Annotated in this window: 57 protein-coding genes (2 of these 57 cut by a window edge); 18 read left to right on the top strand and 39 right to left on the bottom strand. The window is 73.7% G+C overall.

Annotated features, from left to right (window positions below):
• A protein-coding gene (locus tag ACFYYW_RS21930) for an HAD family hydrolase (RefSeq protein WP_387651264.1) crosses the window boundary here: on the bottom strand, window positions 1-673 show its 5' portion. It extends 20 nt beyond the left edge of the window; the window shows 673 of its 693 coding nt (coding positions 1-673); the start codon lies at window positions 671-673; its stop codon lies beyond the left edge, outside the window.
• Window positions 674-697: 24 nt separating this feature from the next.
• Here ACFYYW_RS21930 and ACFYYW_RS21925 point away from each other — a divergent pair, with 24 nt between their 5' ends.
• Both ACFYYW_RS21925 and ACFYYW_RS21920 read left to right on the top strand, forming a co-directional pair.
• Window positions 698-1,342 carry an SDR family oxidoreductase gene (locus tag ACFYYW_RS21925; RefSeq protein WP_352329252.1) on the top strand — a complete coding sequence of 215 codons (645 nt, stop codon included), beginning with the start codon at window positions 698-700 and terminating at the stop codon, window positions 1,340-1,342.
• An 81-nt stretch (window positions 1,343-1,423) separates the two neighbouring features.
• Window positions 1,424-3,928 carry an ATP-dependent Clp protease ATP-binding subunit gene (locus ACFYYW_RS21920; RefSeq protein WP_387650909.1) on the top strand — a complete coding sequence of 835 codons (2,505 nt, stop codon included), beginning with the start codon at window positions 1,424-1,426 and terminating at the stop codon, window positions 3,926-3,928.
• A gap of 4 nt (window positions 3,929-3,932) precedes the next feature.
• On the opposite strand, the gene ptsP is transcribed toward ACFYYW_RS21920, so the two are convergent.
• From ptsP to ACFYYW_RS21880, 8 genes are read right to left on the bottom strand one after another with little or no spacing between them, the layout of a single operon-like run.
• Window positions 3,933-5,534 (bottom strand): phosphoenolpyruvate--protein phosphotransferase, encoded by a 1,602-nt coding sequence (gene ptsP / locus ACFYYW_RS21915; protein WP_387650907.1) that lies wholly within the window; start codon window positions 5,532-5,534, stop codon window positions 3,933-3,935.
• Window positions 5,515-5,829, bottom strand: a complete 315-nt coding sequence (locus tag ACFYYW_RS21910; RefSeq protein ID WP_387650906.1) for an HPr family phosphocarrier protein — start codon at window positions 5,827-5,829, stop codon at window positions 5,515-5,517. Before ACFYYW_RS21910 ends, ptsP begins: the two co-directional genes overlap by 20 nt.
• Window positions 5,830-5,841: 12 nt before the next feature.
• Window positions 5,842-6,846, bottom strand: coding sequence for a zinc-dependent dehydrogenase (locus ACFYYW_RS21905; protein WP_387650904.1), 1,005 nt, complete (start codon window positions 6,844-6,846; stop codon window positions 5,842-5,844).
• Complete coding sequence (locus ACFYYW_RS21900; RefSeq protein ID WP_387650902.1) at window positions 6,843-7,268, bottom strand: PTS sugar transporter subunit IIA; 426 nt, start codon at window positions 7,266-7,268, stop codon at window positions 6,843-6,845. Before ACFYYW_RS21900 ends, ACFYYW_RS21905 begins: the two co-directional genes overlap by 4 nt.
• Window positions 7,261-7,569, bottom strand: coding sequence for a PTS lactose transporter subunit IIB (locus ACFYYW_RS21895; RefSeq protein ID WP_358286402.1), 309 nt, complete (start codon window positions 7,567-7,569; stop codon window positions 7,261-7,263). The genes ACFYYW_RS21900 and ACFYYW_RS21895 overlap by 8 nt, the downstream gene beginning before the upstream one ends.
• Before the next feature lie 3 nt (window positions 7,570-7,572).
• A complete protein-coding gene (gene mtlA, locus ACFYYW_RS21890; protein ID WP_387650901.1) occupies window positions 7,573-8,748 on the bottom strand; it encodes a mannitol-specific PTS transporter subunit IIC in 1,176 nt (391 codons plus the stop codon).
• A gap of 32 nt (window positions 8,749-8,780) precedes the next feature.
• On the bottom strand, window positions 8,781-9,764 hold the full coding sequence (gene pfkB, locus ACFYYW_RS21885) for a 1-phosphofructokinase (protein WP_387650899.1): 984 nt from the start codon (window positions 9,762-9,764) through the stop codon (window positions 8,781-8,783).
• Entirely contained in the window at window positions 9,761-10,522 is a 762-nt protein-coding gene (locus ACFYYW_RS21880; RefSeq protein WP_352329377.1) for a DeoR/GlpR family DNA-binding transcription regulator, read from the bottom strand. Before ACFYYW_RS21880 ends, pfkB begins: the two co-directional genes overlap by 4 nt.
• A 108-nt stretch (window positions 10,523-10,630) precedes the next feature.
• Between ACFYYW_RS21880 and ACFYYW_RS21875 the strand changes: the two genes are divergently transcribed.
• Window positions 10,631-11,485 (top strand): hypothetical protein, encoded by an 855-nt coding sequence (locus ACFYYW_RS21875; RefSeq protein WP_387650898.1) that lies wholly within the window; start codon window positions 10,631-10,633, stop codon window positions 11,483-11,485.
• A 15-nt stretch (window positions 11,486-11,500) separates the two neighbouring features.
• Here ACFYYW_RS21875 and ACFYYW_RS21870 read toward each other — a convergent pair whose 3' ends face one another.
• The 5 genes from ACFYYW_RS21870 to def all read right to left on the bottom strand — a co-directional run bounded on the left by ACFYYW_RS21870 (window position 11,501) and on the right by def (window position 15,017).
• A complete protein-coding gene (locus ACFYYW_RS21870; RefSeq protein ID WP_352325226.1) occupies window positions 11,501-11,851 on the bottom strand; it encodes an MmcQ/YjbR family DNA-binding protein in 351 nt (116 codons plus the stop codon).
• 9 nt (window positions 11,852-11,860) lie between these two features.
• Entirely contained in the window at window positions 11,861-12,277 is a 417-nt protein-coding gene (locus tag ACFYYW_RS21865) for a CBS domain-containing protein (protein WP_352325227.1), read from the bottom strand.
• Window positions 12,278-12,408: 131 nt separating this feature from the next.
• Window positions 12,409-13,830: a pyridoxal phosphate-dependent decarboxylase family protein gene (locus tag ACFYYW_RS21860; RefSeq protein ID WP_387650896.1), complete on the bottom strand. Its 1,422-nt coding sequence runs from the start codon at window positions 13,828-13,830 to the stop codon at window positions 12,409-12,411.
• Window positions 13,823-14,443: an XRE family transcriptional regulator gene (locus ACFYYW_RS21855; RefSeq protein WP_352325230.1), complete on the bottom strand. Its 621-nt coding sequence runs from the start codon at window positions 14,441-14,443 to the stop codon at window positions 13,823-13,825. Before ACFYYW_RS21855 ends, ACFYYW_RS21860 begins: the two co-directional genes overlap by 8 nt.
• 7 nt (window positions 14,444-14,450) lie before the next feature.
• Complete coding sequence (gene def, locus ACFYYW_RS21850) at window positions 14,451-15,017, bottom strand: peptide deformylase (protein WP_352325231.1); 567 nt, start codon at window positions 15,015-15,017, stop codon at window positions 14,451-14,453.
• 124 nt (window positions 15,018-15,141) lie between these two features.
• On the opposite strand from def, the gene ACFYYW_RS21845 reads away from it, so the two are divergent.
• Window positions 15,142-15,936, top strand: coding sequence for a class I SAM-dependent methyltransferase (locus ACFYYW_RS21845; RefSeq protein ID WP_387650894.1), 795 nt, complete (start codon window positions 15,142-15,144; stop codon window positions 15,934-15,936).
• A 52-nt stretch (window positions 15,937-15,988) separates the two neighbouring features.
• On the opposite strand, the gene ACFYYW_RS21840 is transcribed toward ACFYYW_RS21845, so the two are convergent.
• Together ACFYYW_RS21840 and ACFYYW_RS21835 are read right to left on the bottom strand one after the other, a co-directional pair.
• A complete protein-coding gene (locus ACFYYW_RS21840) occupies window positions 15,989-16,504 on the bottom strand; it encodes a hypothetical protein (RefSeq protein WP_387650893.1) in 516 nt (171 codons plus the stop codon).
• A 128-nt stretch (window positions 16,505-16,632) separates the two neighbouring features.
• The gene (locus tag ACFYYW_RS21835; RefSeq protein ID WP_387650891.1) at window positions 16,633-17,703 is read right to left on the bottom strand and encodes a hypothetical protein; all 1,071 of its coding nucleotides are present in this window, start codon (window positions 17,701-17,703) and stop codon (window positions 16,633-16,635) included.
• A gap of 241 nt (window positions 17,704-17,944) precedes the next feature.
• Here ACFYYW_RS21835 and ACFYYW_RS21830 point away from each other — a divergent pair, with 241 nt between their 5' ends.
• Window positions 17,945-18,880: a GNAT family N-acetyltransferase gene (locus ACFYYW_RS21830; RefSeq protein ID WP_387650890.1), complete on the top strand. Its 936-nt coding sequence runs from the start codon at window positions 17,945-17,947 to the stop codon at window positions 18,878-18,880.
• A gap of 86 nt (window positions 18,881-18,966) precedes the next feature.
• Here the strand turns inward: ACFYYW_RS21830 and ACFYYW_RS21825 are convergent, their stop codons facing one another.
• Both ACFYYW_RS21825 and ACFYYW_RS21820 read right to left on the bottom strand, forming a co-directional pair.
• The gene (locus ACFYYW_RS21825) at window positions 18,967-19,722 is read right to left on the bottom strand and encodes a DNA polymerase beta superfamily protein (RefSeq protein WP_352325237.1); all 756 of its coding nucleotides are present in this window, start codon (window positions 19,720-19,722) and stop codon (window positions 18,967-18,969) included.
• Window positions 19,719-20,357, bottom strand: a complete 639-nt coding sequence (locus ACFYYW_RS21820; protein WP_352325238.1) for a DNA polymerase beta superfamily protein — start codon at window positions 20,355-20,357, stop codon at window positions 19,719-19,721. The genes ACFYYW_RS21825 and ACFYYW_RS21820 overlap by 4 nt, the downstream gene beginning before the upstream one ends.
• Window positions 20,358-20,414: 57 nt before the next feature.
• Here ACFYYW_RS21820 and ACFYYW_RS21815 point away from each other — a divergent pair, with 57 nt between their 5' ends.
• Together ACFYYW_RS21815 and ACFYYW_RS21810 are read left to right on the top strand one after the other, a co-directional pair.
• On the top strand, window positions 20,415-22,280 hold the full coding sequence (locus tag ACFYYW_RS21815) for a propionyl-CoA synthetase (protein WP_387650888.1): 1,866 nt from the start codon (window positions 20,415-20,417) through the stop codon (window positions 22,278-22,280).
• Window positions 22,281-22,355: 75 nt separating this feature from the next.
• Entirely contained in the window at window positions 22,356-25,181 is a 2,826-nt protein-coding gene (locus ACFYYW_RS21810) for an NACHT domain-containing protein (protein WP_387650887.1), read from the top strand.
• 39 nt (window positions 25,182-25,220) lie between these two features.
• On the opposite strand, the gene ACFYYW_RS21805 is transcribed toward ACFYYW_RS21810, so the two are convergent.
• A complete protein-coding gene (locus ACFYYW_RS21805) occupies window positions 25,221-26,360 on the bottom strand; it encodes a sensor histidine kinase (protein ID WP_387650885.1) in 1,140 nt (379 codons plus the stop codon).
• Complete coding sequence (locus ACFYYW_RS21800; protein WP_352325242.1) at window positions 26,357-27,013, bottom strand: response regulator transcription factor; 657 nt, start codon at window positions 27,011-27,013, stop codon at window positions 26,357-26,359. Before ACFYYW_RS21800 ends, ACFYYW_RS21805 begins: the two co-directional genes overlap by 4 nt.
• A 153-nt stretch (window positions 27,014-27,166) precedes the next feature.
• On the opposite strand from ACFYYW_RS21800, the gene ACFYYW_RS21795 reads away from it, so the two are divergent.
• The 3 genes from ACFYYW_RS21795 to ACFYYW_RS21785 all read left to right on the top strand — a co-directional run bounded on the left by ACFYYW_RS21795 (window position 27,167) and on the right by ACFYYW_RS21785 (window position 30,537).
• Window positions 27,167-28,639: a hypothetical protein gene (locus ACFYYW_RS21795; protein ID WP_387650883.1), complete on the top strand. Its 1,473-nt coding sequence runs from the start codon at window positions 27,167-27,169 to the stop codon at window positions 28,637-28,639.
• Between the two features lie 49 nt (window positions 28,640-28,688).
• Window positions 28,689-29,576 (top strand): hypothetical protein, encoded by an 888-nt coding sequence (locus ACFYYW_RS21790; RefSeq protein WP_387650882.1) that lies wholly within the window; start codon window positions 28,689-28,691, stop codon window positions 29,574-29,576.
• A gap of 61 nt (window positions 29,577-29,637) precedes the next feature.
• On the top strand, window positions 29,638-30,537 hold the full coding sequence (locus ACFYYW_RS21785) for a hypothetical protein (RefSeq protein WP_387650880.1): 900 nt from the start codon (window positions 29,638-29,640) through the stop codon (window positions 30,535-30,537).
• Here the strand turns inward: ACFYYW_RS21785 and ACFYYW_RS21780 are convergent.
• On the bottom strand, window positions 30,507-31,775 hold the full coding sequence (locus ACFYYW_RS21780; protein ID WP_387650878.1) for a glycosyltransferase: 1,269 nt from the start codon (window positions 31,773-31,775) through the stop codon (window positions 30,507-30,509). The genes ACFYYW_RS21785 and ACFYYW_RS21780 overlap by 31 nt on opposite strands.
• A 164-nt stretch (window positions 31,776-31,939) precedes the next feature.
• Between ACFYYW_RS21780 and ACFYYW_RS21775 the strand changes: the two genes are divergently transcribed.
• Window positions 31,940-32,899, top strand: a complete 960-nt coding sequence (locus ACFYYW_RS21775; protein ID WP_352331440.1) for a Ppx/GppA phosphatase family protein — start codon at window positions 31,940-31,942, stop codon at window positions 32,897-32,899.
• Window positions 32,900-32,957: 58 nt separating this feature from the next.
• Window positions 32,958-33,335, top strand: a complete 378-nt coding sequence (locus tag ACFYYW_RS21770) for a hypothetical protein (RefSeq protein ID WP_387650876.1) — start codon at window positions 32,958-32,960, stop codon at window positions 33,333-33,335.
• A gap of 189 nt (window positions 33,336-33,524) precedes the next feature.
• Here ACFYYW_RS21770 and ACFYYW_RS21765 read toward each other — a convergent pair whose 3' ends face one another.
• Window positions 33,525-33,956: an ATP-binding protein gene (locus ACFYYW_RS21765; RefSeq protein ID WP_352330793.1), complete on the bottom strand. Its 432-nt coding sequence runs from the start codon at window positions 33,954-33,956 to the stop codon at window positions 33,525-33,527.
• A gap of 91 nt (window positions 33,957-34,047) precedes the next feature.
• Entirely contained in the window at window positions 34,048-34,596 is a 549-nt protein-coding gene (locus ACFYYW_RS21760; RefSeq protein WP_352330794.1) for a helix-turn-helix domain-containing protein, read from the bottom strand.
• A 100-nt stretch (window positions 34,597-34,696) separates the two neighbouring features.
• On the opposite strand from ACFYYW_RS21760, the gene ACFYYW_RS21755 reads away from it, so the two are divergent.
• A complete protein-coding gene (locus ACFYYW_RS21755) occupies window positions 34,697-36,271 on the top strand; it encodes an MDR family MFS transporter (RefSeq protein WP_387650874.1) in 1,575 nt (524 codons plus the stop codon).
• On the opposite strand, the gene ACFYYW_RS21750 is transcribed toward ACFYYW_RS21755, so the two are convergent.
• On the bottom strand, window positions 36,252-36,572 hold the full coding sequence (locus ACFYYW_RS21750) for an STAS domain-containing protein (protein WP_387650873.1): 321 nt from the start codon (window positions 36,570-36,572) through the stop codon (window positions 36,252-36,254). The two genes, ACFYYW_RS21755 and ACFYYW_RS21750, sit on opposite strands and share 20 nt — an antisense overlap.
• Before the next feature lie 68 nt (window positions 36,573-36,640).
• Here ACFYYW_RS21750 and ACFYYW_RS21745 point away from each other — a divergent pair, with 68 nt between their 5' ends.
• Complete coding sequence (locus tag ACFYYW_RS21745; protein ID WP_387650871.1) at window positions 36,641-37,588, top strand: GNAT family N-acetyltransferase; 948 nt, start codon at window positions 36,641-36,643, stop codon at window positions 37,586-37,588.
• A 23-nt stretch (window positions 37,589-37,611) separates the two neighbouring features.
• Here the strand turns inward: ACFYYW_RS21745 and ACFYYW_RS21740 are convergent, their stop codons facing one another.
• The 5 genes from ACFYYW_RS21740 to ACFYYW_RS21720 are packed head-to-tail and all read right to left on the bottom strand — an operon-like array spanning window position 37,612 to window position 42,938.
• Entirely contained in the window at window positions 37,612-38,895 is a 1,284-nt protein-coding gene (locus tag ACFYYW_RS21740; protein ID WP_352327730.1) for an AAA family ATPase, read from the bottom strand.
• Complete coding sequence (locus ACFYYW_RS21735) at window positions 38,886-40,322, bottom strand: hypothetical protein (RefSeq protein ID WP_387650869.1); 1,437 nt, start codon at window positions 40,320-40,322, stop codon at window positions 38,886-38,888. Before ACFYYW_RS21735 ends, ACFYYW_RS21740 begins: the two co-directional genes overlap by 10 nt.
• Window positions 40,310-41,440 (bottom strand): hypothetical protein, encoded by a 1,131-nt coding sequence (locus ACFYYW_RS21730; RefSeq protein ID WP_352327732.1) that lies wholly within the window; start codon window positions 41,438-41,440, stop codon window positions 40,310-40,312. Before ACFYYW_RS21730 ends, ACFYYW_RS21735 begins: the two co-directional genes overlap by 13 nt.
• Entirely contained in the window at window positions 41,437-42,207 is a 771-nt protein-coding gene (locus tag ACFYYW_RS21725) for a hypothetical protein (RefSeq protein ID WP_387650868.1), read from the bottom strand. The genes ACFYYW_RS21730 and ACFYYW_RS21725 overlap by 4 nt, the downstream gene beginning before the upstream one ends.
• Window positions 42,208-42,257: 50 nt before the next feature.
• Window positions 42,258-42,938 carry a class I SAM-dependent methyltransferase gene (locus ACFYYW_RS21720; protein ID WP_387650866.1) on the bottom strand — a complete coding sequence of 227 codons (681 nt, stop codon included), beginning with the start codon at window positions 42,936-42,938 and terminating at the stop codon, window positions 42,258-42,260.
• Between the two features lie 55 nt (window positions 42,939-42,993).
• Here ACFYYW_RS21720 and ACFYYW_RS21715 point away from each other — a divergent pair, with 55 nt between their 5' ends.
• Both ACFYYW_RS21715 and ACFYYW_RS21710 read left to right on the top strand, forming a co-directional pair.
• A complete protein-coding gene (locus tag ACFYYW_RS21715) occupies window positions 42,994-43,413 on the top strand; it encodes a hypothetical protein (protein ID WP_387650865.1) in 420 nt (139 codons plus the stop codon).
• Window positions 43,410-43,985, top strand: coding sequence for a TetR/AcrR family transcriptional regulator (locus ACFYYW_RS21710; RefSeq protein WP_352327736.1), 576 nt, complete (start codon window positions 43,410-43,412; stop codon window positions 43,983-43,985). The genes ACFYYW_RS21715 and ACFYYW_RS21710 overlap by 4 nt, the downstream gene beginning before the upstream one ends.
• An 89-nt stretch (window positions 43,986-44,074) precedes the next feature.
• On the opposite strand, the gene ACFYYW_RS21705 is transcribed toward ACFYYW_RS21710, so the two are convergent.
• From ACFYYW_RS21705 to ACFYYW_RS21685, 5 genes are all read right to left on the bottom strand, one after another.
• Complete coding sequence (locus ACFYYW_RS21705; protein WP_387650863.1) at window positions 44,075-45,157, bottom strand: phosphotransferase family protein; 1,083 nt, start codon at window positions 45,155-45,157, stop codon at window positions 44,075-44,077.
• The gene (locus tag ACFYYW_RS21700; RefSeq protein ID WP_387650862.1) at window positions 45,154-46,344 is read right to left on the bottom strand and encodes an acyl-CoA dehydrogenase family protein; all 1,191 of its coding nucleotides are present in this window, start codon (window positions 46,342-46,344) and stop codon (window positions 45,154-45,156) included. The genes ACFYYW_RS21705 and ACFYYW_RS21700 overlap by 4 nt, the downstream gene beginning before the upstream one ends.
• 9 nt (window positions 46,345-46,353) lie before the next feature.
• The gene (locus ACFYYW_RS21695) at window positions 46,354-47,145 is read right to left on the bottom strand and encodes a hypothetical protein (protein WP_352327739.1); all 792 of its coding nucleotides are present in this window, start codon (window positions 47,143-47,145) and stop codon (window positions 46,354-46,356) included.
• A gap of 2 nt (window positions 47,146-47,147) precedes the next feature.
• The gene (locus ACFYYW_RS21690) at window positions 47,148-47,987 is read right to left on the bottom strand and encodes a hypothetical protein (RefSeq protein WP_387650860.1); all 840 of its coding nucleotides are present in this window, start codon (window positions 47,985-47,987) and stop codon (window positions 47,148-47,150) included.
• Between the two features lie 167 nt (window positions 47,988-48,154).
• The gene (locus ACFYYW_RS21685) at window positions 48,155-48,340 is read right to left on the bottom strand and encodes a hypothetical protein (RefSeq protein WP_364390428.1); all 186 of its coding nucleotides are present in this window, start codon (window positions 48,338-48,340) and stop codon (window positions 48,155-48,157) included.
• Window positions 48,341-48,683: 343 nt separating this feature from the next.
• Here ACFYYW_RS21685 and ACFYYW_RS21680 point away from each other — a divergent pair, with 343 nt between their 5' ends.
• Window positions 48,684-49,028, top strand: a complete 345-nt coding sequence (locus ACFYYW_RS21680; RefSeq protein ID WP_364420282.1) for a DUF6285 domain-containing protein — start codon at window positions 48,684-48,686, stop codon at window positions 49,026-49,028.
• A 3-nt stretch (window positions 49,029-49,031) separates the two neighbouring features.
• On the opposite strand, the gene mctP is transcribed toward ACFYYW_RS21680, so the two are convergent.
• The 4 genes from mctP to ACFYYW_RS21660 all read right to left on the bottom strand — a co-directional run bounded on the left by mctP (window position 49,032) and on the right by ACFYYW_RS21660 (window position 52,242).
• A complete protein-coding gene (gene mctP, locus ACFYYW_RS21675) occupies window positions 49,032-50,627 on the bottom strand; it encodes a monocarboxylate uptake permease MctP (protein WP_352329977.1) in 1,596 nt (531 codons plus the stop codon).
• Window positions 50,624-50,836, bottom strand: coding sequence for a DUF3311 domain-containing protein (locus ACFYYW_RS21670; RefSeq protein WP_352329975.1), 213 nt, complete (start codon window positions 50,834-50,836; stop codon window positions 50,624-50,626). The genes mctP and ACFYYW_RS21670 overlap by 4 nt, the downstream gene beginning before the upstream one ends.
• A gap of 228 nt (window positions 50,837-51,064) precedes the next feature.
• Entirely contained in the window at window positions 51,065-51,694 is a 630-nt protein-coding gene (locus ACFYYW_RS21665) for a carboxymuconolactone decarboxylase family protein (protein WP_387650858.1), read from the bottom strand.
• Window positions 51,694-52,242 (bottom strand): VOC family protein, encoded by a 549-nt coding sequence (locus ACFYYW_RS21660; protein ID WP_352329972.1) that lies wholly within the window; start codon window positions 52,240-52,242, stop codon window positions 51,694-51,696. The genes ACFYYW_RS21665 and ACFYYW_RS21660 overlap by 1 nt, the downstream gene beginning before the upstream one ends.
• Window positions 52,243-52,320: 78 nt before the next feature.
• Between ACFYYW_RS21660 and ACFYYW_RS21655 the strand changes: the two genes are divergently transcribed.
• Window positions 52,321-53,211 carry an SDR family oxidoreductase gene (locus ACFYYW_RS21655; RefSeq protein WP_387650856.1) on the top strand — a complete coding sequence of 297 codons (891 nt, stop codon included), beginning with the start codon at window positions 52,321-52,323 and terminating at the stop codon, window positions 53,209-53,211.
• A 96-nt stretch (window positions 53,212-53,307) separates the two neighbouring features.
• Here ACFYYW_RS21655 and ACFYYW_RS21650 read toward each other — a convergent pair whose 3' ends face one another.
• Window positions 53,308-54,103: the 3' portion of a helix-turn-helix transcriptional regulator gene (locus ACFYYW_RS21650; RefSeq protein ID WP_387650855.1), read on the bottom strand. Its footprint extends 149 nt past the window's final position; the window shows 796 of its 945 coding nt (coding positions 150-945); the start codon falls outside the window, past its right edge; its stop codon occupies window positions 53,308-53,310.

The raw sequence follows: 54,103 nt of genomic DNA, 5'->3' as shown, positions 1-54,103 counted from the left end.
CGAGCTCGTCCAGCCTGTCGAGCATGTCCGCCGGATCGGCGTACACGCGGAAGGCCCCGGCACGTTCGAGCTCGTCCCTGCCATATCCACCGGACAGCAGCCCGATGCCGAGCGCGCCCGCCCGGCGGGCGGCCAGCAGATCCCAGACGCTGTCGCCCACCACCATCGCATGCAGCGGGTCCACCTGGACGAGCGCCGCACCGGCCAGGAACAGATCCGGGTCCGGCTTGGCCCGCCGCACCTGGTCGCGGGTGACCATCGGGGTGTCCTCCGGCAGGCCGAGCATGCCCAGCGCGAGCCGGGCCGTACGGGAGTAGCCGCTGGTGGCGATGGCCCACGGCACGCCGCGCGCGGTCAGCTCACCGAGCAGCTCGGCCGCCCCCGGCAGCGGCCGGACCGACGCCACCTGCTGCTCGTACGCCTCGGCGTGGGTGACCTGCAACTCGTCGATCTGCTCCTGGGTCAGCTTCAGGCCGGTCTCGCGCAGCAGCGCGCTGACGAACAGGCCGCCGCTCATGCCGATGCGCCGGTGGATGCGCCACACCGACAGGTCGATCCCCATCCCGGACAGCGCCTGCCGCCAGGCGATGACGTGCTGGTAGACGCTGTCGATCAGGGTGCCGTCGAGGTCGAACAGGAACGCGGGCGTGGGGGCCTGCGGGAAGTCGTTCATGACGTCCATGACACCATGGGGGGCATGCGGATCATCATCGCGGGTGGGCACGGCAAGATCGCGCTGCGGCTGGCCGAGCGGCTCAGGTCCGGCGCCGTCGGCCTGGTGCGCAACCCCGCGCACGTGGCCGACGTCGAGGCCACCGGGGCCGCGGCCGTGCTGTGCGACCTGGAGAAGGCCACCGCCGACGAGGTGACGGAGATCCTGCGCGACGCCGACGCGGTGATCTTCGCGGCCGGCGCCGGCCCGGGCAGCGGCGCGGCCCGCAAGGACACCGTCGACCGGGCCGCGTCCGTCCTGATGGCCGACGCCGCCGAGCGGGCGGGGGTGCGGCGGTTCATCCAGATCTCCTCCATGGGCGCGGGCCGCCCGCCCGCGCCGGGCAGTGACGCGGTCTGGGCCGCCTACATCGAGGCCAAGACCGCCGCCGAGGACGACCTGCGCGCCCGCGACGGCCTGGCCTGGACGATCCTGCGCCCCGGCCGCCTGACCGACGAGCCCGGCACGGGCCTGGTCCGGCTGGCCCCGCAGGTGCCGCCCGGCTCGGTGCCGCGTGACGACGTGGCCGCCGTCGTCATGGCGCTGCTGGAGAACCCGGGCACCGCGCATCGCACGCTGGAGCTCGTCTCGGGCGACACCCCCGTCATCGACCTCATAGCCACCGAGTAATGCGTCCCCTTTGCCGATTGCTGGCTATGACTTGCGGCTTCTTCGGCTAGATGTCCCCCTGATGCACTAGGGGGAGATCAAATGTCCGACATGCCGTTCAGGTCGTTCTTCGGGGGAGATCCGTTCAGGGGGTTCGAGGAGCTCACCGGGCGGGTGTTCGGCGGGATGGAAGGCTGGCCGCCGTCCCGTCCCAGCGTGCAGCGGGTCGACGTGGGCAAGCTGCTCAGCGCCTCGGCCAGGGAGGTGCTCAGCCGGGCCCTGGAGGTCGCCGGCCAGCGCGGCGCGCAGGACATGGACGTCCTGGACATCCTCGACGCGCTGACCGAGTCCGACGCCACCCGCCCGCTGATGCAGGCGGCGGGCGTCGACCTCGGCAGGCTGCGCGACCGCATCGACGCCCTGACCGGACCCGGCACCGGAACTGAGCCGCCCACCACGCTCACCCCGGCGGCCAAACGCGCCGTCCTGGACGCCCAGCGCATCTCCCGCGCCCTCCAGTCCTCCTACATCGGCCCCGAGCACCTGCTGCTCGCCGTGGCCGCCAACCCCGACTCCGGCGCCGCCCGCCTGCTCCAGGAGCAGGGCGTCTCGGCCAACGAGCTGCAGCAGGCCATCATGTCCGGCGTGTCCCGCCAGCAGCACGGCGACGGACGGCGGTCCACCGACACGCCCGCGCTCGACGAGTACGGCCGCGACCTGACCGAGGAGGCCAGGCAGGGCAGGATCGACCCGGTCGTCGGCCGCGAGGACGAGATCGAGCAGGCCATCGAGGTGCTCTCGCGGCGCACCAAGAACAACCCGTGCCTGATCGGCGAGCCCGGCGTCGGCAAGACCGCCATCGTCGAGGGCATCGCCCAGCGCATCGTCAACGGCAGCGTGCCCGACACGCTGAAGGACCGCCGCGTCGTCGCGCTCGACCTGACCGGCATGGTCGCCGGGTCGAAGTACCGGGGCGAGTTCGAGGAGCGCATCAAGAAGGTCATCGACGAGGTGCGCGCGCACGCCGACGAGACCATCGTCTTCATCGACGAGGTGCACACCCTGGTCGGCGCCGGCTCGGCCGAGGGCGGCATGGACGCGGCCAACATCCTCAAGCCCGCCCTGGCCCGCGGCGAGCTGCACGTCATCGCCGCCACCACGATCGACGAGTACCGCAAGAACATCGAGAAGGACGCCGCGCTCGAACGCCGCTTCCAGCCGATCCTGGTCAGCGAGCCCACCGTCGAGCAGACGGTCGAGATCCTGGCCGGGCTGCGCGACGCGTACGAGGCCCACCACCAGGTCCGCATCACCGACGAGGCCCTGGACGCCGCCGCCAACCTCTCGGCCCGCTACATCACCGACCGCTTCCTGCCCGACAAGGCCATCGACCTGATGGACCAGTCCGCCGCCCGCGTCCGGCTGCGCTCGCGCACCCCCGGCAGCGACGTCCGCGAGCTGGAGGAACGCCTGGAGTCGCTGCGCCGCGACAAGGACCAGGCGGTCACCTCCGACGACTTCGACCGGGCCAAGGAGCTCACCGTCCAGATCGACAAGCTCCGTCCCGAGCTGGACCGGGCGCGGCAGGGCCACGACACCGTCCCGCAGGTCATGGTGGAGGACATCGCCGAGGTCGTCTCCCGGCGTACCGGCATTCCCGTCACCCAGCTCACCGAGCAGGAGCGCGAACGGCTGATGCGGCTGGAGGAGCACCTGCACGAGCGGGTCATCGGCCAGGACGAGGCGGTCGTCGCCATCGCCGAGGCGGTGCGCAGGGCCAGGGCGGGCCTGTCGGACCCCAACCGGCCCATCGGCAGCTTCCTGTTCCTCGGCCCGACCGGCGTCGGCAAGACCGAGCTGGCCAGGGCGCTGGCCGCCGCGCTGTTCGGCGGCGAGGACCACATGGTGCGCATCGACATGAGCGAGTTCCAGGAGCGGCACACCGTCTCCCGCCTGATCGGCGCGCCCCCCGGGTACGTCGGCTACGAGGAGGCCGGCCAGCTCACCGAGGCCGTCCGCCGCCGCCCGCACGGCGTCGTCCTGCTCGACGAGATCGAGAAGGCCCACCCCGACGTCATGAACATCCTGCTCCAGATGCTCGACGACGGCCGCCTGACCGACGGCCAGGGCCGCACGGTGGACTTCACCAACACCATCGTCATCATGACCAGCAACATCGGCGCCCAGCTCATCCTGGACGCCGAGGGCGACACCCCGCGCCTGCAGGACGAGCTCATGGACCTGCTGCGCCACTCCCTGCGCCCGGAACTGCTCAACCGCATCGACGAGGTGATCGTCTTCAAGCGGCTGGAACGCGAGCAGCTGCGCCAGATCGTGGACCTGCTGCTGGACCGCACCCGGCAGCGGCTGCGCGGCCAGGGCGTCACCCTGGAGGTCAGCGACGAGGCCAAGGACTGGCTGGCCCGGCGCGGCTACCAGCCCGAGTTCGGCGCCCGCCCGCTGCGCCGCACCGTGCAGCGGGAACTGGACAACCGCCTGTCCACGATGCTGCTGACCGGCGAGGTGGCCGAGGGCGGCAAGGTCACCGTGGACGTCGAGGACGACCGGCTCCGGCTCAGGGCCCACAACCCCGAGCCGGTCGGCTGACCGGTCAGCGCCGCGGCAGCCGGGCGCGCTCGCGGCACTCCTCCAGGGTGAGGGCCGCCAGCGCCTCCCGGACGACGGGCACGCACACCGGAGCCATCGACAGGCTGGACACCCCGAGCCCCACCAGCAGCGGCGCGACCGCGGGGTCGCCGGCGGCCTCGCCGCACACCCCGACCGGCTTGCCCGCCCGCAGCCCGGCCTCGGCGCACATGCCGACCAGCCGCAGCAGGGCGGGCTGGGCCGGGTCGAGCAGGTCGGACAGGCCGGGATGCTGCCGGTCGGCGGCGAAGGTGTACTGGGCCAGGTCGTTGGTGCCGACGCTGAGGAAGTCCACCTCGGCCAGCAGCTCGTCGGCCTGGAGTGCGGCGGCGGGCACCTCGACCATCACGCCCGCGCGGGCGAGGCCGCGGGCGCGCACGCGGCGGGCGAAGTCGGCCGCCTCGCGCGCGGTGGTCACCATCGGGGCCATCACCCGCACGTCGGCGCCCGTGGCGCGGGCGGCCTCGGCGATGGCGTCGAGCTGGGCGTCCAGGACGCCGGGCAGCACGCGGTCGACGCGCAGGCCGCGCACGCCCAGCGCCGGGTTGGGCTCGGCCGGCAGGCCGAGGAAGGGCAGCGGCTTGTCGGTGCCGGCGTCGAGCGTGCGCACGGTCACCGGCCCGCCCCCGGCGAACACCTCCGCGTAGGCGGCGACCTGCTCCTCGTGGGAGGGCGGCAGCCTGCGGTCGAGGAACAGGAACTCGGTGCGGAACAGGCCCACGCCCTCCGCGCCCGGCCGCAGGTCCGCGGCCGAGCCGATGTTGTGCAGCAGCCTCACCGGGTGGCCGTCGGCGGTCCTGCCGGGCCCGGCGCCGGCGGCCAGCCGCTCCCGGTCGCGCCGGTCGGACTCCCGTACGCCCTCCGCCTCCGCGCCGGTGAGGCCGACCGTGACCTCGCCGGTGACGCCGTCCACGCCGATCACCGTCCCGTCGGGGACGTCCATGACCCCGGCGCAGGCCACCACGGCGGGCAGGCCGCGGCCGCGGGCCAGGATCGCCGTGTGGCTGGTGGGCCCGCCGCGCTCGGTCACCAGCGCCAGCACCCGCGGGCCCAGGCCGGCGGTGTCGGCGGGCGCCAGGTCCGCGGCCACCAGCACGAACGGATGGCCGGGGTCGGGCACGCCCGGCATGGGCAGGCCCAGGGCGGCGGCCACCGCGCGGGACCTGAGGTCGTCGAGGTCGGCGGCCCGCTCGGCGAGGTAGCCGCCGAGCGCGGCCAGGGCCTCCCGGTGCGCGGAGAAGGCGGCGTCCAGGGCGTGGGGGGCGTCCAGGCCGTCGTCGCGCACGTGCGCCTCGGCCTGCTCGCGCAGCTGCGGGTCGGCGGCCATCATGGCCAGCGCCTCCAGGATCTCGGCCCCTTCGGCGCCGGCGTGGGCGGCGCGGCGTTCCAGGTCGGCGGCGAGGGCGTCGAGGGCCTTCGCGACGGCGGCCGCCTCGGCGCCGGGGTCGGTGACCCGGCGGGGCGCGGGCAGCACGGGCGGCGCCGCCATCCGCACCACGGGCCCGGCGGTGCGGCCCTGGCTGACCCCCACGCCCTTCAACGTCGCCTCAGGCATCGAGCGCCTCACCGGCCGCAGTTTCAGCCGCGCCGGACTCGGGGACGGCGTCGAGGTCGCGGGAGAGCAGGGCGGCCAGCGCGTCGAGCGCCTCCTCGGCCCCCGCGCCCTCGGCCTCCAGCGTCACCACCGTGCCCCGCACCGCGCCCAGCGACAACACCCCCAGCATGCTGCCGGCCGGCACGGATTTCTCGCCCAGCCGCACCCGCACCGGCACCCCGAGCCGGGCCGCCTCCCGCACGAACACCTTCGCCGGACGCGCGTGCAGGCCGCCGGCAGAGGCCACGGCCACCGTTCGACTCGCCATCGCCACCCTCCTTCAGGGTTCTATCGTCACCTTGATCGCCTTGCCCGTGCTGACGAGGTCGATCCCGTCGAGCACCCGGGGCAGCGGCAGCCGGTGGGTGATCAGGTCGGACACCACGACGGCGCCCTCGGCCACCAGGCGCAGGGCCTCGGCGTTGTGCGCGGGGCTGGAGCCGTTCGCGCCCACGATGGTCAGCTCCCGGTAGTGGACCAGGTTGGCGTCGAGGGCGATGACCGGGTCGTCCTTCGGCAGCCCGCCGAAGAAGCTCACGCGGCCCTGCCGGGCGGCCATCCGGACCGCCTGCTCCTGGGCCGCGCCGGAGGCCGCCGCGGTGATCACGACGTCGGCGCCGCGGCCGCCGGTCAGCTTGAGCACCTGCCCGACGGCGTCGGAGTCGATCATCGCGTCCGGACGCACCAGCTCGGCCGCCATGGCCAGCCGGTCGGCGTTGACGTCCACCAGGAAGACCCGGGACGCGCCGCGCGCCCGCGCCAGCCGTACGTGCAGGCAGCCGATCGGGCCCGCGCCCATCACCACGACGTCGTCGCCCGGCCCCACCCCGGCCAGCGACTGGCCGTTGAGCACGCAGGCCAGCGGCTCGGCCACCGACGCCTCGGCGAACCCGACGCCGTCCGGAACGGTGTTGACCCCGTTCACCGCCAGCACCTTGGCCGGGACGACCACGTACTCGGCGAAGCCGCCGTCGTAGTGGTAGCCCATCGACTCCTGGCGCGGGCAGACGGTCAGGCGGCCCCGGCGGCACTCCGGGCACGTCCCGCACGGGATGGCGGCGATCACTTGCACCCGCGCCCCGGTGCCCACGACCTCGCCGGCGATCTCGTGGCCCATCACGCGCGGCGGCCTGATGTGGTGGTGACCGTACCGGAAGATCTTGGCGTCGGTGCCGCAGGTCGAGCAGTTGCGCACCCGGATCTTCAGCTCGCCCGGCCCGGCCTGCGGCTCCGGCGCGTCCTCGATCCTGAGGTCGCCCGGGGCGTGGAACCTGGCTACCTTCACGTCAGCTCCTTCAGCACCTGGCCCGGCTCCGTCGCCTCGCGCAACGTCCTGGCCCGTTCGGGGTCGAGCAGGATCTCGGCCAGCGCCGCCAGCAGCGGCACGTGCCCGTCGCCGGCCGCGGCGATGCCCACGCACAGCGTGACGCGCTCGCCGTCCCAGTCGATCCCGCCGGGGAAGCGCACGACGCAGATCGCGTCGCGCGTGACGTCCCGCTTGGCGGCGGCCGTGCCGTGCGGGACGGCCACCCCCTCGCCGACGTAGGTGGAGATCGTGCGCTCGCGTTCGAGCATCGCCTCGACGTACGGCTCCGCGACCGCCCCCACCTCCACCAGCACCCGCCCGCACCGGCGGACGGCCTCCTCCCGCGAGGCCGCGCTCTCGTGCAGCAGGATCGCCCGCGCGTCGAGCAGGTCCTCACGCATCGACGGCGCCGCCGTTCCTGATGGTGTTCACCAGCGCGGTCACCGCCGGGTCGCCGAGGAAGACCTGGAAGGACACCAGCGCCTTGCCCGGCGCGGCGGCCCTGGCCCTGGCGGCCAGCCCGGAGTGGCACACGACGACGTCGGCGTCGGCGGGGATGGAGTTCACCGGGGTGTGCTCGACGGTGACGCCGCTCTCCTTGAGCTGCTTGCGGAGCTGGGAGGCGAGCATGACGCTGCTGCCCATGCCCGCGTCGCAGGCCACGACGATCTTGTGGATGTCCTTGCTGTCGATGCCGGCCACGGCTCACGCCTCCTTGCTGAGGGGTTCGGTCCTGACGGGTTCGGTCCTGAGGGGGCGGGTGCTGGCGGGCTCGGGCGCCGGCGGGTCCGCGACGGCGTCCTGCGGGCCGGGGGCGTCGGGCTCCGGCTCCTTCTCGCCCCGGCCGAAGCCCAGCAGCACGGCGGCGACGGCGAACGAGACGGCCGTGGCCACCGCGATCCCGGCGATCGAGCCGAGCCAGCCGCCGCGCGGCGTCACCGCGAGGTAGGCGAAGATGCTGCCGGGGGACGGCGTGGCGACCAGGCCCGCGCCGGTGATCATGAAGGTGAACACGCCGGCCGCCCCGCCCGCGATGACGGCCAGGATGAGCCGCGGCTTCATCAGCACGTACGGGAAGTAGATCTCGTGGATGCCGCCGAAGAAGTGGATGATCATCGCGGCGGGCGTGCTCGGCCGCAGCGGACGCGGCCCGAACAGCAGGTACGCCACCAGCAGCCCGAGCCCGGGGCCGGGGTTCGACTCCAGCATGAACAGGATCGACCTGCCCTGCCGCACCGCCTCGGCCACCCCCAGCGGCCCGAGCACGCCGTGATTGACCGCGTTGTTCAGGAACAGCACCTTGGCCGGCTCGATCAGCACCGAGGCCACCGGCAGCAGGTTGTTGGTGATCAGCCACTCGACCGCCTGGCCCGCCGCGTCGGTGACGACCCGGACGACCGGCCCGATGCCCAGCACCCCGGCCACGGCCATCGCGGCGCCCACGATGCCGGCGGTGAAGTTGTCCACCAGCATCTCGAACCCGGCCCGGGTCCGCTGCTCAGTGAACTTGTCCACATATTTCAGGATCACTGCGGCGAGCGGGCCGACGATCATCGCGCCCAGGAACATCGGGATGTCCGAGCCCACGACCACGCCCATCGCCGCCACCGCGCCGACGACCGCGCCGCGCTGCCCGTGGACCATGCGGCCGCCGGTGTAGGCGATGAGGATGGGCAGCAGGGACTTGATGACCGGGTCGACCAGCGCGGCCAGCTCCTTGTCCGGCAGCCAGCCGGTGGGGATGAACAACGCGGTGATCAGGCCCCAGGCGATGAACGCGCCGATGTTCGGCATGATCATCCCGGCCAGATGGCCGCCTAGACGCTGGATGGTGGCCTTGACTCCGGTGCCGTAGACCGGAGGGGTGTAACTGTCGGCCATGGACGTGCTCCTTCGGGGGGATGAGCAGTGGATCAGCCGTGCGGTGCGGGGGCGACCGGCTCCGGGACGGGCGGCGCGTGCGGGACGGTGAGCGGGCGGGCCGGGTCGGGGGCTCCCGTGCGCACCCCGGCGCGGTCGATGTCGGCGGGGCCGGGCATCCTGCTGCCGGGCAGCCGGACCGCCGCCGCGCCCCAGGCCAGCGCCTCGGCCAGGGCGGGGACGCCGTGCCCGCCCGCGGCCAGGAACCCGGCCAGCATGGCGTCGCCGGCCCCGACGGAGCTGCGCGGCCCGGTGACCGCGGCCTCGCCGTACCAGACGCCGTCGTCCTGGACGAGGACGGCGCCGTCGGCCCCGAGGCTGGCCAGCACCGTGCGGGCGCCCGCGGCGCGCAGCCCGGCCGCCGCCTCGACCACGTCGCCGACCCGGCACAACGGCCGGCCGGTCACCGCGGCCAGCTCGTCGAGGTTCGGCTTGACCAGCGCCGGACCGGCCTCCAGCGCCCGGGCCAGGGCCGGGCCGCTGGTGTCCACGGCGACGCGCAGGTCCGCGGCGGCGAAGCGGCGGCACAGCCGGGCGTAGACGTCGGCGGGCGCCCCGGGCGGCAGGCTGCCCGAGGCCACCACCCAGTCCGCCTCCCGCGCCGCGGCCAGCACGGTCTCGGCGATCGTGTCCAGCTCGGCCGCCGACAACGCGGGCCCCGGCTCGTTGATCTTGGTGACGGTGCCGTCGGGCTCGGCGAGCGCGACGTTGGAGCGGGTCGTGCCCGCCACGGGGACGGTGACCATGTCCAGGCCCTCGGCGGCCAGCAGGCGGACGAGCTGCGCGCCCTCGTCCCCGGCGAAGGGCAGCACGGCGCGGGCGGCGACGCCGTTGGCCAGCAGCGCCCGCGAGACGTTGACGCCCTTGCCGCCCGGGTCGAGCCGGGCCCGCGCGGCCCGGATCACCGCGCCCCTGGCCAGGGCGGCGATCTCGATCGTGCGGTCGAGGCTCGGGTTGAGCGTCAACGTGAGGATCACGCCCGGATCACCTCCGGCCCGGCCGCGGCGACGTCGGCGGCCAGCGCCGGGTCGATCCCGGCGTCGGTGATCACCACGTCGATCTCGCCCAGCTCGGCGAACGTGGCCAGGTAGGTGTTGCCGAACTTGGTGTGGTCGGCCAGCAGCACGCTGCGCTGCGCGGCCCGGACCATGGCCCGCTTGATCGCCGCCTCGGCCGGGTCGGGCGTGGTCAGGCCCCGGTCGGGCGAGCAGCCGTTGGCGCCCATGAACGCGACGTCGACGTTGAGGTGGGCCAGCGGGCGCAGCGCCCAGTCGTCGACCGTGGCCAGCGTCTTGCCGCGCAGCCGCCCGCCCAGCACGATCACCTGGAGGTTGGCCCGCGAGGCCAGGACGGTGGCCAGCGGCGGCGAGTTGACGATCACGGTGAGCTCGCGGTCGGCGGGCAGCGCCTGGACCAGGCGGCCGGTGGTGGTGCCGGCGTCGATGATGACCGAGCCGTCCTCGGGCAGCTCGGCCAGGGCCGCCTTGGCGATGCGCTCCTTCTCCGCGGTCATCACCTCGTCGCGGGCGGCCAGCGCGGGCTCGAACCCCAGGCGTTCCACGGGGATCGCGCCGCCGTGCACCCGGCGCAGCACGCCCGCTCGCTCCAGCGCGGTCAGGTCGCGGCGGATCGTCTCGGTGGTCACGTCGAGCTCGGCGGCCAGCCGCACCACGTCGACGCGGCCCGCGTCCCGCGCTCTGCGGAGGATCTCCTGCTGCCGCTCCTCGGCGTACATGATGTTGGTTCACCGCCGTTTCTGTTTGGTTTCTCCTGTGTTTATACCCGCTTTCGTTGGACGGTCAAGGGGTGGACGACACAATCTGGTAGTTATAGGCGGGTGCGAATGAAGCCCCTGGCCGCCGCGGCGGCGGTCGTCCCCGTCGTGGCCCTGGCCACGCCCGCCCACGCCGCCGTCGCCCGCCCGATCCAGGTGCCCCCGGGCACCACGGCGGCCTGGGTGGTGTTCGACAGGAAGGCGGGCAGGATCGTCGCCGTCCGGAACGCCCACCGCAAGTTCCGCTCGGCGTCGGTCGTCAAGATCCTCATCGCGATCGACTACCTGGAGCGGCGTAAGAGCGTGCCGCCGGCCGACGCCCGGCTGCTGAAGATCATGCTGCGCTCCAGCGACGACGACGCCGCCTCGGCGTTCTGGGACCGCGACGGCAAGGGGCAGATCATCGTCCGGACCGCCCGCCCGCTCGGCCTGTCCGACACCACCCCGCCGCCCGCGTCCAAGCCCGGCTTCTGGGGCTACACCTCGCTCAGCGCGTACGACGTCGTCCGGACCTACCGCTACCTGCTCGACACCGCCGACGCCCGGGTGCGCGACATCATCCTCGGCCACCTGCGCGCCGCCACGCCGTGCGGCACCGACGGCTTCGACCAGACCTTCGGCATCCCGCGCGCGGTGCCGAGGCCGTGGGCGGTCAAGCAGGGCTGGTCGGGCTTCGGCACGACGCCGCCCGGCACGTGCGACCCCAAGGCCCTGGCCGCGCCCGTCTCGTGGATCGCGCAGCGCGCCACCGGCTCGGGCGTGCCCGACTACGGCCGGCCCGTGCTGCACACGACGGGCCTGGCCGGCGCCGGCGACCGCCTGGTCATGGCGGTGCTCACCGCGCACCCGGCGGGCAGCGCGTGGAGCGGCTCGGTCAAACGCGTCACCGACCTGACCGCGGCCCTCCACCGCTCGGTGTCGTAGCCGCGGCGGGACGGGTCAGGAGCCGGTCCGGAGTTGCTGTTCCAGGCGGACCTTCTTCGGGACGCACATGCGCCACGCCTCCAGCACCAGCTCGCGCATCTCCGCCACGTCGAGGGCGTCCATGCGGGCGACCACCCAGTTGAAGCGCAGGTCGGACTCGCCCGGCATGAGGAACTTGTCCGGCTCGGCCGCGACCAGGGCCTCGCGTTCCTCCTTGGGGAACCCGAAGCCCATCAGCGTCTCGTCCCGCGAGAACGCCACATAGACGATCTTTCCCACGCGGAACTTGACCCGGTCCCGGATCAGGTGCTCGGACGAGCGCGGAAGGGTGCGCGCGAAGCGCCGGACGTCCTCGACGGTGATCACACAGCCACGTTAGCGGTTGCCCTCCGCGGCCGAGATGTCGGCGAGCGCGGAGTCCGGGTCGCGCTCCACCGCCAGGTCGCCCAGGCTCACGATGCCGACGGGACGGCCGTCCTCGACGACCGGAAGGCGGCGCACGGCGTGCGAGCGCATGATCTGCACGGCCTGGTCGATGCTCGTGTCGGGCCCGACCGCCTCGACCGACGGGCTGCACGCCTCCCTGACCGGCGTCTCCGGCCCCCGCTCGTCGGCCACCACCCGGATCGTGATGTCCCGGTCGGTGACGATGCCCTTCATGCGCCCGTTCTCGTTGACGATCACCGCGCCCGCGTCGTTGTCGCGCATGAGTGCCGCGGCGGCCGACACCGGCTGGTCGCACTCGACCGTCGCCGGGTGCGAAGTCATCACGTCTGCCACGGTCTCTGCCATGGGATCCTCCTGATTGCTCACGTCCCGGCCGCTTACTACCCGGGCCGGGGGAGCGCTCACAGGGCTTTGTCGGATCCCGGCGTCCGGCCATGCGTGTCCGGTACGTCCGTGGAGGAGCCCTTTACCGGGCCTCAGAGCGTCTTCGCCGCCAGGCGGATCTCCTCCAGCAGGATCGCCAGGTCGTCCTCGGTGGTGTCGGGATGCAGGAAGCAGGCCCGCAGCGCGTCCCGGCCGCCGAGGCGGGTGCCGGTGAGGAAGGCGTTGCCGCGCGCCTGGACCGCGCCCGGCAGGGCCCGGTTGAGCGCGTCGAGCCCGCCGGGTTCGCCGGGTTCGCCCGTTGCGGGCGTGTGGCGGAAGGCCGTGATGGAGGTGGCGACCGGCGCGAGCAGCTCGAAGTCCGGGGCCTGCTCGACCATGGCGGCCAGCGTGCGCGCCAGGCCGCCGGTGTGCTCGACCAGGCGCGTGACGCCCTCCCTGCCCAGGTACGACAGCGTCGCCCAGGTCTTCAGCGCCCGGAACGGGCGGGTCTGCTCGGGCCCGTACTCGGCGAACCAGCCCAGGTCGTCGGCGTTGTCGTCGATCAGGTACGACGGCACCAGGCTGAAGGCGGCCCGCGCGGCAGCCGGGTCGCGCAGCAGCGCGCAGCCGCAGCCGACCGGGACGCCGAGCCACTTGTGCGGGTCGAGGGCCAGCGAGTCGGCCCGGTCCAGCCCCGCGTAGGCGGGCGCCGAACGCGCGTCGAGCACGCCGAGCGCGCCGTAGGCGCCGTCCACGTGGAACCAGAGCCCGTGCTCGGCGGCCACGTCGGCGATGGCGTCGAGCGGATCGACCGCGCCGGAGTTGACGGTGCCCGCGCTGCCCGCCACGCAGAACGGCCGCAGGCCGGCCGCCAGGTCGTCGGCGATCATCGTGCGCAGCGCGCCGACGTCCATGCGGAAGGTGGCGTCCACCGGCACCTTGCGGACGTTCCGGGCGCCGAGGCCGAGCAGCTGGGCCGCCTTGAGCAGGCAGCTGTGGCCCTCCTCGGTGACGTACATGATCATGGGCGGGCGGCCGTGCAGGCCCTCCTCGCGGGCGTCCCAGCCGTCGGCGAGCGCGGCCTGCTGCCGGGCCGTGGCCAGGCAGACGATCGTGGCCATCGACGCGCCGCTGGTCAGCAGGCCGCCGCCGGGCGGGTGCGGGAAGCCGACCAGCTCGGCCAGCCAGCGCACCACCGTGCGCTCCAGCAGCGGGCCCGCGTGGTCGCCGCCCGCGCAGCTCGGGTTGAGCGCGGCGGCCAGCGGCTCGACCACCACCCCCGCGGGGGAGGGCGGCGAGTTCACCCAGCCGAAGAAGCGCGGGTGCCCGTTGCCCATCGGGTACGGCAGCACATGGGCGCTCACGTCGTCGAGCAGCGCGTCGAGCGGACGCCCGGCGTCGGGCAGCGGCAGCTCGCCCAGCCAGGCGCGCTCGGCGGCGGGCACCGGCCGCCACACCGGCCCGGCCGGGACGCCCTCCAGATGGGCGGCCGCGATCTCGGCCGCCCTGACGCCGGCGCGGCGCAGCTCATCCATGCGGGGAATCCCTCCAGGTCTCGTGGTGGCCGCCGCCACCCAGCTCCATGGCCAGGTAGAAGACGCAGTCGGCGGTCCCGTCGTTGGCGAAGGCGTGACGGTGGTCGCCGGGGTAGGCGGCCGAGTCGCCGGCCGCCAGCTCGTACGGCCGGTCGTCGATCGTCAGGCGCAGCGTGCCGCGCTCGACGGCGAGGTACTCGCGCGAGCCCTTGGCGTGCGGGGCGAACTCGCCCGCGTCCACGCCGGGGCCGATCGTGGTCCGCATGAACTCGAACTCCACCTCGGCCAGCACCGGCGACAACACCCGCCGTTCCCAGCCCGACGGGTCGCGCAGCACCCGCTGCCGGTCGTGCCGCAGCACGCGCACGTCCTCGCGGGCCGGTTCGTCGAGGAGCCGGGAGATCGACGTGCCGAGGGCCGTGGCCAGGCGGTCGAGCACCAGCACGGTCGGCGACTTGGCGCCGCGCTCGACGTCGGAGACCATGCTCCGGCTGATGCCGCTCAGCTCGGCCAGGCGCTCGACGGACAACCCGCGCCCGCGCCGCTCGGCGCGGATGCGCCCGCCCAGCTCGGCCAGGGACAGCCCGCTGGACAGCACGCCTTCACCTTGCATTCCTCCACTATAGCGGAGAAACGTCCTCTTTAGCGGCCTTGGTCTGCTCATAGGCTGCCAGCACCTGCTTGCGGCGTTTGGCCGGCAGGCGGTCGATGTACAGGTAGCCGTCGAGATGGTCGGTCTCGTGCTGGAGGCAGCGGGCCAGCAGGCCGGTGCCCTCGACGGTGACCGGCCGCCCCTCGGCGTCGAAGCCGTGGACGGTGGCGTGGTCGGGCCGGGGGAGCGGGGCGAACTGGCCGGGGACCGACAGGCAGCCCTCGTCGTCGGGATCGAGGCGGCGCTCGCCGAGGCCGGGCAGCTCCAGGGACGGGTTGACCACGACGCCCTTGTGGCCGACGCCCTCGGCGTCGGGGCAGTCGTAGACGAACACGCGCAGCGGCACGCCGATCTGGTTGGCGGCCAGGCCCACGCCCTCGGCCGCGTACATGCTCGCGAACATGTCGTCGACCAGCGCCGCCAGCTCGCCGTCGAACCGGGTGACCGGCTCGCACGGATTGTGCAGCACCGGATCGCCCACGTGCACGATCGGCCGGACCTCTCCCACGACCACGCCTTCCTTTTGCCGGGACATTGCCGCGACCAGTCTATGAGCGACGCCGGACGCGCGATGCCGTCTCAAATAGAAAGACACTTTCTCTCGATAGATGAGACTCGCGCTAGGGTCGGAGCACACATCGTCGTGAAGGAGTCTTTCGATGGACGCCGTCTACACCCATGGGCACCACGAGTCCGTCCTGCGCTCGCACCGGTGGCGCACCGCGGAGAACTCGGCCGCGTACCTGCTGCCGCACCTCAAGCCCGCGATGAAGGTCCTCGACGTGGGCAGCGGGCCCGGCACGATCACCGCGGACCTGGCCGCGCTGGTGGCCCACGTGACGGCGTCGGAGGTCACCGAGGACGCCCTGGCGCTGGCCAGGGCCGAGATCGGCGCGCGCGGGCTGGGCAACGTGGACTTCGCCGTCGCCGACGCGCACGCGCTTGACTTCCCCGACGACACCTTCTGCCTGGTCCACGCCCACCAGGTGCTGCAGCACGTGGGCGACCCGGTGCGGGCGCTGCGCGAGATGCGCCGGGTGACCAAGCCCGGCGGGTACGTCGCGGCCAGGGACAGCGACTACTCGGCCTTCGCCTGGTACCCGCGCCTGCCCGCGCTGGACGACTGGATGGCCCTCTACCAGCGCCTCGCCCGCGCGAACGGCGGCGAACCGGACGCCGGGCGGCGCCTGCTGTCCTGGGCCCGCGCCGCCGGCTTCCAGGAGATCACCGCCACCTCCTCCACCTGGTGCTTCGCCACCCCCGACGACCGCGCGTGGTGGGGCGGCATGTGGGCCGACCGCGTCCGGCGGTCGGCCCTGGCCGAGCAGGCGCTCGCCACGGGCGCGGCCACCGGGTCCGACCTGGAGCGCATGGCCGAAGGCTGGCTGGAATGGGCCGCCGCCGACGACGCCTGGCTCTCGATCCTGCACGGCGAGATCCTCTGCCGCCCCTGACCCGCCGGACGGGCGACGGGCCGCTCCTGACCTGCCGAGCGTGTGGCGTGGTTCAGAGGCCGAGGGTGCGGGTGCGCTGCCACTGGGGGTCGCGGTAGAGCACCTGGTCGGTGCCCAGCAGCTCGTCGGGGGCCGACAACATGGCGATCTCGCCCGCCGCCTGGAGCTGGAGCAGCAGGTCGCGCACCCGAGGCCCCACCGGCAGCCGCCCGGCCGGCAGCCCGAACCCGGCCCGCACCGTGTCGGCGATCTCCGACAGGCGGAACGGCCCGTCGAGCCCCGCCACGATGCCGCGCACCACGGTCATCGTGATCAGCTCCTCGGCCTCGGTGTGGGCGAGCTGCCAGGTGAGCTGCTCCTTGCGGCCCCCGGTCGCCGCGCAGACCGTGCACCCGCGCGTCAGGTCGGGGGTCAGCTGCTCCACCGCCGAGCCGAGACAGGCCGAGCACCGGCCGTTCTCGGCGGCGTGCAGCTCGGCCGCCATCCGCCCGGCCAGCACCGCGCCGCAGTCGCAGCCGAAGCCGTCGCCCAGGATGCCGCTCTGCGGGGAGATCGTATGCTTCGTCATCAAGCCGACTCTACCGGCCCCGGCCGCCGCCCCCGCGGGCCCGCAGCCGTCTCCCCGCAGTCCTGTCCCCCCGGCCGCGTCCCCTCAGCCCTGTTTCCCTGGCAGCCGCGTCCCCCAGCCGTGGCCCGTCAGGTGCGGATGTCGGCGAGGCCGCGCAGGCGGCGCAGGGCCTTGCGGGCCGCGGCCGTGACGCGCTCGTCCGGGTGGTGGTCGATGACGACCCGCAGCACCCGTCCCGTCCACGGGTGGTCGCCGAAGGCGAGGATCGCGATCGTGCCCGCCTGTTCCTCCGCGTCCATCCCCATGGCGATCGAGTCGATCACCTCGCCCGCCTCGCCGCCGCCGAACTCCAGCAGCGCCGCCGCCATGTCCACCAGCACCCAGGCGATCTCGTCGGGGGTGGGCCGCCGGTCCTCCCGGCCCGTCCTGGCCGCGACCACCGCGCCCAGCCGGGGCTCCTCCAGCAGCCCGCGCAGCGCCCGGCGGCCCTCCTCGCCGAGGCTCGACTCCAGCAGCTCCACGCCGACCGCCCGGCTCAGCGGGCTCACCCCCGCCAGCGCCCCGGCGATCTCGGCGGCGGCCCGCTCGCGGTCGCGGCCGGCCAGCCAGCCCGCCAGCTCCTCGCTCCGCTCGGCCTCGGGGTAGGAGCGCAGGCCGTGCAGCAGCGTGGCGGCGTCGGCGCCGGCCAGCGTCCCCATGACGGGGATCTCCTGCCCGGCGGTCTCGGCGATGATCAGCCGCGCCACCCACAGCCCGAGCCAGCTCAGCGTGTACGGCTCCGCCTGCCGCACCAGCCCCAGGTCGGTCAGCGCCTGAGGCGCCCGCCCGGCGACCGGCTCCCTGGACAGGAACATGCGGATGAGCTCCAGCAGCAGCCGCTCGTCGGCGGCCAGCCGCGCCCGGCACACCCGCGCCCACGCCTCCAGCACCCGCGCGTCGCCGGCCCGCTCGTCGCCCTGCTCCTCTCCCTGCTCGTCGCCCTGCCCGGCCTGCGAGGCGTCGCCCTGCCCGGCCTGCAGGGCGTCGGGGTCGGCCTGCGGGGCGTCGGGCGGGCCGGCCTGCGGGGTGTCGGGCGGGTCGAGCAGGGCCTTCAGCTCGCCCGCGAGTGGCGCGGCGCGGACCGCGGAGGCCAGGGTGGCGGCGTCGGGCAGCCGGATCGGCGGTTGCAGCGGCAGCGCGTCGTCGTCGTAGGACCTCACGGAGCCCATCCTGTCCTCATCGTCGGCCGGGTCGGAATCGTCCCGCCGGATCGCGAAACGCCGGAAACTGGACGCGGTCCAGCGTACTCACGTCGCCCTCCGGCCACGAGGGGAAGATCACGTCCGGGAAAACGGCGGGCGGGCGGCGGCGGGGTGGACTAAAGTGCTGCGAAATGTCGGGAGAAGGGAGGCACTGAGATGTTTGGCAGTGTAAGTGTGGTTTTCATTTCTCGGAGGAACTGTGCTTTTCCGTCCCGCGGCCGAGGCTGACCTCGACCGCCTGCTCGGCTGCGTCGTCGACGAATCCATCAGCTGGGCCCATCCCGACCGGCTGCTCTCCTTCCTGGAGAGCCGCAACTACCGCTACGACCGCATCTGGCTCGCCGAGGAGAACGGCGAGATCCTGGCCCGCGCCGTCTGGTGGGGCTTCGCCGGCGAGGAGCGACCGCTCGCCCTCGACTGCGTCTACGTCCACCCCTCGGTCGAGGACCGGGTGGGGCTGGCCGGTGAGCTGCTGCGCCACGCGCACGCCGCGTTCGGCCGCACGCCGGAGTACCACGTCTTCGTCTCCAACGGCTGGCGTGAGGACCCGAAGGCGTCGGCGGCCATCGCCTGGCGCTGGGAGGCCGCCGGCCGTGCCGGGCTGACCGAGGAGCTGGAACGCCTGCGCTACGCCTGGACGCCCGGCTCGCCCGTGCCCGAGCCGTCCGACCGGCTGGTCTTCCGCGGCGATGACGACGACGAGGTCTTCGTGGACGCCTTCCGCCAGGTCGCCGAGGGCACCCTCGACTTCCACACCCGCCAGGCCCTGATGACCATGGACCCCGTGGAGCAGGCCCGCGAGGACGTCCGCGACAACCGCTCGATGCGGGGCGATCGGTCCTGGTGGCGGCTGGCCTACGACAAGAGCGGCGACCTGGTCGGCGTCGCGCTGCCCTCGGCCAACGACGCCGGGCCCGTGGTCGGCTACCTCGGCGTGGTGCCCGCGCACCGGGGCCGCGGCTACGTCGACGAGCTGCTCGGCGAGATCACCCGCTTCCACGCCGAACGCGGCGTGCCGGGGATCATGGCCGACACCGACGCGGGCAACGTCCCGATGGCGCGGGCGTTCGAACGCGCCGGGTACGAGAACGTCTCGGTCCGGCTCGTCCTGTCGGCCGACCCCGGCGCCGCCTGACCACCCGTCCCGTCCCTGACCGGCCGCACCCGTCAGGGGCGGGACGCCAGGCGCACCCGTCAGGGGCGGGACGCCAGGCGCACCCGTCAGGGGCGGGACGCCAGGCGCGCGCGCACGGCCAGGTCGTGCAGGGCGTCGCCCGCGGTGGCCCGCTCGGGCAGCGCCGAGCCCTCGCGCGCCGCCTCCAGCGCGGCCGTCATCCGCGCCACGTCGTCGGCCACGCCCGCCACCTGCGGCGCCGCGCCGTGCTCCGCCTCCCGCTTGGCCGCCACCAGCTCCGGCAGGTACGGCGGCCCGTACGGCAGCAGCCGGGTCAGGTCGGCCTCCAGCTCCCCGGTGCGCATGAGGTGGGTGCCCGTCGCCAGCACGCGGAAGGTGTACAGCAGCGGCTTCAGCTCGCCCGTACGCCCGAACAACCGCCACTGCGTACGCGCGAACCCCAGGTAGTGGTGGGCGTGGTGCCGCGTCACGCACCCGGCCGCCAGCGCAACCAGCTCCTCGTGCACCGGCGATGAGGCCACCACCAGCGGCGACAGGAGCTGTTCGAGCACGTAACCGTTGCGGCCGAGCAGCAGCCGGCAGAACTTGACCAGGTCGTGGGTGACCAGGTCCACCTCGACGCCCTCGCGCGTCCACGTCCGGTCCAGCGTCTGCGGCCCGGTGCGCAGCCCGGCCACCTCCTCGACCGGCAGCACGTGCACGCCACGCAGGTCCACGTCGGAGTCCACGGACGGGAAGCCGTACAGGTGGGCGCCGCTCACGGTGGCGAACGCCACCGGGTACGGCTGCTCACCGGGGATCTCCGGCAGCCACGACGGTAACCAGGACGGCAGCGCGTTCACAGGTGCTCCTTCCGCACGCCCACCAGGAAGTCCTCCACGCGTTCACGGTCCGGACGCTCCGGCAGGACGCAGGGCGCGGCGGCCAGCTCCGCCGCCAGCCCGGCCCGCCAGGCGTCCACCTCCGCCCACGGGACCTCGCCGCGCCGGACCGCCAGCAGCCGTTCGCGGTGCGCCCCGACATCGACCAGCGGCTCGCCGTGCCGCATCAGGTGCAGGCCGCTGAGCAGCAGCCGCAGCATGTGCATGGCCTGCTTCCACCTGGGCGCGGCCGGGTCGAGACGCCGGAACTGGTCGACGGCGTACCCGGCGAAGGTCTGCCGCGCCCGCCGCGACACGAACGCCCCGCGCAACTCCAGCAGCCGCCGCCCGGCCGGGGTGGCCACCTCCACGATCGGCGACCACAGGCACTCCAGCACCGTCGGGTTGGCCTCCAGCGCCAGCACGCAGAAGCGTTCCACCTCCCACGAGAACTGCTCGGGCAGCGGCCCGTCGCGGTGCGTGGGCGGCTTGGCCAGCCGCCAGAAGTCCGCGGTGGGGGCCACGAACACGCCGCGCCGGTCGGTGTCGGACGCCGCGGTCTCCAGCCCGTACGCCCGTGAGCCCGTCACGACGGACAGGATGAGATCGTCATTCATCCGGACACCCTCCCACGGGGCTTGCGTTCGGGGGCCGGCGGCTGGTCTGATCGAAAAGTGGGCGGCTATGACGAGGCTTACCGGCGGAGCATCCAGCGCCCGGAGGAGTTCTGGGCGCAGGCGGCGCGCGACATCGACTGGGACGTCGCGCCCGCCGTCGTCAGCGACGGGAAGCGGTGGTTCCCCGACGGACGGCTCAACACCTGCCACAACGCGCTCGACCGGCACGTCGCGGCCGGCCGCGGCGAGCAGGCGGCGCTGATCCACGACAGCCCGGTCACCGGCGCCGTCCGCACGATCACCTACGCCGAGCTGCTCGACGAGGTGGCGCGGACGGCGGGCATGCTGAAGGCGCTCGGCGTGACGGCCGGCGACACCGTCGTGATCTACATGCCGATGGTGCCCGAGGCGGTCGTCGCGATGCTGGCCTGCGCCCGGCTCGGCGCGGTGCACTCGGTGGTGTTCGGCGGCTTCGCGGCCAGGGAACTGGCCCTGCGCATCGAGCACGCCGAGCCCAAGGTCGTGCTCTCGGCCTCCTGCGGCATCGAGCCGGCCCGGGTCGTGGCCTACAAGCCGCTGCTCGACGCCGCCCTCGACCAGGCCGCCCACCGGCCCGCCCACTGCGTGATCCTGCAGCGCCCGCAGGGCCCGGCCGAGCTCACGCCCGGCCGCGACCTCGACTGGCACGAGGCCGTGCGCGCCGCCGGGCCCGCCGGGTGCGTCAGCGTGGCCGCCACCGACCCGCTCTACGTGCTCTACACCTCCGGCACCACCGGCCTGCCCAAGGGCGTGGTGCGCGACAACGGCGGCCACGCGGTCGCGCTGCGCTGGAGCATGACCAACGTCTACGGCGCCGCCCCCGGCGAGGTCTTCTGGGCCGCCTCCGACGTCGGCTGGGTCGTCGGCCACTCCTACATCGTCTACGCGCCGCTGCTGACCGGCTGCACCACCGTGCTGTACGAGGGCAAGCCCGTCGGCACGCCCGACCCCGGCGCGTTCTGGCGGGTGACCGCCCAGCACGGCGTGCGCACGCTGTTCACCGCGCCCACGGCGATCAGGGCCATCAGGAAGGACGATCCCACCGGCAGTTTCGCGAAGAAGTGGGACCTGTCCGGGCTGCGGCACCTCTTCCTCGCCGGTGAGCGCCTCGACCCCGACACCTACCACTGGGCCAGCGACCTGCTCGGCGTCCCCGTCATCGACCACTGGTGGCAGACCGAGACCGGCTGGCCGGTCGCGGCCAACTGCGTCGGCATCGAGACCCTGCCGATCAAGCCGGGCTCGCCGACGAAACCCGTCCCCGGCTACGACGTGCGCGTGCTCGACGCCGAGGGCCGCGAGTGCCCGCCCGGCGTGGAGGGCGCGGTCACCGTCCGGCTGCCGTTGCCGCCCGGCTGCCTGCCCACCCTCTACCGGGACGAGGAGCGCTTCCAGGCCTCCTACCTGTCCCGCTACCCCGGCCACTACCTGACCGGCGACGGCGGCCACATCGACGCCGACGGCTACCTCTACGTCATGGGCCGCATCGACGACGTGATCAACGTGGCCGGCCACCGCCTGTCCACGGGCGCGATGGAGGAGGTGATCGCCGCCCATCCCGACGTCGCCGAGTGCGCGGTGATCGGGGTGGCCGACGCGCTGAAGGGCCAGCTCCCGGTCGGGTTCGTGGTGCTCAAGTCCGGCTCCGGCCGCGACCCGGCCGACGTCGAGCGCGAGCTGACCGCCCTGGTGCGCGAGCGCGTCGGGCCGGTCGCCGCCTTCCGCCGGGCCGTGGTGGTCGCCCGGCTGCCCAAGACGCGCTCGGGCAAGATCCTGCGCGCCACGATGCGCGACATCGCCGACGGCCGGCCGTACGCCACGCCGTCCACCATCGAGGACCCCGGCGTGCTGCCGGAGATCGCCGACGCGGTGAAAGGCCCATAGCGGAGCGGGCATCCGGGCAGCGCCGGGGCCCCTCCCGGCGCATGATGGGACCTCCCGGTCCCGGAGAGAAGGCTGATGATCGAGACCCCGAGTTACGCCGACGCCCTGAGGGTGCTCGGCTGCAAGGAGGGCAGGCTCGTCAAGGTGGTCGGCTTCGCCGCGGCCGCCGCCCGCACGGGGTGGGCGCTGGCCGGGGGCGGGCTGCTCACCATGGGCCTGGCCGACCTGCGTTCCGACGTCGTGCGCTACGGCGAGGAGGTCATCCGCAGGATGCCCGAGCTGAAGGGCGGCGTGGACCGTTACACCCGCACCCAGCGCCTGGCCGCCGCGCACGCGGTGATCGTCGTGTCGGCCTGGTTCGAGGCGCTCGGGGAGGCCAAGCTGCCCTTCACCCTGGAGCAGCTCGACCGGGCCGACAAGATCTCCCACGGCGTGCCCACCCCCGAGCGCTTCGCCCGCCTGGTGGCCGGTCTCCTCATGGAACGCCTGCCCACCCCCGAGCCGCACGTGCCCTTCGCCGAGACCCGCCAGGCCGTCGAACGCGCCCACCTGCGCATGTCGGAGGCGATGGCCGGGTTCGTCGGCGGCCTCAGCGTGTGGGACGAGCTGCCCGTCGACGACCAGCTCCTGTTACCCCGCATGCTGGCCGAGGGCCCGCCCGCGCACGCGCTGCGCATCTACGACGAGGACTTCCGCTCGTTGTCCCTGGACAGCCACGAGTTCGGCGTGCGCAGCCTGGTCGCCGACCGCCAGACGCCGGGCACCGGCCTGTCGCGGGTGGCCTGGCTGCTGGCCGAGCTGGCCCCGCCGCGGGTCGGCGACCGTCCCATGATCCACCGGGTCAGGATGGCCGCGAACGCGCTCGACCGTCCCCTGCTGGCCGCCGGGAAGCTGCCCGAGGACGTCTCGCTCCCGCTGCTCGGCGAGGGCTACCTCAGTCCGCGCTGCCGGGTGGCCGAGCTGACCCGCGAGTCCGACCCCTCCTCCGTCAGCTGGTGGCGGGACCAGCGCCTGCTGCCCGACGCCGAGGCGTTCCTCGTCGGCCACCTCACCTCGCTGCGCGCCACCCAGGCGCCGCTGCTGGTGCTCGGCGAGCCCGGCTCGGGCAAGTCCAAGCTGACCGAGGTGCTCGGCGCCCGGCTGGCCAGGTCGGAGTTCCTGCCGATCCGGGTGGAGCTGCCGCGCGTCTCGCCGCGCGCGCCGGTCGCCGAGCAGATCGAGCAGGCCGTCGCCGCCGTGCTGGAGGAGGAGGTCGCCTACGCCGACCTGGTCGCCGCGGGCGACGGCGCGCTGCCGGTGATCCTGCTCGACGGCTTCGACGAGCTGCTGCAGGGCGGCGTCAACCGCTACGACTATCTCGGGCATCTCCAGGAGTTCCAGCGCCGCGAGGCCGCGCTGGGGCGGCCCGTCGTGGTGATCGTGACCAGCCGGACCGTGGTGGCCGACCGCATCAGGTTCCCCGACGGGCTGCTGGCGCTGCAGCTCCAGCCGTTCGAGGACGACCAGGTGCGCCAGTGGCTCGACATCTGGGACCAGGCCAACCGCGCCCTGCTGGCCCGGCGCGACCTGAAGCCCCTGCCCGCGGCGACCGCGCTGGCCCAGGGCGAGATGGCCCGGCAGCCGCTGCTCCTGCTGCTGCTCGCGCTCTACGACGCCGGCGGCAACGCCCTGCAGCGCGAGCACCGCCCGATCGGCCGCGCCCGCCTGTACGAGGTGCTGCTGCGCGACTTCACCGAACGCGAGACCGCCACCCCGCAGCGGGTGCTGATCGACAGCGAGCTCGTCCTGCTCGGCACGGTCGCCCTGTCCATGCTCGCCCGCGGCCGGCAGGTCATCACCGAGGAGGACCTCGCCCGCGACCTGCCCGCCCTGTGCGAAGGCGGCCAGGACGAGCCCTACGAGCCCGGCGAGCCGCGCCCGCCCGTCGACTGGGCCCGCCGGGCCACCGAGCGCTTCTTCTTCATCCGCCGGGACGGCCACTCCTTCCTCCACTCCACCTTCGGCGAGTTCCTGACGGCCTGGCTGACCGTGTACGCGCTGCGCGACCTCGACCGGCGCCGCCGCCTGGCCGGGGACGAGCCGCTGGCCCTGGCCCAGAGCGTGGACGACGACCTGCTCTACGCGGTCACGTCGTTCTCCTGCCTGGCCGAGCGCGGCCCGACGGTCGGGTTCATCCTGGAGCTGCTGGACGAGGTGCCGGCGGCCGTCCGCGCCCGGTGCGTGACCCACCTGGCCGGGCTGCTGCGCCGGTCCCTGTACGAGCGCCGCCGCCGCTGCTTCACCGGCTTCGAGCCGGTACGCCATCCCGTCACCCGCCGCCTGGCCGCCTACTCGGCCAACCTGGCGCTGCTCATCGTGGCCGCCTCGCCGGAGCCGGTGGCCGTCTCGCACATCCTGGGCGGCCCTGACCCGCTGGGCCGCTGGGCGTCCTTCAGCCACCTGTGGAAGGGCCAGCTCGGGCACGAGGGCTGGACGGGCCTGGTCAACGCCCTGTCGGCGCATCGCGTCGCCGGGCGGGGCCAGGAGGAGGTGATCCTCGGCGGCGGCGAGGGCACGGCGATGGGTGACGCGATCGCCGCCGCCGCCACCGGTCACGCGCCCCGCCACCGCAGGCTGCTCGACCTGCTGATGCTGGCCGTGGGGGAGGGGCGCGCGCTGCGCTTCCACGACCGGGTGGCCGTCCTGCGGGAGCTGGTGGAGACGGCGGCCGTGCGGTCCCCGGCGGTGCACCGGGCGCTGGGCGCGTTGTGGCGCGAGGACGGCGCCGACCACGCCGAGCTGCGCCCGCTGCTCGGCCTGGTGCTGGCCGACCCGACCGAACGCGTGGCGACCTGGGAGCAACTGGTCAAGGCGGGCGTGCCGGAGGAGGAACTCTGGCAGATCCGCCAGGGCGGCGACTGATCCATCGAAGCGGCTTCATCGACGGCGGCGCGCCTGATGTCAGGGCGCGGACGGGTCCACCGGGAGCTCCACGGTGATCGTCAGGCCGCCCTCGTCGCGCGGCCTGGCGGTGACCGTGCCACCGTGGGCCTCGGCGATGACCCGCACGATCGACAGGCCGAGCCCGCTGCCCCGCTCCGAGCGCAGCCGGTCGCCGTGCAGCCGCCGGAACGGCTGGAAGATCGTCTCGATCTCGTACGGCGGCACGTGCAGCCCGGTGTTGGCCACCACCAGCTCGACCTGCTCGGCCCGCCGCCGCGTCGTCACCCACACCTCGCCCTTGGGCTGGTTGTGCCGGATCGCGTTCTCCACCAGGTTCTGCACCAGCCGCTCGACCAGCACCGCCTCGCCCGTCGTCGGCGCCGAGTCCAGCAGCCGGTGGATCGTCACCTCCCGCTCGGCCGCCTCCTCGCCGGCCTGGTCGAGCACGTGCTCGGCGACGTCGGTCAGGTCGAAGGGCCGCCGGTCCAGCACCGCCTGCTCGCCCTCGGCCAGCGCCAGCAGGCCGTCGATGAGGCGTTCGTGCCGGGCGTTGACCAGCAGCAGCGACTCGCCGAGCCGCTTGACGTCGTCGGTGGCGTCGGGGCGGCGCACCGCGACGTCCACCAGGGTGCGGTTGATCGTCAGCGGGGTGCGCAGCTCGTGCGAGGCGTTGGCGACGAACCGGCGCTGCCCGTCGAAGGAGCGGGCCAGCCGGTCGAGCATGGTGTCGTAGATCTCGGTGAGTTCCTTGACCTCGTCGCGCGGGCCCTCGTAGGCGATGCGCTCGGTCAGGTCGTGGCTCTGGGCGACCCGGCGGGCGGTCTCGGTCACCGTCTTGACCGGCCGCAGCACCCAGCCCGCCGCCCGCCAGCCGACCCCGAACGCGCCGGCCGTGGCGGCCAGCACGATGAGCCCGCCCACCGTGCGCACGCCGCTCAGCGTCTCGCGCTGGTAGGCCGCGCGCACCCGCATCGCGTTGCGGTAGGCGGCCTCGTAGGAGTCGCCGTAGGAGTACTCCCGGGGGAAGTCGGGCCTGATCAGGTCCGCCCGGTGCTCCAGCTGCGACCGGACGACGAAGTACACCCCGGTCACCGTCAGGGCGCCGAGGAAGAAGAACACCCCGGCGCAGGCCAGGGCGAAACGCATGCGCACGGTCATGGGATGCGGTACCCCGATCCGGGGACGGTCTCGATCACCTGCGGCTCGCCGAGCTTCTTGCGCAGCTTCATCATCGTGGTCCGCACGGTGTTGGTGAACGGGTCGATGTGCTCGTCCCAGACCTTCTCCAGCAGGTCCTCGGCCGAGACCACCGCGCCCTGGGCGCGCAGCAGCTCGGCCAGCACGCCGAACTCCTTGCGGGCCAGCGGCACGTACACGCCGTCGCGGAACACCTGCCGGTGCGCCCAGTCCAGCCGCACGCCCGCCCGCTCCAGCATCGGCGGGTCGGCCCGGCGGGCGCGCCGCCCGAGCGCGTGCACCCGCGCCACCAGCTCCTCGAACGCGAACGGCTTGGGCAGGTAGTCGTCGGCCCCCAGCGACAATCCCGACACCCGCGAGCGCACGTCGCCGGAGGCGGTCAGCATGAGCACCCTGACCAGCCGATCCTGCTCCACCACCGTCCGGCACACCTCGTCGCCGTGCACCCCCGGCAGGTCCCTGTCGAGGATCAGCACGTCGTAGTCGTGCACGCCGAGCCGTTCCAGCGCCGCCTCCCCGTCATAGGCGACGTCGACGGCGAGCGCCTCGCCCCGTAACCCCTCGGCGATCGAGTCGGCGAGCATGCGCTCGTCCTCGGCGATCAGAACCCGCACCTGTAGCCCCCAAAAGATCTTAAATGCCGCAAGTCTGGATCAGACCGCATAACGCGGGCGTAACCAGTTCCGGTGACGCTCAGGTTATCGGCGTCCCGCTGGACTGCCTCCCTGACGACCGGGACCGGCCCGGTCGGCCACGGGGGAGAGATCATGGCAGCCACCCTGGCCGGGACGCGTCCGCTCGCGCCCGCCGCGCGCCGCCCGCGCGGCCACGGGCTGTTCGCCTGCGCGCTGGCGCTGGCCGCCGCACTGCGCGTGCTGGTCATGCTCGGGTACGACACGGCGCAGCTGTACTGGTACGACTCCTTCACGTACCTGGACACCGCCGTGCACCTGCGGCCGCAGGCGGCCTTCCACCCCGCCGGGTACTCCTGGTTCCTGTGGGCCCTGCGGCCCTTCCACAGCGTGGAGCTGGTCGCCGGGGTGCAGCACGCCATGGGGCTCGGGGTCGGCGTGATGATCTACGCGTTGCTGCGCCGCCGTTCGCTGCCCGGCTGGGGGGCCGCCCTGGCGACCGTGCCGGTGCTGTTCGACCCGTCCTTCGTCCGGCTGGAGCACGCCGTGCTGTCGGACCTCCAGGTCATCTTCCTGATCACCACCGCGCTGGTGGTGCTGATGTGGCGCCGGGCCCCCTCGGGCGCGCCGCGCGGCCTGCCCGCGGTGCCGTCGGCGCGGGCCGCGGCGGTGGCCGGGCTGCTGCTCGCGCTGGCCGGGCTGACCAGGACCGCCGCCGTGCCGCTGCTCGCCCTCGCGGCCGGCTGGCTGGTGCTGCGCCGCGCGCCCTGGCGGCGGGTGGCCGCGCTGGTGCTGGCCGGCGCCCTGCCGCTGGCGGCCTACGCCGGCTGGTACGCCCAGCACCACGGCCGGTTCGCCCTCAGCGGCTCCGACGGCGTCGCCCTGTGGGCCAGGACCATGACCTTCGCCGACTGCTCGATCATCCAGCCGCCGCCCGCCGAGGCTCCGCTCTGCCCGAACGGCACCGTCGCCGACGCCGCCTCGGAGTACGTCTGGGCCCCCGGCGCCTCGCTCAACCGGCTGCCGGGCGACCGGTTCGCCCACAACGACCTGGCCAGGTCCTTCGCGCTGCGTGCCATCGCCGCCCAGCCGCTGGACTACCTGCGCGAGGTGGCCCGCGACACCTCACTCGCCTTCACCTGGTCGCCGGTGCCCCACCCCCGGCGGATGAACCCGTCCACCACCTTCCCCCGCGGCTCCTGGCCGCTGCCCGAGCAGCAGCCCCTCGTCGCGAAGGTGCGCTCGGAGTACGACCCCGGCATCCGCGGCATGAGCTCCGTCGAGCCGTACGCCTCGATCCTGGCCGCCTACCCCTACCCCTGGTTCCTGCACGGCACGGTCTTCGGCGTGCTGCTCCTGGCCGGCGGCCTCGGCTCGGCCGGACGCCGCCGCGCCGCCCTGCTGCCGTGGGCCATGGCGGCGTTCCTGCTGGTGGCCCCGGTGGCCGCCCTCGACTTCGACCACCGGTACGTCCTGCCCGCCATCCCCTTCGCCTGCGTGTCCGCCGCTCTGGCCGTCGCCGGGGCCGTCGCGGGGGCGGGACCACGGACCTGGGGGTTTCCGGTCCTGACCTTTCAGAGGCTGACATCCTTGCGAAAAAATACGTAATATCCACTGCATCACGAGCGTTGGGGGCGCCAAGGTGCCGGGACAGAGCGTGGGTGTGGTCGTCGATCCGGAGGTTCCTCCGGAGGTCGCGGGGATGCTGCGGGCCAACGCTCGGCTGCTGTCCAGGATCCGGTCGGGCTGGGTGCCGCCGGCCGACGCGCGCCCGGGCCGGTGCCGGAACGTCTCCAGCCTCGCCCTGCTGGCCGCCACGCCCGGGGTGGTCGCGCTCATGGCCGTGCTGCTGGCCCTGTCCCACCCGGCCGCCGGGTTCACGTTGCTGGGCACGTTCGTCTTCATCGTCCTGGTCAAGATCGCGTCGATCAGCGAGCTGCCCGAGCACGACGTGTCGCGCGACCGCGCGGTGTACGAGCGGGCCCGCCCGTACCGGGACCGCTACCTGCTGCCCGAGGACTTCGACCAGGCCGCCGCGGACGTGCTGACCAGGGCGCAGCGGGCCATCGGTTCGGTGCTGCGCTCGCACGTCAACGCCGAGGGGCTGCTCGACGACGCCCGCAACGCGCTCATGCTGCCCGCCCAGGAGTGGGAGATCGCCCGCCTGCTGGCCAAGCTGTCGGCCTTACGCGCCGAGCACGCCGCCCTGGTGTCCAGGGGCGTCGCCCCCGAGGTGGCCGCCGTGATCGAGCCGCTGGACAGGGCCCTGGCCACCAGCGAGGCCGCCATGATCGCCCGTGTCGAGGCCCTGGAACGTTACGCCGGGCACGTCGCCGAGGCCGAACGCGCCTTCCACGCCCGCGGCCAGATCGAGGAGCTGCGCGCCCGCCTGCCGCGCTACGAGGAGCTGCTGGCCGAGACCGGCGCCGACGCGCTGGCCGTCCCGGAGATCGACCGGCTCGCCGAGGACGCCGACCACCTGGAGCAGGTGTTGCGGCGCAGCGTGCGGTCGGCGCACGAGGCGTTCCGGTACCTGGAGAGCTGACATGCCGGTGGCCGGGCGGAACCGCCCTCGCAGGAGGTGAATCCCCATCCGATCCGACATCATGGCCGACGTGATCGTCGATCCCGGCGTGCCGCCGGCCGACGCGCGCCTGCTCAGGGACAACCGGCGGCTGCTGCTCAGGACGCGCAGGGGCTGGGTCCCGGAGGGGCCGGGCCTGCCCACCGCGCCGTACTGGCGGCTCGGCGCGGTCTGCGGGGCGACCGTCTGCCTCGGCCTGCTGCTGGGCGCCGGAGGGCTCGGCCGCTCGCTGGGGCCGCTGTTGCTCGTGCTGCTCGCCATCCCGCTGATGATCGTGACGTTCGTCCGCACCGAGACGCCGGAGGGGGAGGAGGCCGAGCACGAGCGGCGGGTGCACGCCCAGGCCGTCCGGCACGAGGGCCGGTACGTGCTCCTCGACGACCTCGACGAGTCCTCGCGCAGGCTGCTGCGCCGCGCCCAGCGGGCGGTCGCCACGGTGTCGCAGTCGCGGGTCAACCTCGAAGGGCTGCTGGACGACGTGCGCAACGCGGTGATGCTGCCCGCCCAGGAGTGGGAGATCGCCCGCCTGCTGGCCAAGCTGTCCGGCCTGCGCGCCCGGCACCGGCAGACCCTGTCGGGGGAGAGCGCGCCCGAGGTGGCGGCCGTGGCCGAACCCCTCACCAGGGCGCTGGACAGCAGCGAGCAGGCCGTCGTGGCCCGGGTGGAGGCCCTGGAGCGGTACGCCGCCAACGTGGCCGAGGCCGAACGCGCCTACCGGGCCCGCCAGCAGATCGCCGAGCTGCGCGCCCGGCTGCACGAGTACGAGGAGCTCGTCGCCGAGACCGGCGCGGGCGAGGCCGCGATGGACGAGCTGACCCGCCTGACCGAGGACGCCGACCGCCTGGACCAGGCGCTGAGGCGGAGCGTCAGCTCCGCCCACGAGGCCTTCCGCTACCTGGAGCCGGGCCCTCCCGAACCCTGACCGCCCTGGACTCCGAAGCCCTGACCGGCCTGACCGGCCTGACCGGCCTGACCGGCCTGACCGGCCTGACCGTGCGGCGCGGGGGAGCCGGCGGCGTGCGGCGGGTGGGTTCCGCCGTGGGCGGCCTCCAGGAGCAGGTCGCACAGGGCGTCGGCGGCGTCGAGGCGGCCCAGCTTGGCCGCCGCCTGCCCCATCGCCGCGCGCAGCCCAGGATCGGCCAGCATCGGCATCAGCTCGGCCAGCAGCTGCTCGGCCGTCGGCCGCGGCTCCAGCAACGCCCGCGCGGCCCCCGCCGAGACCAGGTAGCCGGCGTTCTTGCGCTGTTCGTCGCCGCCGGTCGGGATCAGCGGGATCAGCAGCGACGGCTTGCCGATCGCGGTCAGCTCCGACACCGTGCCCGCGCCGCTGCGCGAGATCACCACGTCGGCCGCGGCGAACAGGTCGGGCAGCTCGGCCCCCACGTACGGCACCGGGTGGTAACGGTCGGCCAGGCCGGGCGGCACCTCGACCGCCCGCATCTGGTCGATCCAGGCCGGCCCGCACTGGTGGACGACCTGCGCGTGCGGCAGCAACCGCGGCAGGATCTCGGCGATCAGCGTGTTGATCTGCTTGCTGCCCTGCGCCCCGCCGGTCACGTAGATCAGCGGCACCTCGAACGTCAGCCCGAACAGGTCGTAGGCCGCCGCCCGGTTGCCCTGCAGCAGCTCCGGCCGCACCGGGTTGCCGGTCACCACGGCCTTCGCCCGCGCCGACGGCGGCAGGTACTCCAGCGACGACTCGTGCGACAGCGCGATCCGGGTCGCCAGCCGGGCCAGGATGCGGTTGGCCAGGCCCACCACGGTCGTCTGCTCGTGCATGACCAGCGGGCGGCGGATCAGCTTGGCCGCCACGCCGATCGGCACCGCCACGTACCCGCCGGTGGACAGCACCACGTCGGGCAGGTAGCGGGCGGCGTGCCCCACCGCCTGGAACACCCCGACGGGGATGCGGAACACGTCGGCGATGTTGGTGCCGAGCTCCTTGAGGTTCGGACGGCGGCGCAGCTTGCCCGTGGTGATCGCCTTGAACGGGATGCCGTGCTCGGCCGTGATCCGGGCCTCCAGGCCGTTCTCCGTGCCCACCCACAGCACGTCGTGCGGCACCTGACGTCGCTGGACGGCCGACAGGGTCGTCAGGGCCGGATAGGTGTGACCGCCGGTGCCGCCGCCGGTGATCAGCAGTCGCAGGGTTCGTGACATGCGATCAGACTATGGCCGCGCGGCGGAAGCCCGTGTGCCCGGTCCGGCCGCCGGGCGTGTTCGACGGGCGCGCGGCGGCCCGGTGACGGCCGCCCGGATCTGCCCCGCCCGGCCGGGGCAGATCCGGCTTCGCCCGAAAAGCCGCAGACCGGTAGCGTTTTCCCATGCGACTAGGCGTGCTGGACATCGGCTCGAACACCGTCCATTTACTCGTCGTCGACGCCCACCGGGGCGCGCGGCCCATGCCCGCCTACTCCCACAAGGAAGAGCTGCGCCTGACCCAGTACCTGGGTGCGGACAACAGGCTCGCCCCCGAGGGCATCGAACGGCTCGGCGCGTTCGTCGAGGAGGCGGTGCGCCTGGCCGAGGACAAGGGGGTGGAGGACCTGCTCGCCTTCGCCACCTCCGCCGTGCGCGAGTCGGCCAACGGCGAGCAGGTGCTCGCCGAGATCGACAAGCGCTGCGGCGTGCACATCGCGGTGCTGTCCGGGCGCGACGAGGCCCGGCTGACGTTCCTCGCGGTGCGCCGGTGGTTCGGGTGGTCGTCCGGGCGGCTGCTGGCCTTCGACATCGGCGGCGGCTCGCTGGAGATCGCCGCAGGGGTGGACGAGGAGCCCGACGTCGCGGTGTCGCTGCCGCTCGGCGCCGGGCGGCTGACGCGCGACTGGTTCACCGGCGACCCGCCCTCCGCCGAGGAGGTGCGCAAGCTGCGCAAGCACGTCCGTACGGAGATCGCCCGCACGGTCGGCGACGTGGCCAGGTACGGCGAGCCCGACCGCGCCGTGGCCACCTCCAAGACCTTCAAGCAGCTCGCCAGGATCGCCGGCGCGGCGGCCTCCAGCGAGGGCCCGTACGTCTCGCGCGCCCTCTCCCGCGCCGACATGGCGTCCTGGGCGGCCAGGCTGACCGGCATGAGCTCCGCCGAGCGGGCCGAGCTGTCCGGGGTGTCGGAGGGCCGGGCCGCGCAGCTGGCGGCCGGGGCGCTGGTGGCCGACGCGGCCATGGACCTGTTCGAGGTGGAGCGGCTGGAGGTGTGCCCGTGGGCGCTGCGCGAGGGCGTGATACTGCGCCGGCTCGACCTCCTGCCCGGACGGCTGGACCAGTCGACGGGGATTGCCGAGTAAGGCCGATATATCCCAAAAAATTGGCATAATTCGCTGGTGAGCGGGCACTTTTCGCCCAATGTTGACAGTCCTCGGTACGATCGGCTCCCTGGTGATCGTCTTCGTCCTCATCGTCCTGGCCGTCCTGGTCATCGCGGTGGTCGCGATGCTGGCGATGGCCGCGCTGGCCGGAACGATGGTGGACTGGCACACGTTGTGGCGGCGGCTGACCCGCCGAGGGGCACGGTTGACACTGAAACTCAGCGCCCCCGAGGCGCCCGCGCGGCTGCGGGCGAAGCTGAGCGGCGGCACGCCCCTGGTGAGCCGCCGTCTCCGGCTCGCGCCCGTGATCCGCGGGGGCGACCGGCGTCCCGACGTGAGCCGTCCCGGCCGGAGCGCCCGCGTTCGCAGGCCCTCCGGCCTCACCACCACCGCCGTCTCCGGCAACGACCAGTGAGGAACGAACAGTGAAAGGGCCGGGGGGGGGGGGGGGGGGGCGGCCCCCCCCGGGGGGGGGGGGGCCGGGCGGGGGGGGGGGGGGCCGCCCCCCCCCCGCCCCCCCCCGTCCCCGCAACCCACCTGTGCGAACCCAACTTTAAAGGGCCGGGCCCGCGGAAGCCGGGGCGCCCCGGCCCCGGTGTGCGGGTCACCTGGCGATGAGATGCTGTCCCGCCGCCCCAGGGGCGAAGCGCAGCTTCTTCTCCAGGCAGACCATCGCCCCGTTCTCGCGCACGTTGGTGAACCGGATGTCGTCGGCGAGCGCGCGCATGATCTGCAGTCCGCGGCCGTGCTCGGCCCCCGGGCCGGGTTCCATCACCTTGTTCGGATCGAAACCGCCCCCCGTGTCGACGACCTTGATGACGCACAGGTCGTCGCACACGCAGGCGCTGACGGTGTAGTCGTCGCTGGGCGCCGCGTGCTTGACCACGTTCGCGCACGCCTCGGTCAGCATCAACTCGATGTCGTCGCGAATCTGGGCCTCGACGCCGAGCGAGCGCAGCGTGCCGTCCAGCATCTGCCTGATCAGCGGGACGCTCGCCGCATCCCTGGGCAGTCGGAGCGCTATCGTCGCCTCCACTGCGTCTCCTCCCGTCTGGATGCGTGCGAGCCTTCTGCCCCGGATTCCGCGCGCCAATCGTCCGTCCGCCGGTGAAGTGCCCCAGGGGTCGCTACTGCTCCACGAGCCGCAGCGCCACCTCCATGCACGCCTTGTCGATCTCCTCCTCGGTCAGCCCCTCGCCGGCCATCGACAGCCACTTGCCCGCGTGCAGCGCGAACAGCGCCAGCGAGCGGCTGATGCGCTCGGTGGGCGTGGCGCCGGCGTCGCTCATCTCGGCGGTGAGCTCCATCATCGTGTCGCGCATCTTGGCGAGCTGGGGATGGTTGCGCATCGCCGTCTGGTTGCTCTCCAGGAAGCGGGCGACGGCCAGGTAGCGGGGCTGGCGCAGCCGTTCGGCGTAGCGCTCGAGCAGCTCGCGGCGGGTCTCGGGGGTCTTCGGCGCGTTCCTGGCCCACTCCAGCAGCTCCTGCAGCTCGGCGACCCGGAGGTCGACGAGGCTGCCGATGATGTCCTCCTTGGTCTTGAAGTGGTAGTACAGCGCGGCCTTGGTCACGCCCAGCTCTTCGGCGATCTCGCGCAGCGAGGTCGCCTCGTAGCCCTGCTCCGTGAAGAGTTTCAGCGCGATCTCCTGGATCCGCGCCCGCGTGTCTTCCCGCACTTTGCACCTTGATTTCGACTTGACGGTCGGCAAGTAAGTATCTAGCTTATTCTAAGCTTGCCGGTCGGCAAGTAAGCAAGATCAAAGCTGGGGGTGTGCAGTGGCGGAGGCAGTCGGACGGCGCCGCGAGGTCATGGTCGTCCTGCCGGGCCTGATGCTGGCCATGGTGCTGGCCATGCTGGACAACATGATCGTGGGCACGGCCATGCCGCGCATCGTGGGCGAGTTAGGCGGCCTGACCCATCTGTCCTGGGTGGTGACCGCCTACGTCCTGGGCACGACCGTCTCGACGCCGATCTGGGGCAAGATCGGCGACCTGTACGGCCGCAAGACCATCTTCCTCACCTCGGTCGTCATCTTCATGATCGGCTCCGCGCTGTGCGGCATGGCCGGCTCCGCCATGCTCGGCGGCCCCGCCGACGGCATGACCGAGCTGATCGCCTTCCGCGCGATCCAGGGCCTCGGCGCCGGCGGCCTCATGGTCAACGTCATGGCCATCATCGGCGACCTGGTGCCGCCCCGCGAGCGCGGCCAGTACCAGGGCATCATGGCCGGCGTCATGTCGCTGGCGATGATCGCCGGCCCGCTGGTCGGCGGCTTCATCACCGACCACCTCGACTGGCGCTGGGCCTTCTACGTGAACCTGCCGGTCGGCGCGGTCGCGCTGGTGCTGCTCGTGCTCAACCTCCACCTGCCGCGCACGCACAACAAGGTGCGCATCGACTGGGCGGGCGCGGTCCTGCTGTCGGTCAGCATCACCGCGATGGTGCTCATCACCACCTGGGGCGGCAACGAGTACACCTGGGGCTCCTGGCAGATCCTCACCCTGATCGCGGTCGCCGTGGTCTTCCTGGCCGGCTTCATCGTGGTCGAGCGCCGCGTGGCCGAGCCCATCATGCCGCTGCAGCTGTTCCGCAACCGGAACTTCACCCTGATCTCGGGCATCGGCTTCCTGCTCGGCTTCGCCATGTTCGGCGCGATCAACTTCCTGCCGCTGTTCCAGCAGACCGTCCAGGGCGCCACGGCCACGAACTCCGGCCTGCTGCTGCTGCCCATGATGGCCTCGGCCATGGTCGTGTCGCTGTTCGTCGGCAAGGCGATCACCAGCACCGGCAAGTACAAGGTCTACCCGATCGTCGGCGGCGTCGGCATGGCCGCCGGCATGTGGCTGCTGTCCACGATGGGCGTCGACACGGCCTCCTGGCAGACCGGCCTCTACATCGCCGTGCTCGGTCTCGGCATGGGCTTCCTCATGCAGACCACCATGCTCATCGCGCAGAACAGCGTCGAGCAGAAGGACCTCGGCGTCTCCAGCAGCGCCACCACGTTCTTCCGGTCGATCGGCGGCTCGTTCGGCGTCTCGCTGTTCGGCGCGATCTTCAACAACCACTACCTGTCGGAGCTGACCGGCCGCTTCGGCGCCCAGGCGGCCGAGCGCATGACCTCGGGCGGCGGCGCCAGGATGGACCCCAAGCAGCTCGAACAGCTCCCCGCGCAGATGCGCACCGGGATCCTGGAGTCGCTGGCGACCTCGATCTCCGGCGTGTTCTGGTGGGCCATCGCCTTCGCCGTCGTGGTGCCGCTGCTGGCGGCCTTCATCAAGGAGATCCCGCTGCGCGGCGGCGCTCCCGCGGAGGCGGCCCCGCAGGAGGCGGTCAGCCCGGCGGCAGGCTGAACAGCCGGTCGATCGCCGTCAGCAGGAACAGGCTGCGCAGATAGGGCGTCAGCGCCACCACCCGCACCTCGGCGCCGGCGTCGGCGGCCCTCAGCTGGAGGCGGACGAGCCCGGCCAGGCCGGAGGAGTCGACGAAGGTCAGCCGGGACAGGTCGACGTCGATCGCGGTGCAGCCCGCCGGGATGGGGAGGTCGCCCAGCCGGCTGACGGACTCGTAGTCGAGGTCGCCGCTGAGGGCGAGCGCGACGGTAGCCGCGCCGGTGGTGGCGACCTCGATGTGCAGCGGCTTCCTGTCGACCACCAGGCCAGCCTAGCCACCCCGGGAAAAATGGGAGGCGCCGGGGTGGCGAAGTGTGCACAATCCTCCCCATGCACATCTTGAGCCGTCCCCGGGTCGACGACGCCGCGGCCATCCACGAGCTGGTCGCGGCCTACGACACCGACGTCATCGGGTCGCCCGACATGACGCTCGACGACATCGCCGACGAGCTGGCCGAGCCGGGCTTCGACCTCGACAGGGACGGCTGGCTGGCCCGCGACGAGACCGGCCGCCTGACCGGCTGGGCCTGGGCCTGCCGGGTGGGCGACAGCGACCTGGTCAACATCGAGGTCATCACCCGCCCCGGCCTGGACGGTCCGGACGGCCTGGACGACCTGCGGCAGGAGCTGTGGCGCGCGGTCACCGCCCGCGCCCGCGAGCTCGGCGCCGAGCGCGGCCACGACGGCGTCACCCTCGACATCGGCATCTACCGCGTCGACCAGGACAAGCAGTCCTACGCCAAGGAGCAGGGCTTCGAGCCCGGCACCAGCTTCCACCGCATGCGCGCCGACCACACGCCCCCGGTCGAGCCGCCCGCCCCGCCGCCCGGCCTCACCCTGCACTCGGGCGAGGACGAGGAGACCCGCCGCGCCGCGCACGCGGTGCACCAGATCGGCTTCGCCGAGCACTTCGGCTTCGTCTCCGTCGACTACGACCACTGGTACGAGCGCCGCCAGGCCATGAGCGTCACCGACTGGAGCCAGCTCACCCTGGCCAGGATCGACGGGGAGCCCGCCGGCGTGCTGATCGGCAGCAACCAGTTCGTCCCCGACGAAGACTGCGGCTACGTCGCCACGCTCGCCGTGCACCCGCGCTTCCGCGGCCGGGGCCTGGGCCGCTTCCTGCTCCGGCACGCCTTCGCCGCCGACGCCGCCAGGGGCCGCAAGGGCACGATCCTGCACGTGGACAGCAACAACACCACCCCCGCGCTGGGCCTGTACGAGTCGGCGGGCATGCGCCGGGTGCTGGCCATCGACGTCTGGCGGCGCCGCCTCTGACGCCGTCCCGTCACCGGTTCCCGCTAGACGCGGTGGCGGGCCAGGTGCTCCAGCACCGACTGGTTGGCCTCCCAGCCGTCGGGGAACTTCACCGGCACCCCCAGCTGCACCGGCTCGGCCGAGGGGTGGGCGTCCAGCAGCTCGGCGATGCCCGCCCGCGCCACCATCACGCAGGCGTGCCGGTGGCGCGAGGCCAGCACGCACAGCCGCCCCGACTCCAGGTGGAAGGCGGTGGCGTCGCGCCGGCCCGACAGCGGGTGCAGCACGATCGTCACGTCGTACTCGCGGCCCTGGAGACGGTTGGCGGTGTCCACGGTGATCTCCGGCGGCAGCCCGGCGTTCCTGATCGCGGCCACCTGGTCGCGGTGGGCCGCCCCGACCGCGATCCGGTCCGCGGTCACCGGCCGCTCGCCCTGCTCGGAGGCGGCCACGGCGCCGCGCTGCAGCAGTCGCGCCGCCAGCAGCGCCACGGCCTGCACGGCCTCGCCGTCGGTGCGCACGGTGTGCCGCTCGGGCAGCTCCAGCAGCGCCCACCCCGACCGGGCGGCCTCCTCCAGCGCGCGGTCGTGCACGGTGCCCATGCCGCCGGCGGTCAGTTCCAGCCGCCGGTCGCCCGCCGAGGTGCCCGACCGGAACCCGGTGAACGGGTAGAACGCCTTCGACACCACCGGCGCGGCCGAGGCCGGCAGCCGCCAGGACACCGGCAGCCGGTGCACCGGCAGCTCCGGGTTGTGCCGCAGCAGCACCGCCACCGCGCTCTGCAACGGGTCCCACGACAACCCCGACCAGCGGTCGCCGTCGACGATCGAGAACGGGTCGAGCTGCCCGGGGTCGCCGACGAACAGCGCCCGCTCGAACAGCCCCGCGATGCGCAGCAGCTTGTCCGAGCGCATCTGGTACGCCTCGTCCACGATGGCCCACGGCCACACCCGGCCGGAGATCCACGCCCACTTGTCGGCCGTGGCGATGACGATGTCGGGGTCGCCGAGGTCCTGGATCCTGGTGCCGACGGTGACGCCGGCCAGCTCCAGCATGCGCGGGTGGGGCACGTAGCCGCCGGCCGACAGCCGCCCGACCTTCAGGTGCGGGTGCTTGTCGGAGATGCGGGCCACCAGGTCGTCGACCTGCTCGTTCGTCTGGGCGACGATCATCAGCGGCTCGCCGGTGGCGGCGATGTGCGCGGCGGCCCGCACGACCAGCGTGGACTTGCCGGCGCCGGGCGGGGAGTCGACCACGACGCCGCGGTTCCTGGGCAGGTCGGCCAGGACGTTCGCGATCACCTGCTCCGGGCTCTCGCTCACGACCATTCCTCCTGGGCGTCCTCGTCGTCGGGGATGTACTCCTGCGGCGGCCCGCCGTGCGTCCACGGCGTGGCCTCGGCCTCGGGCAGCGCCGGCGAGCCCTGGAAGTCGTCGGTCAGCGAGGTGTAGCAGACCCGCTCGCCGATCTCCGGCACGGCGCCGGGGGCGGGCGTCTTCCCCCGGCCCATGCCCTTGGTGATCTTCAGGGTGACCAGCCCGTTGTGGGCCTCCACCAGCTCGGCGCCCTGGCCGCGGCGCTGCGGGGTGCCGAGCGAGGCGCCGGGCGGCAGGCGTACCGGGTCGTCGGTCTTGAGCACCACCAGCGGACGCAGCTTGCGCGAGCGGCCCTCGCCCTCGACGTTGTCGGGGACGGTCTCGACCACCTCGCCGGCGAACGCCTCGCCGGTCAGCCGGTACTCGGCCATCACCAGCGGGTCGTCGTAGGCGCGCTGCACGTCGTAGGCGGCCTGGGCACGTTCCATGCGGGCCAGCTTGGCCGCGGCGGCCACCGCGCCGTCGCGCCTGGCCTGCGGCGGCGCGCCCTCGGCGATGTGGGCGGCCATGGCGCTGAACGAGCCGCGGTCCTGCTCCCAGCGCTGGGCCACGCTCGCGCCCGGCTCCAGCCCGGCCAGCAGGTCGAGCGCCTGCCACATCAGCCGCCAGGTGGGTTCGAGCTGGGTGCGCAGCGCCTCGGCCACCCGCTCGGGCGACTCGCTGTCGATGGCCGGCGCGAGCACCTCGGCGTCGAAGCCGGGATCGGTCGCGGGCCCGGCGGGCGGCCAGATCAGCGGGTCCTCGGCGTCGTCGGAAGGGCCCTGGGTGATCCAGGACAGCAGCGCGGCCAGGTTGGCGTCCTCCAGCGCGCTCTGCCCGCTGGCCCAGTGGCGGCCCAGCTCCTCGGTGGCGGCCAGCGTCAGCGACGAGCCCGGGAAGGCGGCCCGCTCGGCGAAGTACGTCAGCCACCGGCCCAGCAGCGGCACCTCCGGCGGCACCGGGTAGGGCCCGTCGGGCCTGCGGAAGCGCGTGGAGCGGCCGAGCAGCCTGGTGAAGCCGACGCCCGCCTGGTTCGGCAGGACGAGCTGCGGCGCGTCGAGCGCCCGCTCGTAGGGGTCGGCGTTCTTGCGCTCGACCGTCTCGGTGTCGGCGGTGAACTCCTCGACGTACGGCAGCAGCACCCCGGCCAGCTCGGCGGCCCAGGCGAAGCGCAGCTCACGGTTGCGCGGCTGGGTGACGACGAGCAGGCGCGGCCGGTCGCGGTCGGTGCCGAGCATGGCGGCCAGCGGCGCGGCGGCCTCGCCCGACAGCTTGAGCGGGATGAACACCATCGGCCGCGCGCTGACGTGGCAGTGGCGGACCGTGGCGACGGGCTGGGCGATGCCCTCCCGCAGGGCGCGCAGCCGGGCGAGCGAGGTGAGCAGGCTCAACTGAGGCACTCCCTGCGCAGGCGTTCGGCGTTGCGGAGCAGGCCGGCGATCTCCTCCTGGCCGTCGGCCGGGTCGCGCAGGCCGTCGGCCAGGCCCAGCGCCTCGGCCACCGAGGCGACCCCGCCCAGCTCGTCGCGCACCTGGCGGCCGAGCAGGTCGGAGGCGCCCTCCTGGCGGGCCTCGTCGCGGCAGAAGAAGCACAGGTCGCACGCGGACAGGCAGTCGGGCGCGTAGCGGGCGGTGGTCCTGCGCAGCGCGTCGGCCAGCTCGGCGACCGGGCGGGTGGGCCGGCCGTCCTCGCCGGGCCGCAGGTCGAAGCTGAGGTCGTCGGGCAGCGCCGCGAGCAGCCGGTCCAGGCCGGTCATCCGGGTGAGCTGACGGCGCAGCACGGCGAGCTGCCTGCGCACGTCGACCAGGGTGGCGACCGGCCGGTTGGCGAAGTTCTCGGGGCACACCAGCACCACGTCGTGGGAGACGGTGAGCGGGTCGTGCCCCAGCTCCGCCAGCATCGTGCGCAGCGCCAGCACGTAGACGGCGGCCTGGCGGGCGGCGGCGGCCACCGCGGCCGGCTCGGCCTGCCCGTCGACCACCGCGAACGACTTGATCTCCACCACGTGGAACCGCCCGCCGAGCTGGAAGGCCACCACGTCGGGCTCGAGGAACGCGGTGTGGCCGGCGATCTCCAGGCTGAGCAGCGGGTGGTCGAACAGCGTGCCGGCGTCCTGGTCGCCGCGCGCCGCCCGGTCGAACAGGGCGCGGGTGTGGGTGTGGCGCAGGTGGGCGCCGACGTTCTCCACGTCGTGGTAGGCCACCTCGGCGACCGGCAGGTGCAGCACCTCGCGCAGCAGGCGCAGCAGCTCGGCACAGCCGTCGGCCTTGACCAGCGCCTCGAACGCGTTCCCACGGGTGATCGCGAACGGCGACTGGCCGAACGGCGCGGGGAAGCCCAGATGGCGGGCCGCGGCGTCCTTGTCGACGCCGGCGCCGTCCATGAGGGCCCGGCGGGTGCAGCCGGGGTTGGCGGCCAGGGCCGCGATCGCTCTGGCGTCGTGCGGCTTGGGCGGCGTCGTGCCGCGCAGCGCGTCGAGCCGGTGGGCCGGGCCGTCCTCGCGTCTCAAGCCGCTCACGTCACTGTCTCCTCCTTGATCGTGCCCAGCGTAGCGGCGCCGAAGAGCCTGGCCACGTCACCGAGCTGGGATGTGGCGCGTCGTGCCAGCTCGGCGCGGTCGCGCGTGTCGCGTTCTGCGTGCACCGCCAGCTCGGCCCTGGCCGCCTCGGCGATCCGCCGGCGGTCGGGCGGGCCGAGGTCGGCGGCCGTGGCGCCGGGCACGTTCCTGGCCATCCGCGCCAGTAAGCGCAGGGCCCGCTCGTCGTCGCTGTCGTGCGAGGCCACCGCGATGGCGCAGGTCAGGAAGTCGACGCGGGGGCTGAGCGGGCCGACCACCCGCCGCTCCAGCGGCCAGGTGCTGAGCGTCAGCAGGCCGCGGGCGGGGGAGAGGCGGTCGGTCAGCGCCGCGCACAGGTAGTACGGCCTGCCGTGCGGCGTGGACCGGAACGAGCGCTCCTCGTCGCGGCGCAGGCTGGTGAGCTGGGCGCTGCGGATGGTGCCGGCGAAGAACGCGCCGCTGACCGCCACCACCAGGCGCGGCTGCGCGCAGGCCCCGAGCAGCGCGAGCGCCTGGTGCACCTGCTCGCGCACGGTGACCAGCCGGGGCCCCGCCGTCCTGGCGCGCGGCTGCTCGCCGCTCACCAGGGCGTCCCAGGCCCGCTCGGCGGCGCGCAGCTCGGCGCGCAGGACGCGGGCCGTCGCGCCGTCCCTGACGCGCATGGCCTTGCGCACGCCGGCCCGGAGCCCGTCGATCCGCCGCTCCAGCTCGTCCAGCGGGTCACTCATGGCGCGAGGGTATCAACAGTTCCAGTATTTCCCAGTATTTGCACCGAAATCTACGATGTAAAGGGCCGGGCCAGGAACCACGTGCGGTCCTCGGTGAGGAACCGCTCCAGCCGCAGCCCCTCGGCGGCCAGGGCGTCGGCCAGCTCGTCATCGGTCATGCGGCGCGAGGTGAACGACTGGGTCCAGACCCGGTCGCCGTGCTCGTAGCGCATGGTCGCCGCGAACACGCCGGGGGAGATCTGCTCGACCTCCGCCAGGGTGATCGTGACGTCGCCGTTCTTCCTGCCCGAGCCGGCCCGCCAGGCGTCGTGCCGCTCGGCCGTCATCCACTGGACGAGCACCGCCCCGCCCGGCTTGACGTGCCGCGCGCACGCCGCCAGGAAGGATCGCCTGACCTCCACGTCGACGACGTTGACGAGCTGGGAGGCCAGCGTGACGGTGTCGAAGCGCCGGTCGAGCCGCAGGTCCTGGAGCCGCGCGTGCACGGTCTCGGCCCCGCGCACGTGCGCCAGCATCTCGGCGGACTCGTCCACGGCCACGACCTGTAACCCGGCCTTGACGAGCGCGTGGGTGACCCTGCCGACGCCGGCGCCCAGCTCCAGGACGGACCCGCCCGGCGGGGTCTCCTGGAGGACGACGTCGGCGTCGCGGCCGGGCTGGAGGAGGGTGTAGAACTCGACAGGGGATCCGTCGGGGGTGATGGCGCCTGGGCCTGTTCCGCTGTTCTTCATGACCAAAAAGCTAACCGCCGCGTGAGCCGTCCGTGAGCGGGGGACGATGGCCTCTGTGACCGGTGAGGTACGAGTTCTGATCGGCGTCGGCGTGGGCCTGGCCGCCGTTCCCCCCGTCTACTACCTGACCGAGGCGGGCGCCAGAGCGCTGCGGGCCGGGCAGGCGGCCTTCGCCCCGGCCCCCGCCGGGCCGGGGTTGCTGGCGGCGGCGGCCCTGATCGTCGCGTTGCTGGCCGCCTGGCCCGCCGCGGCGCTGGCCTGCGGGCTGCCGCTGGCGGTGGCGGGCGTGCTGTTCGCCCTCGACCTGCGGGCCGCGATCGGCCTGGCGGGCGCGCTGCCCGGCCTGTGGGAGCCGCCGTGGGCCGAGCCGCCCGGCACCCTCGCCGGGGCCACCGGCCTGTACGCCTACACCGGCGCGTTACTGGTCTTCTCGGCGCTGCTGCCGCGTCGTCTGCGATCTATCCTGAGCAGATGAGCAGACGGGACCCCGACCGGCGCAGGGCGCTGCTCGACGCCGCCGACCGGGCCATCCTGACCGAGGGCCCCGAGGTGTCGATGGCAGCCATCGCCGCCGAGGCCGGCATCACCAAACCCGTCCTCTACCGCCACTTCGGCGACAAGAGCGGCCTGTACCAGGCGCTGGCCGACCGCCACGTGCGCACGGTCATCGCCCAGCTCCGGCCGCAGTTCGCCGGGCCCGGCACCGACCTGCGGGCCCGGGCCCGCGCCGCCATCGGCGTCTATCTCGACCTGATCTCGGCCAACCTCGACCTCTACCGCTTCCTGTTCCACCGGGCCAGCGCCGAGGACACCCGCATCCGCTCCCACATGACCTCGCTCGTGCGCGGCCTGGGCGAGGAGCTGGGCCGGGTGCTGGCCGACGAGCGGGTGGTGGCCGACCCGGTGCGGGCGCAGGTGCTCGGCCACGCGTTCGTCGGCATGGTGCAGACGACGGGCGACTGGTGGCTGGAGCATCCGGAGGTCGACCGCGCGCAGGTGGTCGAGGGGCTGGTCGACGTGATCGCGGCAGCCGTCGCCGGAGGCTGAGAGCCCGGCGGACGGGCGGCCGGGCCAGGTCAGGCCAGGTCAGGTCGGGTCAGGTCGGGTCAGGTCGGGTCAGGTCAGGTCGGGTCAGGTCAGGTCAGCAGGCCGAGCAGGTCCCACTCGTTCTGGCAGGCGCGGCGGCCGAGGGCGGCCAGCTCCACCGAGGAGGCGCCGCCGCGCAGGTGCCGCATGGTCTGCATGACGCAGATGATCCCCCATTTCAGCACCCCGAACGTCTCCCACCAGCGCAGCGCGTCGAGGTCGACGGGCCGGCCGCCGGCCTCCTCGTAGGCGGCGGTTAGCTCGGCGTAGCCGCCGAACCCGCCCACGGGCAGCGGCGAGCCGAACCGCCACGCCTTGACGCACAGCCAGCCCAGGTCCTCCAGCGGGTCGCCGGCGTGGGCCAGCTCCCAGTCGAGCACGGCCCTGACGCCCTCCGGGCCGACGATCAGGTTGCCGTTGCGGAAGTCGCCGTGCACGACGGCCGCCGGGGCGGCGGGCGGCCGGTCGGCCGCCAGCCTGCGCAGGGCCAGCTCGAACACCGGGTGCGGCTGGCCGGTCAGGTCGAGCACGTCGCGCCAGCGGCGCAGCGGGTCAGCAGGCACGGCCTGTGGCGCGGACGCGGTTTCTGGCAGGCACGACAGTGGCATGCGGTGGATGGCCGCCAGCGCCCGCCCGCACTGGGCGGCCAGTTTCGGCCTGGCCTCCCGGTACGCCTCGTCTCGCAGGATCCGGCGCGGGATGGTCTCGCCGGGGATCCGGCTCATCAGGACGTACGGCCCGGCGTACGGCCCGGCGTACGGCCCGGCGTACGGCCCGGCGTGCGACCCGGCGTACGACCCGGCGTACGACCTGGCGTGCGGCCCGGTGGGCTGCTGGGCGGGCGGTTCCGCCGGCGGGTTGGTGGGCGGGCCGGCGGCGACGACGTGCGGGACGGGCACCCCGGCCTCGGCCGCCGCCCGCATCAGCCGCGCCTCCTCGGCCAGCCCCGTGCCCGCCTCCAGGGCGGCCCCCGGCCCGTCGAGCCGGAGCACCAGCTCGTGCCGGTCGCCGCCCGGGACGACCACGTCCAGGGCCCAGGTCTCCCTGGAGGCCCCGCCGGTCAGCCTGACCGCGTACGGGACGGCCGCGTCCGGGCCGTACACCTCGCGGGCGATCGCCTCGACGCGGTTCATCGCGGGCCGAACTCCCAGGCGCCGCCGGCCGCGTACGCGCCCAGGAGCCGGCGGCCGACCGCGTCGATGTGCACCTCGTCGGGGCCGTCGTAGACGCGCGCGGCGCGGGCGTGCCGGTACATGCGGTCCAGCGGCGTGTCGGGGGTCAGGCCGGCCGCGCCGTACACCTGGACGGCCCGGTCGATGACGTTGTGCAGCATGCGCGCCCCCACCACCTTGATCGCGCCGATCTCGACGCGGGCCTGCGAGCCGGCGTCCACGGCCTCGGCGGCCTGGAGCGTGAGCAGGCGGGCGGCCTGGATCTCGGTGTAGGAGTCGAACACGTGCTGCCGCATGAGCTGCTTGGCCGCCAGCGGCTCGCCGAAGGCGGTGCGCTCGTGCAGCCGCCGGCACATCAGGTCGAAGGCCCGCTGCGCCTGCCCGAGCCAGCGCATGCAGTGGAAGATGCGGCCGGGCCCGAGCCGCCGCTGGGCGATGGCGAAGCCGTGCCCGCGCTCGCCCAGCAGGTTCGCGGCCGGCACCCGCACGTCCTCGTAGCGCACCTCGCAGTGCGCGCCGCCGAGGCCGAGCACCGGGGTCTCGCGCACGATCGTGTAGCCGGGCGTGTCCGTCGGCACGAGGATCATGGAGAAGGCCCGGTGGGGCGGCGCGTCCGGCTCGGTCCGGCACATCACGGTCGTGTACGCCGCCACCGACGCGCCCGTCGTGAACCACTTGTGCCCGTTGATCACCCATGCGTCGCCGTCGAGCACGGCGGAGGTGGTGAGCTGGGTGGGGTCGCTGCTGGAGACCGCCGGTTCGGTCATCGCGAAGCTGGGCGAGATGTCGCCGCGCACCAGCGGCTCCAGGTAGCGCTCGCGCTGCCCCGGGGAGGCGTGCTCGTGCAGCATGAGCGAGTCCTGCAGCGTGAACGTGCCGAGGGCGAGCTGCCCGTACTCGCTGCGGCCCTGGACCTCGTTGACGTAGACGTAGTCGAGGAAGGGCAGCCCGCCGCCGCCCAGCTCGCGCGGGTGGCCGAGCGCCCACAGGCCCTCCTTCCTGGCCTCGTCCCGCAGCCCGGCCATGGTGGCGGCGGCCCGCGGCCCGCCCTCGTGCAGCACCTCCTCGGCCGGTTCGACGCGCTCGGTCATGAACGCGCGCACGGCGTCGCGGATCGGCCGGACGTGCTCCGGTACGGCGAAGCTCATGGGGTGATCTCAACCGAAATCCGTTGCGCGGTCAACGGTCGGCGCGCCCGCGCAGCAGCAGCGGCCGAAGTCGAACCGCTCGGCGCAGGCCCGCTCCCACAGGCGGGCGGTCTCGCCGCCGGCGCGGGGGAAGACCAGCCGCGCGATCACCAGCGCGACCACCGCCCGCGCCCCGGCCAGGTAGAGCGCCGAGGCCGCGCTCTGGACGTGCGCGCCCGAGACGAACAGGTCGTCCACCAGCAGCACCCGCGCGCCGTCGACGCGGCCCAGCACCTGGAAGGCCCGCTCGTCCGAACGCCGCCGCGCGAGGTTCTCGGCCGCCTGCGCCGACCCGGCCATCAGTACCGGACGGTGCAGCCCCCGCAGGTCGCCGACCAGGTCCACGATCCGCGGCATCGGGCCGAAGACCTCGATGGGCCGGTCGAGCCGGGTGCTGGGCAGCGTGGTGACCATCGTGAAGGGGCCGCCGGCCAGCCGGGTCAGGCACGCGGAGTGGGCCCGGTGGAAACGCGCCACGGTGGCGGCCAGGAACGGCACCCGCCGCACGCTGCCCGGCGGGTCCCTGCGCCGGGTCACGATCGCGTGCAGCTGGGCGCCGTCGCCGTCGCGCACGCACAGCGAGACGGGCACCACGTGCTCGGTGTGACGGTACAGGCCCTGGGTGGTGACCCCGCAGGTGACGCAGAGCCCGGACGGGCCGCCGGCGCCGGTGTGGCAGATCCGGCAGACGCCGGGGCCGGCGGCCGGGACGTTGCGGAAGATCTGCAGGTACGCCTCGGTCACCGCACGGGCGTCGCCCACGGTCAGAAGACGGTCGTCAGCCGGGTCACATCTACAAGATTGACCGCCTGGCGCGCCAGCTCGTCAATGCCCGCTACGACAGTGACTCCTCCCCGGTAGGCCAGCCGGGGCGTCCAGGGCAGGCCCGGCGCGGCGAAGACGTGCTTGCCCTGGGACAGCGCCATCGCCGCCCGCTCGCCGTCGCCCGCGTCGGCGGCGTAGAGCGCGGCGGCCAGCCCGCTGGTCACCAGCCCGGTCACCGCCCGCGTCCGGGCCGTGGCGGCCGTGCCCGGCCAGAACGGCGAGACCGCCACGATGCCCCCGTCCCGCCCGCCGTCCGGGCCGACCGCGACGGCCCCGGTCATCGGCTGACCGTCGTGCGGGCCGACCACGATCGCGCGGCCGCCGGCCGCCGCCGCAGCTGCGGCGGTGCGCGGCTCGTCGCACACGACGGTCAGGCCGGCCGCGGCCAGCGCACGGGCCGCGGCGCAGGCGCCGGGGGCGTCGCCGGTGACCGCCACCGACCGGTGGTCGCCGGCCTCCAGCCGGCCGCGCACCCACAGGAACGGCTGGAGGTTGTAGGCGTAGGCCAGGTTGCCCGGGTAGCCGTCGTCGAGCACGGTCACCAGCGCGGCGGGACAGGAGGCGATGAGCGCCTCGGCCCGGCCGAGGTCGCCCGGCCGCAGCCGCGCGAGGACCCGCGCGGCGTGCGCCCTGTCGTGCCCGCCGAGCCCGCCGAGGTCGCCGCGGACCAGCCGCAGCGCGCTGCCCGCGGCCTCCACGACCCGCGCGGTGTGGTGCCACGGCCCGGCGGTGGCCCTGGTCAGGGCGAGCACCGCGGCCTGCTCCTCGGTCACCGACATATCACCCACCGTCCGGTTGGGACGACCGTACGCGTGCCCACCGACAGAACCGGCTCCCCATCGTGCCGCCCGCGGCCGCCGGGACCGCGCAGACGCGCCGCGGCACGGGAAAGGGCCCGGCGGCCGCGGGACGTCCGCGGCGGCCGGGCCCTTCGGAGGGGACGGGGTCAGGCCGCGTTCTCCTCGGCCTTGCGGGGCAGGACCTCCAGCTCGAACGCGCCCGACCTGACCGCCTCCAGGAAGTTCTGCCAGTCGCGGCGCGGGATCTCCAGGACGACGTCCGGGGAGGAGTCGTGGATGAGCTCCACGTGGTCGTTGATGCGGCAGGCCTTGACGCGTACGTCGTCGTTCATGCTGCGCTCCCTCGGGTTGACTGCGGCTGAGCGGCCCGGGGAGCCGGGGGCCGGGAGCTGCGCCGGGCGACTTTCCCAGCCGTCCGGGCCGTCCGCGTGACCCCGGAGGGCCGGGCCGCTCGGGAAGCGTGCCATCGTCGCGCGGGGGCCCGCCACCGCCGGTATGGGCGGCTCGGTAGAGACACGCCGATCGCGGGCGGAGGTCTGTCGTCCCGGGGGTGGAGAAAGGTCATCCGTGGGCCGGAGGCCTTGACAGGCAGGGCGGTGATCCCTATGCCTGGGGCTGACGACTGGCCGTGCGCGGGCGTACGGCTGCGCAGCCGAGCTGACGGGAGTGCCGCCGATGGCGCAGCCCCATGACGTGCCCACCGCCGCGCAGCTCGTCGCGGCCGTCCGCGGGTTCCTGCGGGACGACGTGCTGCCCGCGGTCGAGGGGCGGGTGCGCTTCCACACGCGGGTGGCGATCAACGTGCTCGCCATGGTGGAGCGGGAGATCGAGCTGGGCCCGGACCAGGCCGCCGAGCACGCCGCGCGGCTGGCGGCGCTGGGCGTGGCCGACGACGCCGAGCTGGCCGCCGCCGTCCGCGCGGGCCGCTTCGACGGCGACGACGCGCTCACCGCCGCCCTGGTCCAGGCCGTCCGGGCCAAGCTGGAGGTGGCCGATCCCGGCTACCTCCAGCGGCCGTGAGCGTCAGTGGGACCCGGCCAGGTCCAGGTCCTTGACGCCCGGGTCACCCTCGTCGGCGAAGTAGTCGCCGCGCCGGGTGGCGTCCGCGCCGTCGGCCACCTTGGCCGCCCGGAAGATCAGCGTGGCGACCGCGGCCACGACCAGGTTGACGATCAGCGCGAGGAAGCCCGCGTAGATGGTCATCTTGGTGTCCAGGCCCAGGTTCGACAGGCCGAAGGCCGAGCCGCCGAAGTGCTCCTTGCCCTTGGCCGGGTTGGGGATGAGGTAGAGCATCCACATGCCCGCCGCCAGGCCCGCGGCCCAGCCGGCCATCAGGCCGCCCTTGTGGAACCAGCGGGTGTACAGGCCGAGCGCCACCGACGGCAGCGTCTGCAGGATGATCACGCCGCCGATGAGCTGCAGGTCGATCGAGAACTGCGGGTCGAGCAGCAGGATGCACAGCACCGCGCCCACCTTGACCACCAGCGAGACGACCTTGGAGACGTTGGCCTCCTGGGCGTCGGTGGCCTCCTTGTTGATGTACTCGCGGTAGATGTTGCGGGTGAACAGGTTCGCCGCCGCGATCGACATGATCGCCGCCGGCACCAGCGCGCCGATGCCGATGGCCGCGAACGCCACGCCGGCGAACCAGTCGGGGAAGAGCTGGTCGAACAGGTTCGGCACGATCGTGTTCGGGTCGCCGCCGACCGGCTTGGTGCCGGCCGCGATGGCCATGAAGCCCAGCAGCGCGATCAGGCCGAGCACGAAGCTGTAGGCGGGCAGCGCCGACATGTTGCGCTTGATGACGTTGCGGTTCTTGGAGGCCAGCACGCCGGTGAGGCTGTGCGGGTAGAGGAACAGCGCCAGGGCCGAGCCGAAGGCCAGCGTGACGTACTGGAGCTGGTTGGCGCCGTTGAGCAGGATGCCGTCGCCCGGCGCGGGGGTCTTGTCGAACTTGGCCTGCGCCATGTCGAAGATGTTGCCCCAGCCGCCCAGCTTGGCCGGGATGTAGATGACCGCGGCGAGGATCACGATGTAGATCAGCGCGTCCTTGACGAAGGCGATCAGCGCCGGCGCGCGCAGGCCCGACTGGTAGGTGTAGGCCGCCAGGATCGCGAAGGCGATGATGATCGGCAGGTGCCCGGTGATGCCCATCGACTTCAGCACGGCCTCGATGCCGACGAGCTGCAGCGCGATGTACGGCATCGTCGCCACCAGCCCGGTGATGGCGATCAGCAGCGCCAGCGTCGGCGACCCGAACCGGGCCCGGACGAAGTCGGCGGGCGTGACGAACCCGTGCACGTGCGAGACCGACCACATCCGCGCCAGCACCAGGAACACCAGCGGGTAGACCACCACGGTGTAGGGCAGCGCGTAGAAGCCGAGCGCGCCGGAGCTGAACACCAGCGCGGGCACGGCCACGAACGTGTAGGCGGTGTACAGGTCGCCGCCGACCAGGAACCAGGTGACCCACGAGCCGAAGCTGCGGCCGCCGAGGCCCCACTCGTTGAGGCTGGCCAGGTCGGTGGGCCGCCGCCAGCGGGCCGCCACGAAGCCCATGCCGCTGACCAGGATGAACAGCAGCCCGAAGACGACCAGCTCGGTCACGTGCCCGCTCATTTGGTCATCCTGTAGACGATCGTGGTGCAGCCGACGCCGACCACGATGAAGGCGAGCTGCAGCCAGTAGAACAGCGGGAAGCCGAGCAGGCGCGGCTCGTCGGAGTTGAACAGGAACGTCAGCAGCGGCAGCACGATCGGCACGACCAGCAGCCAGTTCCACGGGCTGCGGTCGGTACGCGGCGGCTGCCCGGATTCCCCGGTAGTCATCGGCCCTCCGATTGGGGGATCAGGAGCGGCGTGTTGACCGGCTCCTGACAACGTCGTCAATGGAGGGAGATTAGCTTTCCGGTGGTATTAAACCCAATGTCCGGAACATTACGGTTTGGCCTAAATGTCGAGATGAAATCTCAATATGTGAGACCAAGCCACCCCTCGCCAACGGCACGTTAAGTCGCTCCCGGGCCGCGCGGAACCGGGCGATCGGCGAATGGTCGGCTACTCGCGACGAACGGTCACTTCGTCGGCGATGTCGCGCGTGCCGTACCCCTCGGGGGCGGGCACCTCGGTGATCGGATCGGGGCGGTCGTCGAACTCCAGCCGCAGCGCCCGCGCCATGGTGGCGTGCATCTCGTACAGGCAGACGATGTAGGTCAGCTCCAGGATCTGCTCGTCGGGCAGGTGGGCGCGCAGCACGTCGAACACGTCGTCGTGCACCCGGCCGCCGTCGAGCACCAGGCCGTCGGTGTAGGCCAGCACCGCCCGCTCCAGCTCGCCGAACCGGTCGCTGACCTGCCAGGAGGCCACCGCCCGCACCTTCTCCTCGGGCACGCCGAGCGCCCTGAGCTGCTTGCAGTGCTGGGAGTAGACGAACTGGCTCTGCCGCGCCCAGCCCGCCCTGGTCTGCCCCAGCTCGCGCAGCACCGGGTCCAGCCGCGACTCCCGGTAGATCTGGAAGCCCTTGACGCAGTGGCGGAAGATCTTGGGGGCGAGAGCGAAGACCGTCCACCAGTCGCCCGGCGAGCCGGTCGCGGTCCCCGTGCCGTCGGCCGACAGCAGCCGGTCGTGAAAGAACCGGACGACGGGGTCGGTCACCTCCTCGGGCGGCACCCGCCGCAGCCGCGGCATCAGACGGTCCGGTCGGCGGCGGTCCTGGGCTCGTGCCGGACGTCGCCCGGCTGCCCGACCGGCCGCGTCCACGCGGCGAACTCCACCAGGATCCCGTCGGGATCCTTGAAGTAGATGGACCGGACGAAGACGCCCTCGTGCATCGCGGGCGCCACGCCGAACTCGCTGTCGTCGTGGTTGAGCAGCACGCCCACGTCGATGCCCTTGGCCACCAGCCGCTCGCGGTACTCCTCGATGCGCTCGGGCGGCACGTCGAAGGCGATGTGGTTCATCGAGCCGACCGCCGAGAGCAACTCGCCCCGGTCCGGCAGGTTCCTGGGCGCCGAGACCCCGGGCACGCCCTCGGGCGCGTCGGGGAACCAGAAGAAGGCCAGCGCGTTGCCGCCGCCGCAGTCGAAGAAGAAGTGCTGGCCCCAGCCCAGGGGCAGCTCGATCGTCTTGATCAGCGGCATGCCCAGCACGCCGGAGTAGAAGTCGACGGTCTGCTTCATGTCCGAGCAGACCAGGGCGATGTGGTTGACCCCGCGGAGCTCGAATTCGCTGTTCATGGTAATCAACTACTTATCACAGCGTTCTGCCGGAAAACATGACAGCAGGTGGCGGGTATTCGGGCCACGATCGTGCCCGTGATTGTGGTGGTGGCGGGCGCGACCCGCGGAACGGGACGAGGAATGGCGGTCGCCCTCGGGGCGGCCGGAGCGACGGTCTACTGCGCCGGACGGAGCACGCGCGAGCGCCGTTCGGAGATGAACCGTCCGGAGACGATCGAGGAGACCGCCGAGCTGGTGAGCGCGGCGGGCGGGACGGGCATCGCGGTCCCCGTCGACTTTTTGGACCCGGCGGCGGTGGCCGGCCTGGCCGCCCGCGTCGAGCGGGAACAGGGCCGGCTGGACGTGCTGGTCAACGACGTGTGGGGCGGCGACCGCCTGTGGAAGTGGGAGACCCCCGTCTGGGAGCAGGACCTGGACGACGGGCTGCGCCTGCTCAGGCTGGCCGTCGACACCCACCTCATCAGCGCCCGCCATCTGCTGCCGCTGCTGATCCGGCACGAGGGCGGCCTGGTCGTGGAGGTCACCGACGGCACCTGGGAGTTCCACCGGACCCGCTACCGCGAGAACGTCTACTTCGACCTGGCCAAGCTGTCGGTCAACCGGCTGGCCTTCGCCTGGTCCCACGAGCTGCGCCCGTACGGCGGGACGGCGGTGGCCGTCACGCCCGGGTTCCTGCGCTCGGAGGCGATGCTGGACGGCTTCGGCGTCACCGAGGAGAACTGGCGCGAGGCGAAGGCGGACAGCGCGTGGATGGTCTCCGAGACCCCCGCCTACGTCGGTCGCGGCGTGGCCGCCCTCGCCCAGGACCCCGACCGGAGCAGGTGGTCGGGGTCCTCGGTGACCAGCGGCGAGCTGGCCGAGGCGTACGGCGTCACCGACGTGGACGGCAGCCGGCCGCAGGTGTGGCGCTACATCGCCGAGGTCATGGAGAAGGGCGGCGAAGGCGGCTGGGAGGACTACCGCTGACGCCCGCCGCGCGGCCGGGCAGCCCTTCGCAGCCGGGGGAATCCCGGCCGCGCGGGCGTTCTCGAAGCCGGGGGAATCCCGGCCGCGCGGCCGTTCTCAGCGCCGGTAGAGATCGGCCATGCGGGCGGCGGCGTCGGCGACCTGGGCGCGCAGCTCCTCCGGCGCCAGCACCTCGGCCTCCGGGCCGAACCGCAGCACCTGGGTGAAGGCCACCTGCACCGACTCCACGGCCAGCCGCACGGTCCCGTCCGGCAGGAGCGAGGCCAGCGCGTCGTCCAGGGCGGCCGGGTCGGCGACGTACCGCAGCATGCGCCGGCCGGCCGGGGTCAGCCGCAACGTGATCACGTCCCTGAGCAGGGAACGGCTGAACTCGGCCGCCTGCCCGGCCCAGAACGCGGCCAGGTCGAAGTCCGCGTCCCGCTCGAAACGCGGCTCGCGGGCGCGGACGTCCCCCATGCGGTCCACCCGGAAGATCAGGAACCGTTCGCGCAGGCGGGCCACCAGGTACCAGGCGCCCGCCTTCAGCACCAGCCCGTACGGCTCCAGCTCCCGGGTGCGCTCCTTGTAGACCACGGTGACCGGCAGGTCGTTCCACACCGCCCTGGCCAGCGGGGCCAGCGCCGGGGGCGGCGGCGTGTCGGCGGCGTACCAGCCGGGCGCGTCCAGATGGAAACGCTGCGCGGCCGTGGCCGGCGCGTCGCGCAGCGAGGGGGACAGCGCGGCGGCGGCCTTGAGCCGGGCCGTCGCGGCCACCTCCTGCAACCCCATCTCGCGCAGCGCCGCGGGCACCCCCGACAGGAACAGCGCCTCGGCCTCGGCCCGGTCCAGCCCGGTCAGCCGGGTGCGGTAGCCGTCCAGCAGCCGGTAGCCGCCGCCGCGCCCGCGGTCGGCG

This window comes from Nonomuraea sp. NPDC001831 (assembly GCF_042892035.1).
Classification (GTDB): Bacteria; Actinomycetota; Actinomycetes; order Streptosporangiales; family Streptosporangiaceae; genus Nonomuraea.
Note: the sequence above shows the minus strand (reverse complement) of the source record. Positions and strands in the feature narration are given on the sequence as shown.

What these genes read in the sequence shown, in the direction of transcription:
- ACFYYW_RS21925 (WP_352329252.1), top strand. Translation starts at nt 698, where the DNA reads ATGCGGATCATCATCGCGGGTGGGCACGGCAAGATCGCGCTGCGGCTG.
- ACFYYW_RS21920 (WP_387650909.1), top strand. Translation starts at nt 1,424, where the DNA reads ATGTCCGACATGCCGTTCAGGTCGTTCTTCGGGGGAGATCCGTTCAGG.
- ACFYYW_RS21910 (WP_387650906.1), bottom strand. Translation starts at nt 5,829, where the DNA reads ATGGCGAGTCGAACGGTGGCCGTGGCCTCTGCCGGCGGCCTGCACGCG.
- ACFYYW_RS21900 (WP_387650902.1), bottom strand. Translation starts at nt 7,268, where the DNA reads ATGCGTGAGGACCTGCTCGACGCGCGGGCGATCCTGCTGCACGAGAGC.
- mtlA (WP_387650901.1), bottom strand. Translation starts at nt 8,748, where the DNA reads ATGGCCGACAGTTACACCCCTCCGGTCTACGGCACCGGAGTCAAGGCC.
- ACFYYW_RS21880 (WP_352329377.1), bottom strand. Translation starts at nt 10,522, where the DNA reads ATGTACGCCGAGGAGCGGCAGCAGGAGATCCTCCGCAGAGCGCGGGAC.
- ACFYYW_RS21875 (WP_387650898.1), top strand. Translation starts at nt 10,631, where the DNA reads ATGAAGCCCCTGGCCGCCGCGGCGGCGGTCGTCCCCGTCGTGGCCCTG.
- ACFYYW_RS21865 (WP_352325227.1), bottom strand. Translation starts at nt 12,277, where the DNA reads ATGGCAGAGACCGTGGCAGACGTGATGACTTCGCACCCGGCGACGGTC.
- ACFYYW_RS21860 (WP_387650896.1), bottom strand. Translation starts at nt 13,830, where the DNA reads ATGGATGAGCTGCGCCGCGCCGGCGTCAGGGCGGCCGAGATCGCGGCC.
- ACFYYW_RS21855 (WP_352325230.1), bottom strand. Translation starts at nt 14,443, where the DNA reads ATGCAAGGTGAAGGCGTGCTGTCCAGCGGGCTGTCCCTGGCCGAGCTG.
- def (WP_352325231.1), bottom strand. Translation starts at nt 15,017, where the DNA reads ATGTCCCGGCAAAAGGAAGGCGTGGTCGTGGGAGAGGTCCGGCCGATC.
- ACFYYW_RS21845 (WP_387650894.1), top strand. Translation starts at nt 15,142, where the DNA reads ATGGACGCCGTCTACACCCATGGGCACCACGAGTCCGTCCTGCGCTCG.
- ACFYYW_RS21840 (WP_387650893.1), bottom strand. Translation starts at nt 16,504, where the DNA reads ATGACGAAGCATACGATCTCCCCGCAGAGCGGCATCCTGGGCGACGGC.
- ACFYYW_RS21820 (WP_352325238.1), bottom strand. Translation starts at nt 20,357, where the DNA reads ATGAATGACGATCTCATCCTGTCCGTCGTGACGGGCTCACGGGCGTAC.
- ACFYYW_RS21810 (WP_387650887.1), top strand. Translation starts at nt 22,356, where the DNA reads ATGATCGAGACCCCGAGTTACGCCGACGCCCTGAGGGTGCTCGGCTGC.
- ACFYYW_RS21805 (WP_387650885.1), bottom strand. Translation starts at nt 26,360, where the DNA reads ATGACCGTGCGCATGCGTTTCGCCCTGGCCTGCGCCGGGGTGTTCTTC.
- ACFYYW_RS21795 (WP_387650883.1), top strand. Translation starts at nt 27,167, where the DNA reads ATGGCAGCCACCCTGGCCGGGACGCGTCCGCTCGCGCCCGCCGCGCGC.
- ACFYYW_RS21785 (WP_387650880.1), top strand. Translation starts at nt 29,638, where the DNA reads ATGGCCGACGTGATCGTCGATCCCGGCGTGCCGCCGGCCGACGCGCGC.
- ACFYYW_RS21780 (WP_387650878.1), bottom strand. Translation starts at nt 31,775, where the DNA reads ATGTCACGAACCCTGCGACTGCTGATCACCGGCGGCGGCACCGGCGGT.
- ACFYYW_RS21775 (WP_352331440.1), top strand. Translation starts at nt 31,940, where the DNA reads ATGCGACTAGGCGTGCTGGACATCGGCTCGAACACCGTCCATTTACTC.
- ACFYYW_RS21770 (WP_387650876.1), top strand. Translation starts at nt 32,958, where the DNA reads ATGTTGACAGTCCTCGGTACGATCGGCTCCCTGGTGATCGTCTTCGTC.
- ACFYYW_RS21745 (WP_387650871.1), top strand. Translation starts at nt 36,641, where the DNA reads ATGCACATCTTGAGCCGTCCCCGGGTCGACGACGCCGCGGCCATCCAC.
- ACFYYW_RS21740 (WP_352327730.1), bottom strand. Translation starts at nt 38,895, where the DNA reads ATGGTCGTGAGCGAGAGCCCGGAGCAGGTGATCGCGAACGTCCTGGCC.
- ACFYYW_RS21725 (WP_387650868.1), bottom strand. Translation starts at nt 42,207, where the DNA reads ATGAGTGACCCGCTGGACGAGCTGGAGCGGCGGATCGACGGGCTCCGG.
- ACFYYW_RS21720 (WP_387650866.1), bottom strand. Translation starts at nt 42,938, where the DNA reads ATGAAGAACAGCGGAACAGGCCCAGGCGCCATCACCCCCGACGGATCC.
- ACFYYW_RS21710 (WP_352327736.1), top strand. Translation starts at nt 43,410, where the DNA reads ATGAGCAGACGGGACCCCGACCGGCGCAGGGCGCTGCTCGACGCCGCC.
- ACFYYW_RS21705 (WP_387650863.1), bottom strand. Translation starts at nt 45,157, where the DNA reads ATGAACCGCGTCGAGGCGATCGCCCGCGAGGTGTACGGCCCGGACGCG.
- ACFYYW_RS21700 (WP_387650862.1), bottom strand. Translation starts at nt 46,344, where the DNA reads ATGAGCTTCGCCGTACCGGAGCACGTCCGGCCGATCCGCGACGCCGTG.
- ACFYYW_RS21690 (WP_387650860.1), bottom strand. Translation starts at nt 47,987, where the DNA reads ATGTCGGTGACCGAGGAGCAGGCCGCGGTGCTCGCCCTGACCAGGGCC.
- ACFYYW_RS21685 (WP_364390428.1), bottom strand. Translation starts at nt 48,340, where the DNA reads ATGAACGACGACGTACGCGTCAAGGCCTGCCGCATCAACGACCACGTG.
- ACFYYW_RS21680 (WP_364420282.1), top strand. Translation starts at nt 48,684, where the DNA reads ATGGCGCAGCCCCATGACGTGCCCACCGCCGCGCAGCTCGTCGCGGCC.
- mctP (WP_352329977.1), bottom strand. Translation starts at nt 50,627, where the DNA reads ATGAGCGGGCACGTGACCGAGCTGGTCGTCTTCGGGCTGCTGTTCATC.
- ACFYYW_RS21670 (WP_352329975.1), bottom strand. Translation starts at nt 50,836, where the DNA reads ATGACTACCGGGGAATCCGGGCAGCCGCCGCGTACCGACCGCAGCCCG.
- ACFYYW_RS21665 (WP_387650858.1), bottom strand. Translation starts at nt 51,694, where the DNA reads ATGCCGCGGCTGCGGCGGGTGCCGCCCGAGGAGGTGACCGACCCCGTC.
- ACFYYW_RS21660 (WP_352329972.1), bottom strand. Translation starts at nt 52,242, where the DNA reads ATGAACAGCGAATTCGAGCTCCGCGGGGTCAACCACATCGCCCTGGTC.